We start from the raw sequence: 53,385 nt of genomic DNA, 5'->3' as shown, positions 1-53,385 counted from the left end.
CTGATCCTGTGGAAGCTGGAAAGCCTGCGTCAGTGGGAGAAGGACAGCATCACCGCGACCATCCAGGCCGTGGTGGAGTCGCTGGAGTTGAAATTGCGCGATGCCATGCCGTTGATGTTCGCCGCCATTACCGGCCAGGCCAGCTCGGTGTCGGTGCTCGATGCGATGGAAATTCTCGGGCCGGACCTGACCCGTTTCCGTCTGCGCCAGGCCATCGATCTGCTCGGTGGCGTGTCGAAGAAGGAAAACAAGGAGTGGGAAAAACTGCTGGGCGCGATCGCCTAAGCGCTCCATGAGGCAGGACATACCCCGGTTTTCCGGGGTTTGTCGGTAAGTGATTGTTATCCCGGCAAAAAATTTTCAAATTTGTTGAAAATAAATTTGACAGCCCTCCGATACGCCCTTAAGATTCGCCCCGTCCTCAGCGATGAGGGGCTATAGCTCAGCTGGGAGAGCGCTTGCATGGCATGCAAGAGGTCGACGGTTCGATCCCGTCTAGCTCCACCAATTTACACTTCAAGGCCTGGCCACACCGGCCTTGAAGCGATCAACACTCAGCGTTGATCAGTTGTATAGAAGGGTTTGCGTCCCCTTCGTCTAGTGGCCTAGGACACCGCCCTTTCACGGCGGTAACAGGGGTTCGAGTCCCCTAGGGGACGCCAGTTTTACAGAAGCGATGTTGCAAGATGTCGCTCCGCCGCGAGGCGAAAAATCCGGGGCTATAGCTCAGCTGGGAGAGCGCTTGCATGGCATGCAAGAGGTCGACGGTTCGATCCCGTCTAGCTCCACCAATTTACACTTCAAGGTCTGGCCACACCGGCCTTGAAGCGATCAGTTCTCAGCACTGATCACGTTAGAAGGTTTGTGTCCCCTTCGTCTAGTGGCCTAGGACACCGCCCTTTCACGGCGGTAACAGGGGTTCGAGTCCCCTAGGGGACGCCACGATTACCCGCTCTGCGGGATTTTATAAGGGTCATTCAATTCTTGAATGGCCCTTTTGTTTGTCTGGCGTTCGGCCAATTTCCTATCCTTGAAAAAACACTTCTGACCGGCGGTCAAAATTTCCGCTTGCGGAAAATTATTACATGGATAATATTTCAATTGTAATATTCGGAGGCGACGATGAGCGATAAAAAGGCACAAACCCGTGAACGCATTCTCAAGGCCGCCAGCGACGCGCTGATCCAGCGTGGGCCGGCAGAGCCGAGCGTGGGCGAGGTGATGGGCGCAGCCGGACTGACGGTGGGCGGTTTTTACGCCCATTTCGAAAGCAAGGATGCCTTGATGCTGGAGGCTTTCAAGCAACTGCTCAATCGCCGCCGCGGCTTGATCGCCGATATGGACGGCGAGCTGACAGGCGAAGAGCGACGCGCCCTGGTCGCCGCGTTCTATCTGTCGCGCAAGCACCGCGATACCACCGAGCAAGCCTGCCCGATCCCGGCGTCGGTCGGTGAACTCGGGCGGCTGCCGGATGCGTTCCGTGAGGTGCTCAATGAGCACATCGAGTTGATGGTCGCGCAATTGGCGGCCAGCCCGGAGGACGCCGACAAGGCTTTGGCCGACATCGCCTTGATGGTCGGTGGCCTGGCCTTGGCACGGGCGTTGGGCCCGGGAGAGTTATCGGATCGTTTGCTGCGTGCCGCCAAGTCGGCGGTGCGTTGAACTGAGGCGCAAGCCCTGGAGATGAGCGATGGACAGGTTGAGCTGGATTCGTGGCGTCAATGGCACGCTGGGTTGGGTAGCTCCGGGCTTGGTGGCAAAACAGATGCGCTCGCTGTTCATGCGGCCTCGAAACTTGCCTCCACGGGATTGGGAGCTGCCGTTGCTGGCGACGTCCCAGCGAGTCACTTTGCGCTTCGGTCTCTCGGCCTTGCGCTGGGGCAAAGGCCCGGCAGTCCTGCTGATGCACGGCTGGGAAGGGCGGCCCACCCAGTTCGCGGCGCTGATCACCGCCCTGGTGGACGCCGGTTACACGGTCGTGGCACTGGACGGTCCGGCCCATGGTCGCTCACCGGGTCGCGAGGCGAATGTCCTGTTGTTCGCCCGGGCCATGCTCGAAGCTGCCGCCGAGCTGCCGCCGTTGCAGGCCGTGATCGGGCATTCCATGGGCGGCGCCAGTGCCATGTTGGCCGTCCAGTTGGGGCTGCGTACCGAGACGCTGGTCAGCATCGCCGCGCCTGCGCGCATTCTTGGGGTGCTGCGCGGTTTCTCCCGGATGATGGGCCTGCCGCCCAAGGCGCGTTCGGCCTTCATTCGCCAGGTGGAAAACGATGTGGGCATGTCGGCCTCGAAGATGGATGTAGCGCATTATCAGCTGGACGTGCCGGGGTTGATCGTCCATGCCGAGGACGACACGTCGGTTTCGGTCAAGGAGTCGCAGTTGATTCATGAGGCCTGGTTCGACAGTCGCTTGCTGCGGCTGCCGCAGGGCGGGCATCAGCGGGTGCTGGCCGATCCACGTGTCATTGATGGCGTGTTATCACTGCTGGCTGGTCGCAGCCTGCAAGCGCGGCAATCGGCTTGAGCATCCGGTACACTGCCCCGATCCAAATTCGACCGGGAGAGGGGCATGGGCTGGGATCGGGCAACGCCATTCATCATTGATCTTCAGGTCAATGCCGAAGACATCGACGGGCTGGGCCACGCCAACAACGCGGTGTACGTCACCTGGCTTGAGCGCTGCGCCTGGCGCCATTCCCAGCGCCTGGGCCTGGATCTGGTGGAGTACCGGCGCCTGGATCGGGCCATGGCGGTGGTGCGGCATGAAATAGATTACCTGGCGGCCGCCTATGAGGGCGACGAACTGCAATTGGCGACCTGGATCGTCGACTGGGACCAGCGCCTTAAAATGACCCGGCATTTCCAACTGGTCCGTCCCAGCGACAACACCACGCTGCTGCGGGCCCAAACCACTTTTGTCTGCATCGAATTGTCCAGCGGCCGGCCCAAGCGCATGCCGCAGGAATTCATCGAAGGGTATGGCGTGGCGCTGAATTCATCTGGCCTCTTCATAGACTGACCCACCGCCATCGCGAGCAAGCTCGCTCCCACAGGGATTGATGGTGGACTCCAATTCCGTGAACACCTTGGAACCCGTGTGGGAGCGAGCAAGCTCGGCTCCCACAGGGATTGATGGTGGACTCCAATTCCATGAACACCTCGGAACCCTGTGGGAGCGAGCTTGCTCGCGAAGACGGCAGCCCATCCAGCATCACTGCAAGCTGACCCACCGCTTTCGCGAGCAAGCTCGGCTCCCACAGGGATTGATGGTGGACTCCAATCCCATGAACACCTTGGAACCCGTGTGGGAGCGAGCTTGCTCGCGATAGCGTCGGTGCATCCAGCATCTTCGCAAGCTGACTCACCGCTATCGCGAGCAAGCTCGCTCCCACAGGGTTTGGTGGTGAATTCCGATGTCTGGGGCAAAATCCGGTAAACTGCCGCACGTTTTTTCGTTCGAGTGTGTGTTTCCATGCAAATTGCCCTGGCGCCCATGGAGGGGTTGGTCGACAACATCCTGCGGGACGTCCTGACCCGTGTTGGCGGTATCGACTGGTGCGTCACCGAGTTCATCCGCGTCAACGACCGTCTGCTCACGCCGGCCTATTTCCATAAGCTCGCTCCTGAGCTGCTGACCGGTGCCCAGACCGCTGCCGGCGTGCCGTTGCGGGTGCAGTTGCTCGGCTCCGATCCGGTATGCCTGGCGGAAAACGCCGCGTTGGCGTGTGAATTGGGCTCGGAGGTGATCGACCTGAACTTCGGTTGCCCGGCCAAGACCGTGAACAAATCCCGGGGCGGGGCGGTATTGCTCAAGGAACCGGAACTGCTTAACGAAATTGTCGAGCACGTGCGGCGCGCCGTGCCGAAACACATCCCGGTGACGGCCAAGATGCGCCTGGGTTTCGATAGCCCGGACGGCGCACTGGTCTGTGCCACGGCGTTGGCAGAAGGCGGCGCGGCGCATATCGTGGTGCATGCGCGAACCAAGGTCGACGGCTACAAGCCCCCGGCCCATTGGGAGTGGATCCCCCGCGTCCAGGAAGTGGTCAAGGTGCCGGTGTTCGCCAATGGCGATATCTGGAGTGTCGAGGATTGGCGCCGTTGCCGCGAAATCAGCGGTGTCGAGGACATCATGCTCGGTCGCGGCCTCGTTTCCCGCCCTGACCTGGCCCGGCAGATCGCCGCCGCCCGGGCTGGCGAAGAGGTGGTCGAGATGTCCTGGGCCGAGCTGCAACCGATGCTCCAGGACTTCTGGGTGCAAGTGGTCGAGCAACTGACACCGCGCCAGGCGCCGGGCCGTCTGAAGCAGTGGCTGGCGATGTTGACCCGCAATTACCCCGAAGCGGTGGCGCTGTTTACCGCCCTGCGCCGGGAAACCGACCTCGACGCGGTGGGGCATTTGCTGGGTGTTCAGCGCACCGAAGCGGCCTGAAAAAAATTTCAAAAAAACCTCTTGAAAAGTATTTGGCGGACCCTAGATAGGGGTTACGCGATGCCGAATTCGGGTCGCGGAGACAAAAAACCTTGCTGAATTTTTCAGGAGATTTGAATCATGAGTACTGCATTTTCGCTGGCCCCCCTGTTCCGTTCCTCGGTAGGTTTCGATCGTTTCAACGATTTGTTCGAAACCGCCCTGCGCAACGAACCAGGCAGCAGCTATCCACCCTACAACGTGGAAAAACATGGTGATGACGAGTACCGCATCGTGGTCGCCGCCGCCGGGTTCCAGGAAGAAGACCTGGACCTGCAAGTGGAAAAAGGTGTGCTGACCATCAGTGGCGGCAAGCGTGAAGCCAGCAACGACAGCGTCACTTTCCTGCACCAGGGCATTGCCCAGCGTGCGTTCAAGCTGTCCTTCCGGTTGGCGGACCATATCGAGATCAAGTCCGCTGGCCTGCGCAACGGTCTGTTGAGCATCGACCTGTTGCGAGTGGTTCCGGAAGAGGCGAAAGCCAAGCGCATTCCGATCAACGGTGCGCAGCAGCAACCCGCGTTGCAAAACTGATGCATCGCAAATGAAGAAGGGCGCCATATGGCGCCCTTTTTCGTTTATTGGTGGGGGGGTATGGAAGATCAATTGTGGCGAGGGAGCTTGCTCCCGCTGGGCGCGAAGCGACCCTGAAACCAGTCAACTCGGTGCGTCATGCTGGTCTGAGGCGAATCTTCTATTTTTGGGGCCGCTGCGCAGCCCAGCGGGAGCAAGCTCCCTCGCCACAAAAGCTCCCTATTCCGAACACCTACGGCAACAACCGCTCAAACGCCTCCAGCGGCAACGGCCGACTGTGCAGGTAACCCTGGTACAAATGGCAATCGAGCCCTTGCAGGAAGTGCAATTGCTCCAGGGTCTCCACGCCTTCGGCAATCATTACCAGGTTGAGGCTGCGGGCCATGGCGACGATGGCGCGGATGATTTCGGCGTCGTTGGGGTCGCTGGTGGCGTCGCGCACGAATGACTGGTCGATTTTCAGCGTGTCCACCGGCAGGCGCTTGAGGTAGGTCAGCGACGAATAACCGGTGCCAAAGTCATCCATGGCGAAGCTCACCCCCAGTTTCTTGAGTCGGCGCATCTTGGCGATGGTGTCGTCGAGGTTCTGGATCACGATGCCTTCGGTGATCTCCAGTTTCAGCAGCGAGCAAGGCAGGCCGTGGTGGGCCAGACTGTTTTCGATGCGTTCGACGAAGTCACTCTGGCGGAACTGCCGTGGGCTGATGTTCACGCACAGGCTGAATCGCTGCGGGTCGATCTTGCCCTTGGCGATCAGTTGCTTGAAGCCGTCGCAGGCTTCATCAAGGATCCAGGTCCCGACTTCGAGGATCAGGCCGCTGTCTTCCAGCACTTTGATGAATTCATTGGGCGACTGGGCCCCGAGTTCCGGGTGGTGCCAGCGCACCAGGGCTTCGGCGCCGACGATGCGGTTGTCCCGGGCGTCGACCTGAGGCTGGAAATGCAGGCTGAACTCGCCGCGGGCCAGGGCCTGACGCAGATCGGTTTCCATGCGCAGCCGTTCGCTGGCAGCTTTTTGCATGGTGTTGTGGAACATCTGCGAGGTGTTGCGTCCCGAATCCTTGGCGCGGTACAGCGCGATGTCCGCGCGCTTGAGCAAATCGGTGGGCGTGGAACCGTGGTCGGGGATCAGCGCGATGCCGATGCTAGGCGTGACCTGCAGGCGTTGGCCATCGAGGAACATTGGTTCCGAGAGCAGTTCACGCAGGGTGTCGGCCAGGGTCTGCACTTGCTTGCTGACCTGGCTGCGCGAGCCTTCCAGGCCGCTGAGCAAGACCACGAACTCGTCGCCGCCCAGTCGTGCAACGGTGTCTTCCAGGCGCACGCTGGCTTCCAGGCGGGCGGTGATGATTTTAAGCACGGTATCGCCCACCGGGTGACCGAGGGAGTCGTTGATGTGCTTGAAGTGGTCCAGGTCGAGAAACAGCAGGGCACCCCGCAAGTTGTGACGCTTGAGCAGGGCGATCTGCTGGCTCAGGCGGTCCATCAGCAAGGCCCGGTTGGGCAGGTTGGTCAGCGAGTCGTGATAGGCCAGGTGACGGATCTGGGCTTCGGCATTGCGCAGCAGGCTGACGTCCCGGGCGGTCAGCAGCAGGCAGGCGGTTTCATTGAGGGTGATGGGCTCGACCGAGACCTCTACCGTAAGGATTTCCCCCCGTTTATTGCGCCCGAGCATTTCCTGGTGGACTACACGACCCTTGAGTTGCAGTTCGGCCAGCAGGGCGGCGCGCTGTTTTTCTTCGGCCCAGATGCCCACTTCGTAGACCGTACGCCCGATCACTTCGTCGGCGCGGTAGCCGGTCAGCCGGCAGAAGCCGTCGTTGACTTCCAGGTAGCGACCGCTTTCGAGCTCGGTGATGGTGATGGCGTCGGGGCTGGAATGAAACGCCTTGGCGAATTTTTCCTCGCTGGCCTTGAGGGCGGCTTCGGAGCGTTGCTGCTGCGTGATGTCGCGCAAGGTCGTGACGATGCACGGCTGGTTGCCAACGTTGATTTGCCGGCTGGAAATCACGCAGGTCAGCGGCTGGCCGTTCTTATGGTGAACGACGATGGCGACATTGTTCAGCGATTGTTCGCGGATCACCCGTTCGATGCGTTGCAGGCTGCTGCCCGAGGCATCCCAGAGGCCAATCTGGTCGGCACTGAGGCCGATCACGTCGCGGGTGGTCCAGCCAAAAGTCTGGGTGAAGCTGGAGTTGATCTCGAGGAACCGACCACTGTCCTGGTGGGTGACGCAGATCGGGTCGGGACTGACCTGGAACAGCGTGGCGAATTTCTCTTCCGAAGCGGCCAGGCTCTGTTCGCGTTCCACCTGGTCGGTGATGTCCAGCAAGGTCCCGGCCATGCGCAAGGGGCTGCCGTCGTCGTTGCGGTGGAGACGGGCGCGGCTTTCCAGGTAGCGCGAGCTGCCGTCCGGCAGTTGTACGCGGTAGGTCAGCTGGTAATTGCCCGCCGGGCCTTCCCGCAGGCTGCGATAGGCGTTGCGCATGTTGTTGCGTTCCTCGGTGGGGACCCCCTCGAAAAACGCATCGAACGATTCGTGGAACGGCTTGGGTTCCAGGCCATGGAGCTGCGCGGCCCGGGCCGAGCCGTAGAGCATGCCGCTGGGAATGTGCCAGTCCCAGGTGCCCAGTTGCGCCGAGTCGAGGGCCAGGTCCAGGCGTTCCTGGCTGTCCTTGAGTGCCTGCTCGGCGAGTTTGCGCTCGGTGGTGTCGAGGAACGTGCTCAGCAGGTACGGCTGGCCTTCGAGTTCGACTTTCTGCGCACTGAGAATGCCGTTATGGATCTGACCGTTGCTGGCCCGGAACTCCACCTCCATGCTGATCAGTTCACCCTTGGCCTTGGTCGCCTCCACCAGTTTCGCCCGCTGCTTGGGGTCAACCCACAAGCCCAGCTCCAGCGTGGTGCGGCCGATCACGTCATGCACCGGCCAACCGAACAGGCTTTCGAAATACTGGTTGGCCTCGCTGATCAGGCCGTCTTCCTGGCGGGTCAGCAGGACCATGTTCGGGCACAGATGAAAGAGCGTGGCGAAGCGTTTTTCCGAGCTGCGCAGCGCCTGTTCCCGCTCGCGCTGATGGGTGATTTCGCGAATCACCCCGATCATGCGCGGACGACCGTGTTTGTCGGGCAGCACACTGCCACTGATCTCCAGCCAGTGCAGGCTGCCGTCGGGCCAGACGATGCGATGGTGCATCGCCTGTTCCAGCGGCGCCCCGGCCACTGCCGCATGAAAGGCGCGCACGGCCCTGGCCCGGTCTTCGGGCAACAGCAGGTCGAGGTAGTCCACGTCGGCTGGCAACGGCTGGCGCGGATCGAAGCCGAACAGCGCCTGGGTGCCACGGGACCAACTGATCCGTCCGCTCTCGATGTCCCACGACCAGGCGCCCAGCCGCGCGCCGTTCAGGGCGGCCAGCAACTGTGGCGCGCTGTCCCAGCTTTGCTCGGACCGTTTCGGGTCGAGCGCCTGGATGCGCGGCAGGGGCGGGAGATGGTCAGCGGGTTTGGGCATTTTTCTAGCGAGCCTTGAGCGGGTGTGGGCATTAAGCACAAGCATTCAAGGCCCTACAGGCGTGGCACAACCTATGCCTTTTTCCTTGGCAAATCGATTTGTGCGTCCAGTAAGGCCATGAAAGCCCGTGCGGCGTTCGATAGCGTCCGTTCGGTGTGCAAGATATAGCCTAGCTGGCGACTGAGCTGTATGCCCGGTAAAGGAATGCGTGCCACCTGTTCATCGAGCATGGTGCGCGGCAGGACGCTCCAGGCCAGGCCGATGGAGACCATCATCTTTATGGTTTCCAGATAATTCGTGCTCATGGCGATGTTCGGCGTCAGGCCCTGGGCCTCGAACAGCCGTTGAACGATGTGATGGGTAAAGGTGTTGCCCCCGGGGAACACCGCCGGATGCAAGGCGATGTCCGCCAGGCTCACCGCGTCTTTCTCCAGCAAGGCATGCTCCGGGGCGACCACGAAATCCAACGGGTCGTCCCATACCGGCGTGGCCCGTACCAGTGTGTGGGGTTCGGGGGCGAGGGTGATGACGGCCAGTTCCGCCCGGCCATGGAGGATTTCTTCGTAGGCCACTTCCGAATCCAGGAACTGGATATCCAGCGCCACCTGGGGATAGCGACGGGTGAACTCCCTCAATAAAGGCGGCAGGCGATGCAGGCCGATGTGGTGGCTGGTGGCGAGGGTCAGGCGCCCGGTCACTTCGCCGGTCAGGTTGGTCAGGGCGCGGCGGGTGTCGTCGAGCACGTTGAGGATCTGATAAGCGCGTGGCAACAGGGCTCGGCCGGCCTCGGTCAGGCCCACCTCACGGCCCAGGCGGTCGAACAGGCGCACCTTGAGCTGCTGCTCAAGACCGGCAATGCGCTTGCTGATGGCCGGCTGGGTCAGGTGCAGGCGTTCGCCGGCGCCGGAGAAACTGCCCGTCTCGGCGATGGCAATAAAAGCATTGAGGTTGGCGAGGTCCATGGCGGTTCCGGTCAGATTCCAGTTGGTTATGCAAAGCATGAAAAATATGAATTTGAGTTATTTAATGTAACCCCATAGGATCAGCCTCACAAGCCAAGGGGTTATTGATTCGTTCAAGGCCCGGGGCATAGAAACAAGCTGATGAGGAAACCGTCTGATGGCCGGCAAAACGCTCTACGACAAGCTCTGGGATTCGCATTTGGTCAAGCAGCGCGACGATGGCTCGGCGCTGATCTACATCGACCGTCACATCATTCACGAAGTGACGTCGCCGCAGGCCTTCGAAGGCCTGCGCCTGGCCGGGCGCAAGCCGTGGCGCATCGATGCCAACATCGCGACCCCGGACCACAACGTACCGACCACGCCGGAGCGCAAGGGCGGCATCGAAGCCATTGCCGACCAGGTCTCGCGCCTGCAAGTCCAGACCCTCGACGATAACTGTGACGAATACGGCATCGTCGAATTCAAGATGAACGATGTGCGCCAGGGCATCGTCCACGTCATCGGCCCGGAGCAGGGCGCGACCTTGCCCGGCATGACCGTGGTCTGCGGCGACTCGCACACCTCGACCCACGGTGCTTTCGGCGCCCTGGCCCATGGCATCGGCACGTCCGAGGTGGAGCATGTGCTCGCCACCCAGTGCCTGGTCGCCAAGAAAATGAAAAACATGCTGGTGCGCGTCGAAGGCAAGTTGCCGTTCGGGGTGACCGCCAAGGACATCGTCCTGGCCGTGATCGGCAAGATCGGCACCGCCGGCGGTAACGGCCATGCCATCGAGTTCGCCGGCAGCGCGATCCGCGATTTGTCCGTCGAAGGCCGCATGACCATCTGCAACATGTCCATCGAGGCCGGCGCCCGCGTCGGCCTGGTGGCCGCCGATGAAAAAACCGTGGAATACGTCAAGGGCCGTCCGTTCTCGCCAAAAGGCGCGGAATGGGACATGGCGGTCGAGGCCTGGAAAGACCTGGTCTCCGATGCCGATGCCAAGTTCGACACGGTGGTCGAGCTCGACGCGACGCAGATCAAGCCGCAAGTGAGCTGGGGCACTTCGCCGGAGATGGTTTTGGCCGTGGACCAGAACGTACCGGATCCGGCCAAGGAAATGGACCTGGTCAAGCGCGATTCCATTGTCCGCGCCTTGAAATACATGGGCTTGAGCGCCAACCAGGCGATCACCGACATTCAGCTCGACCGCGTGTTCATCGGTTCCTGCACCAACTCGCGGATTGAAGACCTGCGCGCCGCCGCGGTGATCGCCAAGGGCCGCAAGGTGGCCTCGACCATCAAGCAGGCCATTGTGGTGCCGGGCTCGGGCCTGGTGAAAGCCCAGGCCGAAGCGGAAGGGCTGGACAAGATTTTCCTCGAAGCCGGTTTCGAGTGGCGTGAGCCAGGGTGCTCGATGTGCCTGGCGATGAACCCCGATCGCCTGGAGTCGGGCGAGCATTGCGCCTCCACCTCCAACCGTAACTTCGAAGGCCGTCAAGGCGCCGGTGGCCGTACGCACCTGGTGAGCCCGGCCATGGCCGCCGCGGCCGCCGTCAACGGCCGTTTCGTCGACGTCCGCGAATTGATCTGAAGGAGCGCAGCATGAAAGCTTTTACCCAGCACACCGGTCTTGTCGCGCCTTTGGATCGTGCCAACGTCGACACCGACCAGATCATTCCCAAGCAGTTCTTGAAGTCCATCAAGCGCACTGGCTTCGGCCCGAACCTGTTCGACGAATGGCGCTACCTGGATGTCGGCCAGCCGTACCAGGACAACTCCAAGCGGCCGCTGAACAAGGATTTCGTGCTCAACGCCGAGCGCTACCAGGGCGCCAGCGTGTTGCTGGCCCGGGAGAACTTCGGCTGCGGTTCGAGCCGCGAGCACGCGCCATGGGCCCTGGAAGAATACGGTTTCCGCAGCATCATCGCGCCGAGCTACGCCGACATCTTCTTCAACAACAGCTTCAAGAACGGCTTGCTGCCGATCATCCTCAGCGATGCTGACGTGGATGAACTGTTCCAGCAGGTCGAAGCCAACCCCGGCTATCAATTGCAGATCGACTTGGCCGCCCAGACCGTGACCCGTCCCGACGGCAAGGTGCTGGGTTTCGAGATCGATGCGTTCCGCAAGCATTGCCTGCTCAGCGGCCTGGATGACATCGGCCTGACCTTGCAGGACGGCGAGGCGATTGCCGCGTTCGAGGCCAAGCATCGGGCGAGCCAGCCCTGGTTGTTTCGCGATGCTTGATTGACCTGAGATTGATGTCGTCAGTGCAGGCCCCTTCGCGAGCAAGCTCGCTCCCACAGATATTTTGTGAACACCGCAAATCCCCTGTGGGAGCGAGCTTGCTCGCGAAGGCGGCAGTACCGACACCACAAGGCTATACCCCAAAAAGGAAGCTATCCATGACCAGCACCGCCCACAGCCAAGTCGTCCAAAAGCAATTCGGTGAACAGGCCTCGGCCTACCTGAGCAGTGCCGTGCACGCCCAGGGTGCTGAATTCGCGCTGCTACAGGCTGCGTTGGCCGGGCGTGGCGATGCCCGTGTGCTGGACCTGGGATGCGGCGCTGGCCATGTGAGTTTCCATGTGGCGCCACTGGCTGGTGAAGTGGTGGCTTATGATTTGTCCCAGCAGATGCTTGACGTGGTCGCCACGGCGGCTGCCGAGCGTGGCCTGGGCAATATCAGCACGGTTCGTGGCGCCGCCGAGCGCCTGCCGTTCGCCGACGCTGAGTTCGACTTCGTGTTCAGCCGTTATTCGGCGCATCATTGGAGCGACCTCGGCCTGGCGCTGCGGAAAGTACGGCGGGTGCTCAAGCCGGGCGGGGTGATGGCGTTCATCGACATCCTGTCGCCGGGCATGCCGTTGCTGGACACGTACCTGCAAAGCATCGAAGTGCTGCGCGACACCAGCCATGTGCGCGATTATTCGGCCGACGAATGGTTGCGCCAGGTCAGTGAAGCGGGGCTGCACACCCGCAGCACCTCGCGCCAGCGCCTGCGCCTGGAGTACCGCTCCTGGGTCGAGCGCATGCGCACGCCCGAGGTGATGCGTGCGGCGATTCTGCAGCTGCAGCGTTCGATGGGCGACGAAGTGCGTGAATATTTTGAGATTGAGGCCGATGGTTCGTTCAGTACAGATGTACTGGTGCTGTGGGCCGAGCGATAGCATTTTTCCCGGCCCGGCCTTGGGTACGAAGCCCGGGCCCGTGTCGACAGAGCAAACGAGGAAAGCATGAGCAAACAGATTCTGATTCTCCCAGGTGACGGCATCGGCCCGGAAATCATGGCCGAAGCGGTCAAGGTCCTGGAGTTGGCGAACGACAAGTACGGCCTGGGCTTCGAGCTCAGCCACGACGTGATCGGTGGCGCGGCCATCGACAAGCACGGCGTGCCGCTGGCCGATGAAACCCTGGACCGTGCCCGTGCTGCCGATGCGGTGCTGCTGGGCGCCGTGGGCGGCCCGAAATGGGACAAGATCGAGCGCGACATCCGCCCCGAGCGCGGCCTGCTGAAGATTCGTGCGCAACTGGGCCTGTTCGGCAACCTGCGTCCGGCGATCCTTTACCCGCAACTGGCCGATGCGTCGAGCCTGAAGCCGGAAATCGTCTCCGGCCTGGACATCCTCATCGTCCGCGAGCTGACCGGCGGTATCTACTTCGGCGCCCCACGTGGCACCCGTGAGCTGGAAAACGGCGAGCGCCAGGCCTACGACACCCTGCCATACAGCGAAAGCGAAATCCGCCGTATCGCCCGGGTCGGCTTCGACATGGCCCGCGTGCGTGGCAAGAAGCTGTGCTCGGTGGACAAGGCCAACGTCCTGGCCTCCAGCCAACTGTGGCGTGAAGTGGTCGAGCAGGTGGCCAAGGATTACCCGGACATCGAGCTGAGCCACATGTACGTCGACAACGCCGCCATGCAACTGGTCCGCGCGCCGAAGCAGTTCGACGTGATCGTTACCGACAACATGTTCGGCGACATCCTGTCCGACGAAGCGTCGATGCTCACCGGTTCCATCGGCATGCTGCCGTCGGCATCCCTGGACGCCAACAACAAGGGCATGTACGAGCCGTGCCACGGTTCGGCGCCGGACATCGCCGGGCAGGGCATTGCCAACCCGCTGGCGACCATCCTGTCGGTGTCGATGATGCTGCGCTACAGCTTCAACTTGAACGATGCCGCCGACGCGATCGAAAAAGCCGTCAGCGTGGTCCTGGACCAAGGCTTGCGCACCGGTGATATCTGGTCGCAAGGTTGTACCAAAGTCGGTACGCAGCAAATGGGCGATGCAGTAGTCGCCGCGCTGCGGAATCTGTAATCTTTCGGGCCCACCGCTTCGACGGTGGCCCACTTTTGTATAGGTGTAGTTGCGATGAAACGTGTAGGTCTGATCGGTTGGCGCGGCATGGTCGGTTCCGTGCTCATGCAGCGAATGCTGGAAGAGCAGGATTTCGATCTCATTGAGCCGGTGTTCTTCACCACTTCCAACGTCGGTGGCCAGGGCCCGTCCGTGGGCAAGGACACCGGTGTGCTCAAGGATGCCTATAGCATCGACGAGCTCAAGACCCTCGACGTGATCCTGACCTGCCAGGGCGGCGACTACACCAGCGAAGTCTTCCCCAAGCTGCGTGAAGCCGGCTGGCAGGGCTACTGGATCGACGCCGCTTCCAGCCTGCGCATGCAGGACGACGCGGTGATCATCCTCGACCCGGTCAACCGCAAGGTCATCGACCAGCAGCTGGATGCCGGCACCAAGAACTACATCGGCGGCAACTGCACCGTCAGCCTGATGCTGATGGGCCTGGGTGGCCTGTTCGAAGCCGGTCTGGTGGAGTGGATGAGCGCCATGACCTACCAGGCGGCTTCCGGTGGCGGTGCGCAGCACATGCGTGAGCTGATCAAGCAAATGGGCGTGACCCACGGCGCGGTGGCCGATGAACTGGCGAACCCGGCCAGCGCCATCCTCGACATCGACCGCAAGGTCGCCGAAGCGATGCGCAGCGATGCCTACCCGACCGAGAACTTCGGCGTGCCGCTGGCCGGCAGCCTGATTCCTTGGATCGACAAGGAACTGCCTAACGGTCAGAGCCGTGAAGAATGGAAGGCCCAGGCCGAAACCAACAAGATCCTGGGTCGCTTCAAGAGCCCGATCCCGGTGGACGGCATCTGCGTGCGCATCGGCGCCATGCGTTGCCACAGCCAGGCGCTGACCATCAAGCTGAACAAAGACGTGCCGATCGCCGACATCGAAGGCCTGATCAGCCAGCACAACCCTTGGGTCAAGCTGGTGCCGAACAATCGCGAGACCAGCATGCAGGAGCTGAGCCCGACCAAGGTCACCGGCACCCTGAATGTACCGGTGGGCCGTCTGCGCAAACTGAACATGGGTTCGCAATTCGTCGGTGCCTTCACCGTCGGTGACCAACTGCTGTGGGGCGCGGCCGAACCGCTGCGCCGCATGCTGCGGATCCTGCTCGAGCGTTGATCGATTGTCGCTGTGAAAGAACCCGTGCCTTGTGAGAGGCGCGGGTTTTTTATTGGAAGAGCCGCTTGATGAATGTGGTGCCAGGGGCGGCCTCATCGCGAGCAAGCTCGCTCCCACAAATCTTGCGGCCACTGAAGATCCCATGTGGGAGCGAGCTCGCTCGCGATGGGGCCAACCCAGGCACCGCAAATCCCCCTGCCAATTGCCTGCATAACGGCCACCCGGTAAAGTGCCGCTCCCCACGTTTTACCTGAGGTAGACCCATGAGCCAGTCCTTTGATATTGCCGTGATCGGCGCCACCGGTACTGTCGGCGAAACCCTTGTCCAGATTCTCGAAGAGCGGGACTTCCCGGTCGGCAACCTGCACCTGCTGGCCAGCAGCGAATCGGCAGGCAGCTCGGTGATGTTTCGCAATAAAAACGTGCGGGTACGCGAGGTCGACGAATTCGATTTCAGCAAAGTCCAACTGGTGTTCTTCGCCGCCGGCCCGGCGGTGACCCTGAGTTTCGCCCCGCGAGCCACAGCGGCCGGCTGTGCACTGATCGATTTGTCCGGCGCGTTGCCGCCCGAGCAGGCGCCGCAGATCGTGCCGGAAGCCAACGCCCAGGTCCTGGCTGGCCTGGGCAAGCCGCTGCAGGTCAGCAGCCCCAGCGCATCGGCGACGGCCTTGGCGGTGGTGCTCGCGCCGCTGCGCGAATGCCTGGATCTGCAGCGCATCAGCCTGACCGCCAGCCTCGCGGTATCGGCCCAGGGCCGCGTGGCCGTGAGCGAGCTGGCGCGCCAGACCGCCGAGCTGCTCAACGCTCGTCCGCTGGAGCCAACGTTCTTTGACCGGCAAATGGCGTTCAATCTGTTGGCCCAGGTCGGCGCGCCGGACGAGCAGGGCCATACGTCGCTGGAAAAGCGCCTGGTCCGTGAGTTGCGCCAGGTGCTGAATCAACCTTTGTTAAAGATTTCCGTCACTTGCATTCAAGCCCCAGTGTTTTTTGGCGATAGCTTTAGCGTGAGCGTGCAGTCTGCCAATGCCATCGACCTGGCCAAGGTCAACGCGGCCTTGGAAGCGGCGCCCGGTATCGAGCTGGTGGAGGCGGGCGATTACCCGACCGCGGTGGGTGATGCAGTGGGGCAGGATGTGGTCTACGTTGGTCGGGTACGCGGTGGGATCGACGATCCGGCTGAACTAAATATGTGGCTGACGTCAGATAACGTGCGCAAGGGTGCGGCGCTCAATGCCGTGCAGGTGGCTGAGTTGTTGATAAAAGAGTTGCTGTAAAAGATACTTGGCGTCAATTTGTCGAATGATTCTAGCTGGGCGCTATGCTTGGTCGGAATGCTGAAGGCGAACATCCCTCTGGGGGACTTCCCGGGGCATGAGTGAAATGATCGCGCGCACCGTCGCTTCGGGGCTGCGCGCAATGCCTTACGGCAGCGGCATCAATACCTTCTCGCTGGCCGAGGAATGTTCAAACAAAGGAAGAGGCTATGGTTCAAGTTCGCAAACTGGTGTTAGCAATAGCGGCCGCCTCGGCGCTGTCCTCCGGTATGGCGCAAGCGCTCGGGCTCGGGGAATTGACCCTCAAGTCGCCGCCGAACCAGCCCCTGGTCGCCGAAATCGAACTGCTCGATGTCCAGCAACTGACTGCCGCCGAAGTGGTGCCGAGCCTGGCTCCACCCGAAGAATTCGCCAAGGCGGGCATCGATCGCCAAGCCTTTCTCAGCGACCTGAGCTTCACCCCGGTGATCAACGCCAACGGCAAGAGTGTCCTGCGGGTCACGTCCAGCCGGCCATTATCCGAACCGATGGTCAAGTTCCTGGTGCAAGTGATGTGGCCCAACGGCCGCCTGTTGCGCGACTACAGCGTACTGCTCGATCCATCCAAATTCTCGCCACAAGCCGCCGATGCCGCCCGGGCGAAACCGCCCCAGGTCGTGTCCACGCCGGTCACCGGGGCCACCAAGCCTTCCCAGTACACCACCACGCCGCGCGATACCCTGTGGGAAATCGCCGCGAAGGTGCGCAACGGTGGGTCGGTCCAGCAAACCATGCTGGCAATCCAGGCGTTGAACCCGAACGCGTTCATCAACGGCAACATCAACCTGCTCAAGACCGGCCAGGTGTTGCGCCTGCCTGACCCGGTACAAAGCACAGCGCTGCCGCAACCCCAGGCCATCGCCGAAGTGGCGGCGCAGAACGCCGCCTGGCGCTCGGGACGGCGTGGCGTGGCGGGTGCCGGCAAGCAGCAGTTGGACGCCACCAAGCGTGGCCGTGGTGAAGGCGCACCGGCCCAGGCGGCCGGTCGCGACAACTTGAGCCTGGTGTCGGCCGATGCGGCGAAGGCGGGCGGCAAGGGCGCTGCCGGCGATGCCCAGGCGCTTTCCAACAAGCTGGCGGTTACCCAGGAAAGCCTCGATTCGGCGCGCCGGGATAACGAAGAACTGAAAAGCCGCATGGCGGATCTGCAGAGCCAACTGGACAAACTGCAGCGCCTGATCGAGCTGAAGAACAATCAACTGGCGAAGATGCAGGCCGAAGGCGCCGCCATTCCTCCGGCTGGCGAGGCGCCCGCTGGCGAGGCGCCTCCGGCGATGTCCGCCGAGTTGACCCCTGCGCCAGCGCCACAGGCCCCGGCAGCTGCACCCACGCCGGCCCCGGAAGCGACCCCGCCTGCCACGGCGGTCGAGCCGACGCCTGCCGCGTCCAACGAGCAAAAATACAACGACCTCCTGACCAATCCGATCCTGTTGGGTTTGATCGGCGGCGGCGCGTTGCTCCTGCTGTTGCTGCTGTTGTTGCTCGCCCGTCGCCGCAAAGCCCAACAGGAAGCGGAAAAACACTTGCGCATGGCCCGGGCCCTTGAGGAGGAGGCTGACTTCTCCCCGGAGCTCGATCTGCCCCCGAGCAGCTTCGAGGGCATTGATGTTCCACCGCCTAGCGTAAAACTCGAGCCAAAACCCGCGCCGGCTCCTGCACCAGTGCCCAAGCCGGCCCCGGTGGTCGCGCCCGTGGTGGTCACGCCGCCTATCGCCGCGCCTTTGGTGGCGCCGGCCGCCGAGCGCTCCGACGACGTACTGCCCCAGGCCCAGTCCCATATCGACCGCGGCCGCTTGAACCAGGCCGCCGACCTGCTTGAGCAGGGCATCAAGGCCGAGCCCCAGCGCAGCGACCTGCGCCTGAAGTTGATGGAAGTCTATGGCCAGCAGGGCGACCGCGACGCCTTTGTCGCCCAGGAACGCCAATTGGTGGCCAATGGCGACAACTTCGCCCAGGTCGAACAGCTGAAAAGCCGTTTCCCGGCCATGGTGGTCGCGACCGCCGCTGGCCTGGCCGCTGCGGCCGTTGCGGCAGAACTGGACGCGCAGTACGTCAAGGACTTGCTGGAAGACAAATCGCCGACCGATGAGGAGCTGGACAGCGCCTTCGACCTGAGCCTGGATGACCTGGAGACCGCCCCGGTCGCGCCAGCACCGGAGCCTGTCGCCGAACTGGACGCGTTCCCGGAAGACGACGACCTGAGCTTCGAATCGGTGCTCAAGCAGCAGACCGAGGCCAACGAAAGCCTGGACGACTTGTCGGAATTCGACCTGGACCTGGGCGCCGATGCGCCGACCCCGATCCCTGCGCTCGACGATGAAGACTTCCTGCTGGACCTGGACGACGACCTCAAGGGCCTGGATGTGCCTGCGCCTGAAACGCCGGCCTTGGCCGATACGCCAGCCGACGATCTTGAGCTGCCGGCGGATTTCGATCTGTCCCTGTCGGACGAAATGGATGCGCACGATGCGCCCAAGGATGCCTTCGAGTCCGAGTTGGACGACGTCAACGCCGAGCTGGATCGCCTGTCCGACAGCCTGGGCCAGCCGACATTCACCGCCGAAGATGCCCTGGTTGGCGCTGAAGACGAACCGGACTTCGACTTCCTCAGCGGCACCGATGAGGTGGCGACCAAGCTCGATCTGGCCCAGGCCTACATCGACATGGGCGACAACGACGGCGCCCGCGACATCCTCGGCGAAGTCCTCAGCGAAGGCGACGCCACCCAGAAGAGCGAAGCGCAGGAGATGTTGTCGCGCCTCGCTTGAGTCAGTGGTTATACAAGAACGGCAGCCGGTGAGGCTGCCGTTTTTGTTTGCAGCGGGATTTATAGTGTCTGGGCTGGCCTCATCGCGAGCAAGCTCGCTCCCACAGGGTTCTCGGGTGCCCAGAGGTTCAGCACTCACCGCAGATCCTTGTGGGAGCGAGCTTGCTCGCGATGGCGCCAGTCGATCCAACCCAGAACCACCGGTTGCACTGGCATCCCGCCCAGCCGGCCTTATAATGCCCGCCTTTGCGTACCTCAGCAGGCTGTAATTCATTGGCAAACATAGACAACCCGGCCGCCGAAATGGCGGCCGACGGCTTTTTCCGGATCGCCTTGGGCGTTGAATACAAAGGCTCGCGCTACCGTGGCTGGCAGCGCCAGGCGTCCGGTGTATTGACGGTGCAGGAAACCCTCGAAAACGCACTGTCCAAAGTCGCCGATTCGCCCGTGTCGCTGCATTGCGCTGGCCGTACCGATGCCGGTGTGCATGCCTGTGGCCAGGTGGTGCATTTCGACACCCAGGTCGAGCGCTCGATGAAGGCCTGGGTCATGGGCGCCAACATCAACTTGCCCCACGACGTCAGCGTCAGTTGGGCCAAGGTGATGCCGGCGCATTTTCACGCGCGCTTCAAGGCCATCGCCCGGCGTTACCGCTACGTGATCTACAACGATCAGATCCGCCCGGCGCACCTGAACGAAGAAATCACCTGGAACCACCGCCCGCTGGATGTCGAGCGCATGGCCGAGGCCGCGCAGTACCTGGTCGGCGTCCACGACTTCAGCGCCTTCCGTGCCGGCCAGTGCCAGGCCAAGTCGCCGATCAAGGAGTTGCATCACCTGCGGGTGACCCGTCACGGCAAGATGATCGTGCTCGACATCCGCGCCAGTGCCTTCCTGCATCACATGGTGCGCAACATTGCCGGCGTGCTGATGACCATTGGTGCCGGCGAGCGGCCGGTGGAATGGATCAAGGAAGTGCTCGACAGTCGCATTCGCCGTTCCGGTGGCGTCACGGCGCACCCGTTTGGCTTGTACCTGGTGCAGGTCGAATATCGCGATGAATTCGAGCTGCCAGAGCGTTACATCGGGCCACATTTCCTCACGGGCTTCTCGGAACTTGACGGCTGACGCCCTCCGCAGCATTTGTTACCATCCGGGACTTTCAAGGATTTGCCCGAGGTTTTAGCCACCATGCCGGTCGTTCGCAGCAAGATTTGCGGGATCACTCGCGTCGAGGACGCGTTGGCGGCGGTCGAGGCCGGGGCCGATGCCATCGGGCTGGTGTTCTACGCCAAGAGCCCGCGGGCGGTGACGGTGCAGCAGGCGCGGGCGATCATCCAGGCCCTGCCACCGTTCGTGACCCCGGTAGGGTTGTTCGTCAATGCCAGTCGTTGCGAGCTGGGTGAGATCCTCGATGCGGTGCCGCTGGGCCTGTTGCAGTTCCATGGCGATGAAACCCCGGCCGATTGCGAAGGCTGGCATCGCCCGTACATCAAGGCGTTGCGGGTCAAGGCCGGTGACGACATCGCCGCCGCTTGCGAAGCCTTTGCCAGTGCCAGCGGCATCTTGCTGGACACCTATGTGGAAGGCGTGCCTGGCGGTACTGGCGAAGCATTTGATTGGTCGCTGGTGCCACAAGGGCTGGGCAAGCCGATCATCCTGGCCGGTGGCTTGACGGCGGAAAACGTCGCCTCGGCCATTCGCCAGGTTCGTCCGTATGCGGTGGATGTGAGCGGCGGGGTGGAGCAGGGCAAGGGCATCAAGGATCCGGCAAAGATTCGTGCATTCCTGGCTGCTGTTCGCAACAGCCAGTAGTCAATGTGACGGCTGGCAGACTGCCGCCGTCCATACCTGCACTGTACAAAGCAGGCAGGCACCGCCTTCGGGTGGGCCGATAGCGTAGGGGCAACCGCGGTGCAGCGGTTGCCGGGATGGCTGAGGAGGTTGGGCTGTACGCAGGTCATGTTTCGCGCTGACCGTGGTGGCCGTTCGATCCTCGCCGCACAATGAATTTAGCTCAAGGGCATACGCGGGGCCGCGAACCAGAGCGTTCGGGCCGCCGGTACTGGAGAAAGAAAGCATGAGCAACTGGTTGGTAGACAAACTGATCCCTTCGATCATGCGTTCCGAGGTGAAGAAAAGCTCGGTGCCTGAAGGTCTGTGGCACAAATGTCCATCCTGCGAGGCGGTGCTGTACCGTCCCGAGCTGGAAAAGACCCTGGACGTTTGCCCCAAGTGCAATCACCACATGCGCATCGGCGCGCGTGCCCGTATCGATATCTTCCTGGACGCAGAAGGCCGCGTGGAGCTGGGCGCCGACCTGGAGCCGGTGGATCGCCTGAAATTCCGCGACGGCAAGAAGTACAAGGATCGCCTGACCGCAGCCCAGAAGCAGACCGGTGAAAAAGACGCCCTGGTGTCCATGAGTGGCACCTTGCTGGGCATGCCGGTGGTGGTCTCGGCTTTCGAATTCTCCTTCATGGGCGGTTCCATGGGCGCCATCGTCGGCGAGCGTTTCGTTCGCGCCGCCAACCATGCCCTGGAAAACCGTTGCCCGATGATCTGCTTCGCCGCTTCCGGCGGTGCGCGGATGCAGGAAGCACTGATCTCCCTGATGCAAATGGCCAAGACCTCTGCGGTGCTGGCGCGTCTGCGTGAAGAAGGTATTCCGTTCATCTCTGTGCTGACCGACCCTGTCTACGGTGGTGTTTCCGCCAGTCTGGCAATGCTGGGCGACGTGATCGTCGGCGAGCCGAAAGCCCTGATCGGTTTTGCCGGGCCGCGTGTGATCGAGCAGACCGTGCGCGAAAAACTGCCGGAAGGCTTCCAGCGCAGTGAATTCCTGTTGGAGCACGGCGCCATTGACATGATCATCCATCGTCAGGAGCTGCGTCCGCGCCTGGGCAACCTGCTGGCGCAACTGATGGGGCTGCCGACGCCGAAGTTCGTCGCCGCACCGATCGAGCCGATCGTCGTTCCACCAGTGCCTGCCGGGCTATGACCCAACGCACCCTGGGCGACTGGCTTGCCTACCTCGAGCAGTTGCATCCAACAGCCATCGACATGGGGCTGGAGCGCTCGCGAACGGTAGCGTCCCGCATGGGACTGGCCAAGCCGGCGCCCCGGGTGATCACCGTCACCGGCACCAATGGCAAAGGTTCGACCTGCGCCTTCGTGGCCTCGCTGCTGCGGGCCCAGGGGCTGAGCGTCGGTGTCTACAGCTCGCCGCATCTGCTGCGCTACAACGAGCGGGTGCAGGTGAACGGCGTCGAAGCCACGGACGCCCAGCTGTGCGAAGCCTTTGCCGCTGTGGAAGCCGGGCGAGGCGATACAACCCTGACTTATTTCGAGATGGGCACCCTGGCGGCGTTCTGGTTGTTTGCTCGTGCCGGTCTCGATGCGGTGGTGCTGGAAGTCGGCCTGGGCGGGCGCCTGGACACGGTCAACCTGGTGGACGCCGACATCGCACTGGTCACCAGCATTGGCGTGGACCATGCCGATTACCTGGGCGATACCCGCGAATCCGTAGCCTTCGAGAAGGCCGGCATCTTTCGCCAGGGGGCGCCTGCACTCTGTGGCGATCTCAATCCTCCCCAGCCATTGCTGGACAAGGTCCGCGAGCTCAGTTGCCCGTTCTTTTTGCGTGGGCGGGATTTCGACCTGGCGATGACCGAGCAGCATTGGCAATGGCGGGGCACTGACTCGCGCGGCAATCCGGTGGAGTTGCGTGATCTGCCACTGCTGGATTTGCCGATGGAAAACGCCGCGCTGGCGCTCCAGGCCTACCTGTTGCTCGGCTTGCCCTGGGAAGCCGGGCAAATTGTCCAGGCGTTGCAGGCGACCCGTGTGGTCGGGCGCCTTGATCGCCGTCAGTTCGATTGGCAAGGCAAGCGCCTGAACCTGTTGCTGGACGTCGGCCATAACCCCCATGCGGCGCAGTACCTGGCCGAGCGCCTGGCACGACGGCCCGTGGCAGGGCGGCGCCTGGCGGTGTTCGGACTGCTGTCCGACAAGGATCTGGATGGCGTTGTCGAGGCGTTGAATGCTAGTGTCCAGCACTGGGCGGTGACGCCGCTGGATTCGCCGCGCACGCGTACGGCCGCTGAGTTGCACGGCGCTTTGCAGCGTCACGGCGCTCCAGTGCAAGCCTACGCCAGCGTGGCCGCCGCCCTGGAAGGGCAGTGTGCCCTGGCGACAGCCGATGATGAAATCCTGCTGTTCGGATCATTTTTTTGTGTTGCCGAGGCCCTTCAATGGTTGGTCCGGCGCTCCACGGAGGAAGCTGCAGATGGCATTGCTGGATAAGGCGTACAAGCAGCGCATGGTCGGGGCCCTGGTGTTGGTGGCCCTGGCGGTGATTTTCCTGCCGATGCTGTTTTCCCGTCAGGACGAGCAGCGCCAGGTCACGGTCGACGCGCCAGCCGCGCCCCAGGCGCCTTCGGTGCCGCCCGTGCAGATCGAGCCCGTGGTCGTGCCTGAGCCCCAGGCGTTGCCTCAAGAGCCTGTGCCAAGCGACGAGGAGCTGGCTGAGCAACCCGTTGTGCCTTCCACGCCGATTGCACCTGCCACGCCGGCTCCCGCCGCGCCGAGCAAGCCAGCTGTCGCACCCGTGCCTGTTCCGGCGACGCCGGCGGTCAAGCCGGCCCCGAGCCAGCCGATCACCGCTGCTCCGACCAAGCCGGACACAACCCAGAGCCGTGTGGATGCCAATGGCCTGTCGGTCAGCTGGTCGGTGCAACTGGCCAGCCTGACCAGTCGTGAAAGTGCCGAGAACCTGCAGAAAACCTTGCGCAGCCAGGGCTACAACGCCTACATCCGTTCCGCCGATGGCAAGAACCGGGTGTTTGTCGGTCCGCTGATCGAGCGCGCCGAGGCCGACCGCCTGCGCGACCTGCTCAGCCGCCAGCAGAACCTCAAGGGTTTCGTGGTGCGCTTCCAGCCAGAGCGCGGCTGACAGCGTTTTAGCTGATTTGAATCACGCAGCTTACCGACAGCCCTGCGCTCTGCTAAAATGCGCCGCCTTATCCGTCTGTAGGCTGCACCGTGCCATTTACCTGGGTTGACTGGGCGATCGTTGCGATCGTCGCCATCTCCGCATTGATCAGTCTGAGCCGCGGCTTCGTCAAGGAAGCCCTCTCGCTGCTGACCTGGATCATCGCGGGAGTCGTCGCCTGGATGTTTGGTGGTTCGCTGTCCCAGTACCTCGCCGGATACATCGAAACTCCCTCGGCTCGCGTGATCGCGGGCTGTGCCATCTTGTTTATCGCCACCTTGCTGGTGGGCGCAATGATCAATTATCTGATCGGCGAACTGATTCGCGTCACCGGGCTTTCCGGGACGGACCGGTTCCTGGGCATGGCCTTCGGCGCGGCGCGTGGCGCGTTGCTGGTGGTCGTGGCCGTCGGGCTCTTGAGCCTGGGGCCGGTACAGCAGGATACGTGGTGGCAGGAGTCCCGGCTCGTGCCACAATTTCTATTGGTCGCAGACTGGTCCAAAAACCTGATCCTGGGTTGGAGCAGTCAGTGGCTTGCCAGCGGTATCAGCGTACCCGCTGAAATACCGTTCAAGGAACACCTCTTGCCGACGGCCAAAACGCCGCAGTAAGTGTGTTCAGTTCAGATCCATTAAGTAGGGGTTGCGTCGCATGTGTGGCATCGTCGGTATCGTCGGTAAGTCGAACGTCAATCAGGCGCTGTATGACGCGCTAACCGTGCTCCAGCACCGCGGCCAGGACGCTGCCGGTATCGTGACCAGCCATGACGGCCGGTTATTCCTGCGCAAGGACAACGGCCTGGTGCGTGACGTGTTCCACCAGCGTCACATGCAGCGCCTGGTCGGCCACATGGGTATCGGTCACGTGCGCTACCCCACCGCGGGCAGCTCGACGTCGGCTGAAGCCCAGCCGTTCTACGTCAACTCGCCTTACGGCATCACCCTGGCGCACAACGGCAACCTGACCAACGTCGAGCAACTGGCCAAGGAGATCTACGAGTCTGACTTGCGCCACGTCAACACCAGTTCCGACTCGGAAGTGATGCTCAACGTGTTCGCCCATGAGCTGGCCCAGCGCGGCAAGCTGCAGCCGACCGAAGAAGACGTGTTCGCCGCCGTGACCGACGTGCACAACCGTTGCGTGGGCGGCTACGCGGTCGTGGCGATGATCACCGGCTACGGCATCGTCGGTTTCCGCGATCCCCACGGCATCCGTCCGATCGTGTTCGGCCAGCGTCACACCGACGAAGGCGTCGAGTACATGATCGCCTCGGAAAGCGTGTCCCTGGACGTGCTGGGTTTCACCCTGATCCGCGACCTGGCCCCGGGCGAAGCGGTCTACATCACTGAAGATGGCAAGCTGCACACCCGTCAGTGCGCGACCAACCCGTCCCTGACCCCGTGCATCTTCGAACACGTCTACCTGGCGCGCCCGGACTCGATCATCGACGGTATCTCGGTCTACAAGGCGCGCCTGCGCATGGGCGAGAAGCTGGCTGACAAGATCCTGCGCGAGCGTCCGGAACACGACATCGACGTGGTCATCCCGATCCCGGACACCAGCCGCACCGCGGCCTTGGAACTGGCGAACCACCTGGGCGTCAAGTTCCGCGAAGGTTTTGTGAAGAACCGCTATATCGGCCGGACCTTCATCATGCCGGGCCAGGCCGCACGGAAAAAATCCGTACGCCAGAAGCTCAACGCCATCGAACTGGAATTCCGCGGCAAGAACGTGATGCTGGTGGATGACTCCATCGTCCGTGGCACCACCTGCAAGCAGATCATCCAGATGGCCCGTGAAGCCGGCGCCAAGAATGTGTATTTCTGCTCTGCGGCCCCGGCCGTGCGCTACCCGAACGTCTACGGCATCGACATGCCGAGTGCCCACGAGCTGATCGCGCATAACCGCACGACCCAGGACGTGGCCGACCTGATCGGTGCCGACTGGCTGATCTACCAGGATCTGCCGGACCTGATCGAAGCGGTAGGCGGCGGCAAGATCAAGATCGAGCAGTTCGATTGCGCGGTATTCGACGGCAAGTACGTCACCGGCGACATCGACGAGGTCTACCTGAACAGGATCGAGAACGCGCGTAACGATGCGTCCAAGGCCAAGACCCAGGCGGTCAGTGCGATCATCGATCTGTACAACAACTGAGTCACCAACCGGCCCCGAGGGGCCGGTTTGCGTTTAACCGATTACAGGAGTGGCAGCATGAGTCAGGATTGGGATGCCGGTCGACTGGACAGCGACCTTGAAGGCGTAGCGTTCGATACCCTGGCGGTTCGCGCGGGTCAGCACCGTACACCGGAAGCCGAACATGGCGACCCGATGTTCTTTACCTCCAGCTACGTGTTCCGCACCGCCGCCGACGCCGCGGCGCGGTTTGCCGGCGAGGTGCCGGGCAACGTCTACTCGCGCTACACCAACCCGACCGTGCGTGCATTCGAAGAACGCATCGCCGCGTTGGAAGGCGCCGAGCAAGCCGTGGCGACCGCCACCGGCATGGCCGCGATCATGGCCGTGGTGATGAGCCTGTGCAGTGCCGGCGATCATGTGCTGGTATCGCGCAGCGTCTTCGGTTCGACCATCAGCCTGTTCGAAAAGTACTTCAAGCGTTTCGGCGTGGAAGTCGACTACGTACCCCTGGCGGACCTGTCCGCTTGGGATGCTGCCATCAAGGCCAATACCAAGCTGCTTTTCGTCGAGTCGCCTTCCAACCCCCTGGCCGAACTGGTGGATATCGCCGCACTCGCAGAAATCGCCCACGCCAAGGGCGCCATGCTGGTGGTCGATAACTGCTTCTGCACCCCGGCGCTGCAGCAACCGCTGAAGCTCGGCGCGGACGTGGTGGTGCATTCGGCAACCAAGTTCATCGACGGCCAGGGCCGTTGCATGGGTGGCGTGGTGGCCGGTCGTGGCGAGCAGATGAAAGAAGTGGTGGGTTTCCTGCGCACCGCTGGGCCGACCCTCAGCCCGTTCAACGCCTGGATTTTCCTCAAGGGCCTGGAAACCCTCGGCCTGCGCATGAAAGCCCATTGCGCCAACGCCCAGGCCCTGGCCGAGTGGCTGGAGCAGCAGGACGGCATCGAGAAAGTGCACTACGCCGGCCTCAAGAGCCATCCGCAACATGACCTGGCCCTGCGTCAGCAACGCGGTTTCGGCGCGGTGGTGAGCTTCGAGGTCAAGGGGGGCAAGGAGGGCGCCTGGCGCTTCATCGACGCGACCCGGTTGATTTCCATCACCGCCAACCTGGGCGACAGCAAGACCACGATTACCCACCCGAGCACCACGTCCCACGGTCGCCTGTCGCCCCAGGAACGTGAATCGGCGGGTATTCGTGACAGCCTGATCCGCGTTGCGGTCGGTCTGGAAGACGTGGCGGACCTGCAAGACGACCTGGCCCGCGGGTTGGCGGCCTTGTGATCGAGCTGGCTACGCCGCCGAGCGGCACTCATGGCCGGGTTGCACTGGTTACGGGCGCCGCACGGGGCATTGGCCTGGGCATTGCCGCCTGGCTTATTTGTGAAGGCTGGCAGGTGGTGCTGACCGATCTGGATCGCGAGCGCGGGTCCAAGGTGGCGAAGAGCCTGGGTGACAATGCCTGGTTCATCGCCATGGACGTGGCGGATGAAGGGCAGGTTGCCACCGGTATCGCCGAGGTGCTTGGACAGTTCGGGCGGCTGGACGCGCTGGTGTGCAACGCGGCCATCGCCGATCCGCACAACATCACCTTGGAAAGCCTGGACCTGGCTTACTGGAATCGGGTCCTGGCGGTGAACCTGGGTGGGCCGATGCTGCTGGCCAAGCACTGCGCGCCGTATCTGCGCGCCCACAACGGCGCCATCGTCAATCTGGCCTCGACCCGCGCTGCGCAATCGGAACCCGACACCGAGGCCTATGCGGCGAGCAAGGGCGGCCTGCTGGCCCTGACTCATGCCCTGGCAATCAGCCTTGGGCCGGAGATCCGGGTCAACGCTGTCAGCCCCGGCTGGATCGATGCACGGGATCCGTCCCAACGTCGCGCGCAACCCCTGACCGACGCCGATCACGCCCAGCATCCGGCGGGCAGGGTAGGGACGGTAGAGGACGTGGCGGCCATGGTGGCGTGGCTGTTGTCGCGCAATGCCGGTTTTGTCACGGGGCAGGAGTTCGTGGTGGATGGCGGCATGACCAAGAAAATGATTTATGAGTGAGGGGCAACTGCAAGCGGCAAGCTTTAAGCTGCAAGCAGCGTGGTGCGGGTCCGGTGCTTTTACTTGTAGCTTGGCGCTTGCCGCTTGAAACTGTTTTTGAAAAAAATCCAACGCTGCTATTGACTTAGCTTCGGTACCTGCGTAAATTTCGCGGCCTCAACGAAGCAAAGGGTGATTAGCTCAGCTGGGAGAGCGTCTGCCTTACAAGCAGAATGTCGGCGGTTCGATCCCGTCATCACCCACCATGTTTTACGAGAGTTTTGCGAAAGCAAGACGGAAGCTGTCAAAAGCCTCCACCGACGCGCAGCGGTAGTTCAGTCGGTTAGAATACCGGCCTGTCACGCCGGGGGTCGCGGGTTCGAGTCCCGTCCGCTGCGCCATATTTTCCGAAGCAGGTTCGCCTGGTTCGAGATCCAGACCCAAGGGTTTTGATCAGACGAGTTAACTGGACGCAAGTCCATAGCGATACGCAGCGGTAGTTCAGTCGGTTAGAATACCGGCCTGTCACGCCGGGGGTCGCGGGTTCGAGTCCCGTCCGCTGCGCCATATCTGCTTCGAGGCCCACTGAACGCCTTGAAGCTAGGAAGAAAGCTGCAAAGCTCCTTCTAGTCGATAGCAAAGACCCTGGTCGAAAGACCGGGGTTTTTTGTTTTCGGCGTACTGCGATCTATGTGTTGGATTCTGTGGCGAGGGAGCTTGCTCCCGCTGGGCTGCGTAGCAGCCCTTGTTGTAGGTGGCCTCAGAACCCCAATTTATCCCGCAACCCGTAATACCAAGCCCCCATCGCCGCAAACGGCGTACGCAACAACTGGCCGCCAGGGAAAGGGTAGTGGGGCAGGTCCGCAAACGCATCAAAACGCTCAGCCTGCCCACGCAGCGCCTCGGCCAGGACCTTGCCCGCCAAGTGCGTATACGTCACGCCATGACCGCTGCAACCCTGGGAATAATAAATGTTATCCCCCAGCCGCCCGACCTGCGGAAGACGCGACAGCGTCAGCAGGAAATTGCCGGTCCAGGCGTAATCGATCTTCACATCCTTGAGTTGCGGGAACGCCTTGAGCATCTTCGGCCGAATGATCGCCTCAATGTTCGCCGGATCCCTCGCGCCATATACCACGCCGCCGCCGAAGATCAGACGCTTGTCGCCTGTCAGTCGGTAGTAGTCGAGCAAGTAGTTGCAGTCTTCAACGCAATAATCCTGCGGCAACAGGCTACGAGCCAACTCTTCTCCCAGCGGCTCGGTGGCGATCACCTGAGTACCGCAAGGCATCGACTTGGCCGCCAACTCCGGCACCAGATTGCCCAAATAAGCGTTACCGGCCACGATAATGAACTTGGCCCTCACCTTGCCCTGCGGCGTATGCACAACCGGGCTGGCGCCACGCTCGATGCGCACCGCGGGCGATTGCTCATAAATCACCCCGCCCAGCGACTCCACCGCCGCCGCTTCGCCCAGCGCCAGGTTGAGCGGATGAATATGCCCGCCGCTCATATCGAGCATGCCTCCCACATACTCATCGCAAGCCACCACCTCGCGAATGCGCCGCTGGTCCAGCAGTTCCAGCTGGGTATGACCGAAACGCTCCCATAAACGCTTCTGCGACTCCAGATGGCCCATTTGTTTAGCAGTGAGGGCGGCGAATACACCGCCGTCCTTCAAATCACACTGAATCTGATACTTCGCCACCCGCTCGCGAATGATCCGCCCACCCTCGAACGCCATGTTGCCCAGCAACTGCGCCTGCTGAGGACCGACGCTGCGCTCGATCACGTCAATGTCGCGGCTATAACTATTAACGATCTGCCCACCGTTGCGACCCGAAGCCCCAAAGCCGACCTTGGCCGCCTCAAGCACGGTGACCTTGAAACCGTTCTCCAGCAAAAACAGCGCAGAAGACAACCCCGTATACCCCGCACCGATCACGCACACATCGGTTTCGACATCGTCCTGCAGGGCAGGGCGCGACGGCGCCGGGTTGGCCGATGCGGCGTAATAGGACGCTGGGTAGGTTGTGTTCGTCATTCTGGAACCTCTGTTTTATATTTTTTACGAATGCGACGATCCTACCCGAGATAAAAATCGGCCGCCAGCCACCCCCGATTCTTCGTTGCGACGGCGAAATTAAATATTTTGCATATTCATAGGGTTAGGTGAAAAAAAGGTGTTGACACCCCTCCGGAATTCCGTAGAATGCCGCCTCACAGCAGGCACGTAGCTCAGTTGGTTAGAGCACCACCTTGACATGGTGGGGGTCGTTGGTTCGAGTCCAATCGCGCCTACCAAACAAAATCCGCTCTGCTGGGCGGTCTAGAAGGGGTTCACCGAGAGGTGAGCCCCTTTTTGCTTTGGGCGCTTGGGCAAACGTTGGGAATATTTTGGGCAAACGACGACCGGCTACACCTTCAGATCGGCGCTCACTTTCATGTACACCACGGCGTCATCGCCATGGCCCGCCTGGTAGTGTTCAGTCATTTTGACGTCTGCGTGCCCCATCAGCCCTTGGATGTATTCCTGAGGGAAACCTTGTTGTTCATACAGCCACGCACCAAGCGCACGGATCTCGTGAAAGGTGGGGCGCTCGCCGGCCGGCATGTCCTTGTAGGCCTCGGAGTCGTCCCGCGCCTGGGCGAATGATTTGGTCAGGTAGTCGGGCGTCACGGCATTCCAGTGCAGCTTCGCGTCGAGTTGCGACCGCTTGCGGGCTTTTGGTGAATAGTGGATGAGATACGGGCACACAACCGGGGACCTCATGCATTCGCCAACGACCTCGCGCAACGCCTGGCCCATGGCAATCTCCAGGTGCACCGGCTTTCCATAATTCTGCGTCTTCCCGGGCGACACCTTGATGGTGTTCTGCTCGAGGTCAACGTCCGACTTCGGCCACATGACGATGTCCTCCCGCCGCTGAAGGCTCAGCAACCCCAGCCGGATGGCGCGCTTCAACCAGATCGGTGTCCCCACGTAGTTCAGTATCGTGTTCAGCCCCTCGACAGTGTGGCGCTGGCGCTTCTTCTCGGCTTCCTTCTTAACCAGGGTCAGCTCGGCCGAGTTTCGCTCGCATAGGCCCTTGGCCACGGCGAAGGCAAATATTTGGACGAGCAGGCCGCGGTGCTTGGTGTAGGCGTTGTTTTCGAAGCCGTCCAGGTATTCGGCCACTGTCAGCACGTCCAATTGCCCCATCATCAAGTCGCCCAGGTCTTCCCGGTACCGGGCCAACTTGAACTTAATTTCCTTCAACGTGCGCTCGGCGTAGTTCCGTGTGCCAAGCCATTCATTTTCGAAGCGATCGAGGCAACCGCTGAACTTCGGCGCGGCATCTCCAGTGATCATGGCGAGTAGTGACCCGTCATCAGCCAGGAGCGGGAGTAGCTTGGCATTGGCGGCGTTGGCCAGCTTGATGGCTTCGGCCATGGGCTTGTTGATGCTGGTCTTCTTACCGGTGATCGGGTTTTTGTATTGCCAATATTTCCCGTTCGGGTACAGGTTTGCCGGCAGATTCCTGTTCTTGATTGTCCTGGCGCGAGGGGGAGCCATTAGCCCACCTCCATCATCTTCGCCAGAAGCGGGTCAGTTGAGCCCATCACCGCCGCCTGCAGGTCTACGAAATACATCCCGCCTCTTACTTCCCCGATCACTTCGCCTTCCTCGATCCATTTCTTCAGCTGCTGCACGCTTGGCTTTCCGCCGGCGTATCTCAACTTCCTGTACTCGCTCACCTCCATGAGGCGGGGGAGCTTTACCGTAATTTGGGCAATGACTTTTGCCATGATGATGCTCCGGGGCCGTGCTCGGCTCCATTGGTCTTGCGACACGTTTTCGATATTCGCGATTTGTGTCGCGTCACGGCCTATTCGTCACGCGAAGAGGGAAAGCCTCACCTTCCCATTTGCCCGGCTGACCGCGTATATCACCGTACTGCCCGTATTGATGAGGCTTCTTGCTCAAGAACAGTTTCTCGCACGCCTCGAATCTGGCCCGATCAGTATCGAGTGCAACGAGTTCCTGACCCGCCGTCGAGCCAACCGAGATCCACCCCAGCTTGTCCCGCCCGTAGTTATCGGTCTTGAACAGGCGGTACCGGTTTCTATGTCCGGTACCTGGAGACGAGGATTCGGTATTTAGGTAAAACGATATGGCGTCCAATCGGACGCGCAGGACTGTTTTAGCCATCTGATCGTCCCTCCGATTCAGCCACCATGCGCAGCTTGAGGTTGATCCCGCAGGCCTGAGCCAACTGCGTCAGTTCGCTGACCGTGGTGCTGGGCTCTTGCATGGCCTGGCCGAACCGAACCAAGCGGGAGCCGAGCTGGTTGAATTCATTCTGAAGAGCTGTCCGGCTGTCACTGGGTGTTGTGGCTGTCATGGCTGCGCCTCCGTTTGTTCGACGAAGGAGCCGATAGGGTTGGCCTTAGTGAGCAGGTCGCGCGGATCTGTGTCGGGGTTGTTCCTTTCCTGTCCTGAAACGGCCCGCTCAAGTGCATCAGCCAGGGCATCCAGCATCAGTTCTTGGCGTCGGTTGCAGTCGAGGTGATTTCGGATCGCCTGGACAACCACGCTGTTCATGCTGCGGTCTTCGAAGAGCGCTAGGGCCTCAACATCGGATCGCATGTCGTCTGGTAGACGCACCACGAATTTATCGGCAGTGCGGGAGTCGTACCGCTTCATGGTTGCTTCTCCGTGGTTTTGCCTGAGTTCCATTTGTTGATGATGTGGATGGCAATACAGGCTGTGCAGATAAGCCACAGGATCGAGCCTGCGAACCCAACAAGGACGGCGCTGGTGGAGGGGCTGCTGACCATTTCCGGCGCAGCAAAGCCAAACCAGGCAACCGTGAGCGCGACGTAGACGAACATGAACGTCAGCACCTCAAACAGGCGCATCGCTGACAAGCGTTTAGGGGGCATCACTTTCTCCAGGCCGAACGAATCCCGGCCGCGTAATAGACGTTTGCGAAAAGATGGATAGGTGTCTCGGTCACCTGGGCGGCGAGGGAGTGGAATACAAATTAGCAAAAGCTAAATGACAAAGCAATACATTTTGCTAAATGGTTGGATTGCTAATCTTCGCAAGAAGGCAGGGGCTAACCTTCAGACTCGTAGTGGCGAATTAATGGTGCTAAATTCTACGCATCCGTCAAGCTAACCATCACAGGAAGTGGACTATGAAAATCATCGCCCTTGTACTGGCCGCAGTTCTCGCAGCCACCTCTGTATCTGCAATCGCTCACGGTGGCCGTACGGACAGCCAGGGCTGTCATAACGACAAGAAAGCTGGAACACGCCACTGTCACTGACCCGAGTGAATCAGCAACTGCGCAGGGACCTGAAAGAGGCTGCAGCACTGCTCCAGTGGCTAGGCGACGACCAACTGATCATGATTTCGTACAACGCTCTGCATCATGCTCGAACGATCCGCGCAGATGAAACCTACATCCAAGCGCGGATCCTGTCGGTGTGGAACGCAAACCTGGTTTGAGATCACCTATTTTGTTTTGGCGCCGAGGAGGTGCAATGGATGGCGCGAAGTGATTGGGTGGTGTTCGTGGATGAGAGCGGCGACCACAGCCTCGAGTCGATAGACGACAATTATCCTATTTTTGCTCTCACCTTCTGCCTGATCCATAAAGATGAATATATTGACCGGCTGATGCCAAAGGTTAACCGGTTGAAATTCGATTTATTTGGGCACGATCATGTGGTTTTCCATGAGTCGGAAATCGTTCGCAAGAAGGGTCGATTCTCCAAGATGGGAAAAGATGATCGGGAGGACTTACTTGAGCGCTTGTCGAAAATAATCGATGAAACCGATTTTGATATTTTCGCGGTCATTATCGATAAAAAGGCTCACAAAAGCCGCTACTCGGACCCAGGCCATCCATATCATCTTGCGATGCAATTCGGGCTCGAACGGATCTACAAGCATTTGCTAGGGCTTGGTGTTCACGCAAAAGAAACGCACTTTGTCTTCGAAGCTCGGGGCGGGAAAGAGGATGGGGATCTTGAGCTTGCATTTCGAAGGGTTTGCGACGGCAGAAATTGGGGGCAGAAAAAATATCCCTTCGAAATATGCATAGCCGATAAGAAGACCAATTCTATTGGTCTTCAGATTGCCGACCTGACTGCCCGCCCGATTGGGCTGTCTGTATTGCGGCCCGACCAACCCAACCGGGCATACGAGATTCTTAAGAAGAAAATCGGGCGTTACGGGAAGAAGGTTTTCCCATAATCCAGAAAGCGAAAGGCCCCTGAGTCAATGTCTCAGGGGCCTAGCGCCGGCCGCGTAGTCGCAACCCATTTATCGGTAAGCTGTTCGGAATTACCGCTTGCGGTTTCTTCCTGTGCTTATGAGACGATTAAAGCATCTGCTAAGTCACGCGTACACATTTTTTTTCAGAAAGGCGCCGCCTCCGCTACTCTCTCGACGACCTGCACTGGCTGATCCTCTTCAGCGCACACCTCCCACCTCAGCGTCACCGACTCATCGTCGTTGAACGTCATGTCTATGCCGTCTGTTTCGGGTACTGCATTGAGATAACCCCACTGCCGCTGCCGCGATTATTCTCTTCATCGCTCAGTCCAGTCGCGGAAATAGCAGGTGTCATCATGCACCGAACCTGACATTGGCCGAGTTTTTCATATCGCCATTTACGTCTCTTTCATCCTTGAATAGCTGAGTTTAGGATGATGAAAGGAGGGCGATCAGTTCGTCCAAGGTAGCGATGTCTGCTTCCAAATAAGAAGCTCCAGTGTATGTCAAAGCTAGCTGATAACCCCTCGCCTCCACGATATCCACCAGCCCAAACAGAGAGAGTAAATCGATTCCTTCAGCTCGACCTATCTCTGGGGCTTCGAAGTCATCCTCATCGGTAAACTGAGCTGCTAGCTCTTGAGCCTCATCGCGGGACCCAAGCAGCTCAATGCCGATTGGAGGCCAATAGATAGAGCGACCAAAGTAGGTGATGGTATCGGGCTGTCCCGAAGTCATGAGGTAGTAAGCTTGCTTACCTTCAAGGGCTTTGCGGTCCGGGTGTTCTGGGCCGCGGCGAATAATCCACGCGCCATTAGGTCCTCTGGCGCTGATGTGAGGAACTAAAATTAACTGGTGCGCCCATGGCGTGTAGTCAAAGAAGCGTATGGGAAGCGCCGGGCGGCCCAGGTGCAGATGCGATCCGCCACATCTGAACTCTGATCGATAACTGTTCGCGGAAGACCATGAGCCAAAGGGCTCCCTTTCTCTCATTAGCTTGATGATTGCGGGCATTAGCTCTCGCGATTTGCGCCCCATCAGCGGTGCGCAGCGCGCGAAGTACTTTTCATCCTCTGCGGCCGCCTCGGAGGGAGTAGGGATGAGTACCTGCTTCCCTATCTCGACGAATTCCCACTCCCAAAGACCATCGCGTTGCATATCTACCGCGGCGTGATATTCGTCATTGTAGGTACGCAGCTGTTCGTCCCGAAGGGGAATGGCATCCGTTTCACGCGCCGCACGGCCGGCGTTGGGATCTGGTTTGATTGACGCAATCGCTGATTTCCAATCGCATTCAACGCCGGACCAGATCAGGACTGCCTCGGGGAACGGTACACCTGAGGCGTTCTCGGTTGGATCACCTGGGTAGTAGCGAACCAGTGAGGGAGCACCGAAGAAGGACCTGGCCCAAACCCTTGTTGAGGGTAGGGGCCCTTTGGTTTGCACGCCTATGACCATGTCCAGGTCGCCGCAGGTCATCGCGCCGCGGGCGTAGGATCCCACGACCCAGATCGATGTGACTTTGATCTCGCCGGTGAACTCGCCAAAGATGTCTTCGTGCGTGATGGTGCGGACAGAGCACTCGTCCAGCCTCTGACACATGCGGATCAGCTTTTTGGTAAATGATTCACGGGGATACCGTTTTTCGGATGTGGACATTCTCTGGCCTCAGCAGGCTGGCGGGAGAACGAACGTATCACTCCTCATATTAAAATCACCATTAGCATGCAGTACTGTCGATACAACGACCCAAGCTAAGCCGTTCGCTACTGCTTCTACGAGGAAAAAAACGCATTATATATTCAAACGACAATCGTTTTTGTGGCTATACTCGCCTTGATGATGGCACTTTGGTGTGCCTGAAGTGTCCACACAACTCATTGAAAAGTATTTTTTTCAGGGTTGGCAATGGGACATCTATTAAAAATAGATGAGGTCTAAGCCGCGTGCAGTTATTAAGGCGTGAGAGTCAATGAAACCTAATGGTGTATGTGTTTAAGGTAATACAGAAAAACTATTTGATAGGGGAAGGCTATGTCGATTAAACGAATTAAAGTGGCTGTTTTTCTAGTGTCGATTTTTTTGCTAGGCGGATGCGCTACATCCGTGTGGGAGGCAAAGTGGGGGCATGAGAAACCTCATATTAGTTATGTTTCCTTGGATGCAGCAGCGACACAGGTTGACAAGTTATACGTCTGGAATCCCAATAACAATGCTGCTTATATATTTCAATCTGGTGGGGCGACCACGGGGGCTTGTCTTGCTTCTGCGGATGTCGCTAAGTCACGAAACTACGAGAGTGAGATAAAAGTTGATCTTGGAAAGGTCTTGGATAAGGTCGATAGCGCAAAGCTGGAGGATAAGCTTAAGATAATTGAAACGATAACAAAGCTAAGCGATAAAGGTGGGCCTGCATCGTTCTTGAATGTGGCAATGTTTCATATCTGTATGATGGCTGGGTCTGGTAAAATAACCCCAACTGACGCTAACACCTTAATGAGTACGGCGATTACAGAGTCTGCCAAACTCTCCGGGGTGGCAGAGTAACCACTCTTGACTTAAAGGCTTGATGCTAAGGCATCCAGCCTTAATTATTTATGTTTGATGACTCTAAATAGGGAAGATGTTTGCTGCAAGGTTTTTTGTTTTCAGTGTCTTGGAGTTTTTTTAGTGGTTTTTAGTTTGTGTGGGCGATTATGATGTTTGGGCTTGAATATGAATTTCAGTCGGCTCATTACAGCTTTTCTGTTTAATTGTGTTCGGCTTTTTCGATATCCAAGATGTCTCTCCTCATGTTCGCCATCACCGATAGCCCATAAATCCCAATTATACCAATTGCATAAGCCGGTGGTGTCTGGATCAATATCAACGTTTTCTAGTTCACAGAGGATCCGGGGAAAGTCCTTTCGGGAACTGATCGAAACCATCAAGTCGAATAGATCGAAATAGCGTTCGCATTAACGATCTAGACGCTTCCTGGGCATGCGGAAAGCCTCTTTCGAGCTGTCGCCAGATCTCTCTCGCCAGGGGTCTCAGCTCGAGCCTGGCACCCACTCTCGCTGTATGGAGCCAAACCATTATTGCTGCGGCTTCCTGCAATCTCCCTTCCGCCTGTAGGTTTAAAATCATGCCGTGCAGTGCGGCAGGCGTTTCTGGTTTGAGAGTGTGGGCACCAATTGGATCGCTCAAAATGAACCCTGCTTCTTCCAGACGGTTTCGAGCATCCGTCGCCAGCGCCACGACCATACCAATTTCATCTGCGTCCATTTGCCTGAGCTGAGCAGTAAAAGAGGACATTTCTCCTTCCTGAATCCGAAGGTACCGAGCTAGCTTCCATTTCGTGAACAGGCCCATTTTTCATCCTTGGCAGGTCTAGTGACTGTCACGATACGCCCATGCTCGGGCATTTGTAGAGTTTGATCGCCGAGCTGTCCAGGCCGGTACTGTCGTAGTCGCCGAAAGGAGGGCAGTTGACCCGCTCGAGCCCGCCAGAAGCCAAGACGGTCGACCCCGCCAACTGATCAATCTCTCCATACCCCCACGCCATTTGGCTCATTCCAGTAACGATCAGCGGTACCACCCAGCGCCGTGCGGTAATCATCTTTGCATGATTCAAGTGGTAGGGCGCCGACTCTACCAACCCCGAGCGTCCGCCTCAACGCTTGCCTTCACGACCGTCCGAGTTGTGTTTCTTGGATGCACGGCTCGGCTATTACATTTTGCTAACGGGCTATATAAACTGCGCTTTCCTGGCATTCGTAATGCAGCTGGCTCTAGGTGGAACGTTATGGCAGCAATTAAGTTTTTAGATAAAGTGTTGGATAGTTTTGTATGTGTCTCCGACCTTGTCACCAGTGTCGCGTATTCGGACGAGGGAACAATACTATCTCTACAAGACGCCGCTCGAGTAATCCTCGGATGCCTGCGATCTGTAAACACCCCCCCTCAGGGGATGAGGTTAGATAATGCCGGATTACCAGTGTTAGATCCTGGCTGTGGTGCTTCACTGCTTTTGGAAAAAGTAGCAGGAAATAAGAGCTATTCTAATTTAAGAATTAGCGATTTTTTATTTGATGAGAGATTGGTTTCGGAAAGTAAGGAGCTGCTTGAGCATGGTTTCTCACAGGATATTTGGGATGTTCTTCAGGGTGGCGATATCCAAACAAGTTGGCGTCTAAACTCTAAAACTGGCTTGCGTAAATATTCCATTCTATCATCCGTTTGGAAGGCCACTCCGCGTGAAGTCAGCGTCCTGCTGGAGGATCAAGGTTACAAGCGTCCGGTGGTGGTCAGTCTCATAAGGAAGGGGTACGCGGTGCCTGCGATCTCATTAAGCGGAGCGGTGGACCGAACAGCCGACCTTGGAATCGATCAGGACATAGATCTAGGGGATGTTAGGCGTTGGTTATCAAAAAACGGCATAGATTGGCCGATCCCCGTAATGGCGGAGCGCGTGACAACTGGGTGCTCGATAGACGTGCCGGCGGGCCTGCGCATTAAAGAGCTTGAGCGCCAAAACTTTGATTTGCTACGGGAGAATGCCGATCTGCGGGCTCAATTAATGAGCTCAAATCTGAATCCTACAAGCGAAGCTAAAAGCCTGCAAAGCCTGAATTTTCCCTACGCTACAAAGGAGCTTGAGGTTATGCGGGCTGTAGCTTTGAAGTACTGGGCTCAATACAAATCTGAGATGCGACAACCGAAGCAGGACACCATTCAGCGAGAGTTCTGCAGTCTGTTGGGGTTGAATGTCCCTGCGGATAAAACACCACCACACAAGGCAGTTTACTTAGCTACGGCGATCAAGCCTGACCATCTTCTCAAGCCATGACATGGGGCATGTAACCATGTAACCCCTTCCTGTCACGGGGGCTTCTGCGCCAATCTGGTTCCAGTCCCAATCAATGGCAGGAAGCAGCATGACCGATTTGAATGCCCACTCCACGCAATTTGATCCCGCTTTCGTCTTAATTCGTCTGGCTGACGTCGAAAGGATCACCGGGTTAGCGAGTTCCACGATCTATAGGCGGATAAAAGATGATCCGTCCTTTCCCAAACCAGTCCCTTTGAGTAATAGCGGTTCTCGCGGTTCTCCGGTGGGCTTCGTCCTGGCTGAAGTCCAAGAATGGGTGCGGTTGCGAATGAGTTTGAGGTAAGCGTCTATACGCAAAGGACGCTTTAATCCTCATCTCTCACGAAGTTTTCAGTTTTTTTAACAAGGCAATATGCACAGAGCGCAAAAAATCTACCGGGCCATATATTGGAACTAACTTTTGGGAAAACGTTTGCGAGTGGCGGGGCCTTTATTGGGCTGTTCAGCTTCATCCGTAAGCCCCTGGGTGCTCCGGAGAACCTGGATCATCGCCGACAAGATTTTTTCTTCTTGCAGGGTCAGCGAATCATCAAACTTATCCAACAAGCGATCCTTATGGATTTTTGTAGTCACCTGAGCATCGCTGTACGGAACGTAGAGAGCGTGCTTGGGATCCATTCGATCACTGTCGCTAATCCCAAACTCGTCGGTCTCGGTAAAGCTCCGCTCGAGACGATCAAGAATCTCAGCCGTAGCGGAACGCTTATTTCGTTTTGCGGCCGTCATTACAAGATCACGGAGGGATTCTGGAATGCGTAGGTTGAACTGTGGGTCGGTGCGGCTCATGTCAACTCGGCAATTGCTTGACTACTGGTAGAAGGAGGATGCATCACCGTGGTATTGACGGCAATGCATCACCGTTATACATTTGTCTTGTGTCCAACGGTGATGCATTGAGGTGAGTATGAAGGTACGAGAGATGGCGCAGGTGATTTTTCGAGCTGAACCAGACGTAAAGGCTTGGCTGGAGAGGAAGGCGAAGCAGGAGCACCGCAGCCAAAACTGGCTGGTAGGTAAGGCGCTGAGGGAGGCAATGCAGCGAGATGAGCAAATTAAACAGGCATAAAAAAACCCCAAAGCTGGCGGGCGATGGGGTTCTGGGTAACGAGATCAACTTCGAGGAAGAAATCGTCATGAATGAGCATACCGAAGTAAACGAAAAACTCAATGCTGGCGTGCTCAAGTCGCCGGTGACCGTATCGCATTCATTCGCGCGCTGTAACGTTGAGCGACAACATTTGTACAGTGTCTGCCCGGGTGTGCCCGCTGTCGATGCTTTGAATCAGGCCTCCTGCGTTCTTACTAGTGTGAAATCGACGTTGGAAGACGCGGGGATGGGGGATTTGATCGTTACGCAAAGCCAAGCATGGTTGCTACACATGGCGATCGAGTCTGCTGTGGCTGCTATCGACTCCGTTACTGAAGGCCTGGAGAAAGCATGATGAATACTCTCTCCATTCAATCCGAGCAGCTTTCTGGTAACGCGCCACGTTTGTCGCATTCGCAAAACGTGTCGCGACCCACCATGTCATCAAACGAGATTGCGGAATTGACCGGAAAACGGCATGACCACGTCATGCGCGACATTCGGAATATGCTCTCCGAGCTGCAAATCACTGACCCCAAATTTGGGGGCACCTATCTGGATGGCTCCGGGCGCTCGATGCCTTGCTTCCATCTGGATCGCGAGCTGACCGAAACCCTGGTCACCGGCTACAGCATCCCGCTTCGCCACAAGGTCATTCGCCGCCTTCACGAGCTGGAGGATTCCCAGGCCAAGCCGGCCTTCGATATAGCAAGCCTCAATGATCCGAAAGTCCTCCTGGCCCTGCTGACCGATAACGTTCGCAAGGTCGTCACCCTGGAGGCTGACAACACCGAGCTGACCAGAGAGAATCATCTCTTGGAAGTGAAGGTGGAGCAGGACGCTCCAAAGGTGGCTTTCCACGACTTGGTCACGGTGTCGCACAAGACGTACAACGCCGCCCAGGCCGCGAAGATCATTGGTACCGGCCGCACCAGACTGCTGCAGTTCATGAGGCAGAAGGGGTGGGTGACCAGAACCAACGAGCCCTACCAGGCGAAGATTGAGGCCGGCTTGCTCGATGTGAAGCTAGGTACCTTCGAACACCCAATCGACGGCACGGTGCCAACGTGCTCGACGCTGATCACTGGCAAGGGGCTGACCAAGCTTCAGGCGATGTGGCAGAGCAGGGAAGAGGACTTGCTGTCATAGCAGTGAACAGAGCCCGGCCCAGCGCCGGGCTCTTTGCATCTGGCTTAAGACCTATCGGCGTTAGCCTTCTCCAGAAGGCCGGCGATGCCCTCCAGAAGCAGCAGATCCGACTCCTTGAGCCGTCCTTTTGCCGCAGCTCTGGCTAGCTTCTCGATGACTGCGATCGCTTTGGGCGAAGCATTTTCTTGCATGGCTTGATAGGCAGGCGACTGGTCGCGCACGCCTTCCTGGCGAGTGAACTCGCCTTCAATGACGTTCGAACCATATCCGCCCGGGTTGACCAGAACACCAGGTGCTAACCCGATCTTCTTCTCAAGATTGAGCGCTGCTTTCTCGCCCAGGCCTCGATGTCCATTGAGGATTTGGGACAAATAGGAAGCGTCCAGATCGTGCTGGTCGGCGAATTCTTTCTGACTGAGTTGGCCGATTACACGCCGCAGCGCTTCGACCCGAAGGGTTTTCATGTCCATCAGCGAATAGTGTCCGTGCATTAGCAATCTGTAAATTATAAAATGCTATTGCTATTTAATTTAGCAATATGTAATGTGAAGCCTCTTAGGAGGAAAACCATGACGCTAATTGAACACATGCGCTCCCTGGACGCTGTTTCGCTGGACTCCCTGGCTAAGCGTTGCGACACCAGCGTGGGCCAGCTCAGACAGGTCGCTCTCGGCTTTCGCCGTGCCAACCCCGCCCTTGCTATCAAGCTTGAGCGCGAGACGAAGAGGGTGGTGGTCTGTGAAGACCTTCGACCGGATATCGATTGGGCGTACCTGCGTAATTCATCCGCTAGCTCCGAGCAATCTGTCGCCTGATCCGATGAGCAAAGTTTCGCTCATCGCCAGGATGTACGGCCACGACAACCGCCAAGAGATTTCCCGAATGGAACAAGTACATCGCGCGATTCATGAGGCAGTGCTCGATGCTGGGCCAAAACAGTTGGCTCACCTGATGGGGATGAGCCACACCGCGCTGCTCAACCGCAGCAACCCAAACGACGATTCGCATCGGCTGAACCTGGAGCAGTTTTTACAAATATTGGTGCATAGCAAGAACCCCGAACCGCTGCAGCTTCTGGCGAATGCCTTGGGCTATGCACTGGTGCCGTGGGTTAAGCCTGACGGGGTCAACCTGGTTCAAGCATTAGTGCACTTGGCGGCCGAGTCAGGCGATGTCTCTCGTGTCGTGCACGACGCTGTGGCAGATGGCCGAGTAACGCAGATCGAGAAGGCAGGAATTCAACGAGAAATCGGCCATGTTCGGCAGAGCTTGCTGGTGCTGGAGGAGTCGGTGAAAGCGGCTTGAGCAGCCGGCGAATGAATTTTGCCTGGTGCAGAAAGCAATAAACCCGGCGGGAACCGGGTTCATCAATCGTCCTGTGCGACCAGGACAACACATCTCAAAGAGGTACTAATCATGGCACATGCAATCCGTAATGAACAAGCTCGTTCGAATGCAAGCGTCTTTGGGACGCTGCAGGCTCAAGCGTATCCGATTGATGAAGTGGGCTTCGATATCGGGTGCGTCGGTTTCTGCGTACAAGGCTTTCACCGTGAGCGGGGAATCAAGCGTTTCATGACTCATGAGATGGGACGCACTGATGCACAGTTGGCTCTGGAACTTCTTATTCCAGAAGTCCCAGAAGCAGAGCTGTCCCTTTCCGCGAAAGGTTTTTTCAGTCAGGAAGTACCTGAGTTTGAAAGAACCGCCTCGATTATGCGTGCGATCGTCAGCTCGGCCAAATACGAAGCGCGGCCGGGCCGGTTCATTCTTGAGGCAGTGGGTTGGTACGGCCAAGCTGCCAAAGACATGGCGAAGCCAATCTGGATGCCGGTATGGAGCGCAGATCAATGAGCCCCCTACGTGTATCTCCTAGCCGCATCGCTGATGACGCAGAGTCAATGCACTCCGCGGGCTATTTCGTAGACGCCCTTGGTCGCCTCTTACTGGACCTGTCTGCTGAGGTCCCCGAATCGGTAGAGAAAATTCTCAATGGATACACCATTGGTGGAATCGCTGCCGGATTGCGAATCATCGGTACCGATTTGATGGCTCGTGGTGATGATCTGAATGCACTTCTCTCGAAGCCGGACAGCAAGAGGGAGGCAAAATGAGCGAGCTCAATTCAACCGAACCCACGGTGATCGACGAAGCTCACATGGAGCAGTTCAGCAACGACCAACTGGCTTACAAGGCCTGGATCGGCGCGGACATGGCACAGGAAATTCTCTTTGATGATGAGGCCTGCGACGACAACCTGCATGACGCCAAGTTTGAAGTGGCCCACGCCTGTATGGCTCTCCGCGTGCTAGTGCGCCGCCTTGCAGGGATGGACGCCGACATCCTCCGCCAGGCCGTGCTGCAGCGGCGACTAGAGGCGCTGGTGCTGTGCCCTGAGATCGAGCAGTTCCCAGCAGGAGAGACCCTGCAATGAATACGCGGCCGAAAACATCATCTGCTGAGAAGGGACCGGCATCGTTGATAGCCGGCCCATGGCCCAGCTACGCGTCGTTCAGATCCCTTCCCGAGCGAGAGCGCTGGGTGCTGTATGGCAGCGCCAAGGCGTATCGCGAGGCGCTCGAGAACCAAGGCCTGATCATGGCTGAAGGTTACGACGAGTTCGTCCGTCGTGTGACTGGGGAGCTTGAGCTATGAGTATCATTCGCGCCCCTCGCCCTGAGGGGAATTTCTACCTACTCAACAAAGGGATCAGCGAGGACGCCCGGCTTAGCTGGGCGGCTCGCGGGTTGCTGGTGTACCTGTTGGGCAAGCCTGATCACTGGGAAATTTCCGTGGCGCATCTACGCGGAGAAACGGCCAAGTCATCAAAGCCGACTGGTCGGGACGGTGTGTATGGACTTCTCCACGAGCTGATCAGCGCCGGTTATGTACACCGCAGCCAAGATCGCTCCGGCACCGGCGTACTTGGCGAGATCCACTATTTGGTTTCGGAATCACCGCTTCCGGCTCAACCGCATACGGATTCACCGGAAACGGCCCAGCCGTATACGGCAAATCCGACACTAGTAAGTATTGAAGGTAAGCAAGGACTGAGTGAAGCAGCAAGGACTGAAAAAGCTTCGTGCAAGGTGGACCCTCTGGAGGGTTTCGAACAGTTCTGGAAACTCTACCCGAACGGAAAGGGTAAGCAGGAAGCTGCAGCAGCGTGGAAGAAGCTCAATCCTGACGCAAATCTGCGCCACGTCTTGATGATCGCTCTTGCACAGCACAGAGCCTCTCGAGACTGGACCAAAGATGAAGGGCAGTACGTCCCGATGGCATCGACCTGGCTGAACAAGAAACGTTACCTGGACGAGTTGAAACCAGCCATACCCTCCAAGCAATCGGCCTACACCGGCCTGCCGAACCACACCCTCGAATACCCGGAGGTAGCACATGGCTCGAACTTCTAATTTCTGCCCGCAGCCGCATGTCCGCTTCTTCGACACCGAATGCTCGAAGCATGGCCAAGTCAGCAGTTCAGAGACCGAACAGTTCGATGGCTCCATGCTTGCGCGCGGATGCAAGAATTGCCACTGGGAGGCGTTGAACATCGCTTCGGCCGAGAGCGAGGAACATATCCAGGCGCGCGATCGAAAAAAGGCAGAGGAGCTGAACAAACTGCTCGTAGGTTCGGGAATCACGCCGCGGTTCAGCAACTGCACCTTTGGTAACTACAGAACCTCCGGCGGCGTGGCCGGCATGGCGAAAGCTCTCCAACTTTGCGAGGACTATGTTCATCGGTTCAAAGAGAACTACGAGGTCGGCCGCTCATTGATTCTCTCGGGGAATGTGGGGAATGGGAAAACTCATCTGGCCTGCGCGATAGTCCAAGCTGTGATTCGAGAACACGGGGCCAAGGCCGTGATCGTCTCTGCTGCTGAGATCATTCGAGTATTCAAAGGAGCAATGGATCGTGGTGCTGAATACACCGACAGGGATGTTTTGGATGAACTCGCGAGTTTTGATCTTCTGGTCATCGATGAGGTGGGAGCCCAGGCGGGGACCGCCTACGAGCTTGGTGTGCTTCACGAGGTAATTGATCGGAGATACCAGCTCGTCTTGCCTACCGTGGTGGTGTCGAATCTGGCGGCAGCGGACCTGGCGCGTTACATCGGAGATCGAGCACTGGATCGACTTCGTGAAGGGGGAGGCCAGGCTGTCGGATTCAGTTGGGCCTCGGCGAGAGGTGCCGTATGAACGGCTATCGCGAGCTGTACAGCGATGAGGCCGAGCAGGCGTTGCTGGGGGCTTTGATGCTGAATGGCGACCTGATCGACCCCATCACCGGTCGGGTCACGCCGGCGGACTTCCACGATCCTGAAAACGCCGCCTTGTTCCAGACGATAGTGGAGTGCCATGCAGGCGGCGCCCCAATCGACCCTGTGACGCTGGGCGACTTCCGGCCATACCTGCCCAGCCAAACGCGGACCATGGCCTATGCAGGGGAATTGGCAGCGAATACGCCCAGTACCGCCAACTGGGAGGCCTACGCCAAGGTTGTTACTGAGCGGGCGGTCTTGCGCCGCCTGGTGGCCTCTGCTGATGCGGTGCGTGAATCAGCCAGTGTGAATCGGCCGGTCGCTGAGATCATCGCCGAAGCGCAACAGGCGATGGCGGATCTTCGCGACCTGCAAACCGGTGAGCCCGATTACAAACGAATGGATGCGGTAGTCGCAAAAAACATCGATGTCATCGATGCAAAGTTCAACGGCGCAGTGCAGTCGGGCTTGTCCACCGGTCTGGTTGATCTGGACAAGTTGATCAGGGGGCTGCGCAAGAAGACCGTGACGATCGTTGCCGGCCTTCCTGGCAGCGGTAAGACCACACTGGGCCTACAGATCGCCCAGCACATTGTGTGCAGTGGCACCGGGGTAGGGATGGTGTTTTCGCTGGAGATGCCCGAGGAGGAATTGGGTAACCGCGCGCTTGCCTCGCTGGGTGGAGTGGATCTCAAACGCCTAGACGATGGCAGTTTGAAGGATGAGGACTGGCCACGGCTGACTTCAGCGGTCAATCGAATCAATAACGCACCACTATTCGTCTGTGATCGTTCCGGCCTGACGGTGGCGCGGATTCGCAGTATTGCTCGACAGGTCAAGAGGGCTCACGGCCTGGACGTAGTAGTCATCGACTACATCGGGTTGATCGGATCTGACGGGAAGGCCTTTAACCGCGCTTCGGAGCTCGGGAAGATTTCGACTGGAATCGTAAACATCGCGAAAGAACTCGAAGTCCCAGTCATTCTGCTGGCGCAGCTCAACCGCGACTCAACCAAACGTCCCGGGAAAAAGCCGATCGCCTCAGACCTTCGTGACTCGGGCCAGATTGAAGCGGATGCCCATTGCATCATCCTGGTACACCGAGATATGGACTCCGAAGAGGGGCAGAACGGCGTCACCGAATTGCTCATGCCCAAGTGCAGGCATGCGCCGGTCGGGTCCTGTCTTGTTCAGCAGCAAGGTCAGTTCGCCAGGTTCGTCAACTTTGCAGGCCGCGAGCCCACGCAGGAGGAGGTCGAAGCAAATCGCCCCTTCGCTGGACGCATCAAGGGGAGAGCAAACCATGAGTAACGTCAGAGCGGCACTGCCGCGCAAAGCTATGAGCGACGTCGAGTGCCAGTTCCTGAAAATCGCCGGCGAGGAGTTGGCCAAGGTCAAAATGGGCGGCCCGGCCGCGTTGGCAGCTCTATTGGATATGGTCGCCAGCTGGCACTCGAGTCGGTTGCAGATCGGCTTTCATGATTACGGCCAGCGCTGGCTTTTGGAGGGTAATGCAAAGAAGACCGCGGCTGATCGGTTGCTTCGAGATCTGTTTGGCCTGAGTGATCCTGACCCGAGGAAAGCAGCATGATGATTCGTAAGCCGTTGCAACGCCCCCTGGGCGACACCGAGTACATGCTGGAGCAATGGGGCTGGTGGCGCATGGATGGGATGAGTATTCCCAGCTACGCCTCGCCGATGATGGCGATCATGCGGGAAGTTATACCGTCCACCACCAAGTCCTATGTCATCACGGACGAATTGGCCGGCGTGGTGGATGGAGCGGTGGCCAGGCTCTGTAAGCGAGATCAGCAGATGGGCGACATGATCTGGCTGTACTACGGCGCGAAGTGGGCGGCGGTGCGTGTTGGGCGGCACTATGGCGTGAGTGAAGGCAAGGCCCGCGAGCTGATCAAGGCCGGCGTTGCTTGGGTGGATTGCGTCCTGGAGCGGGTGAGGGAGGCCGCATGAAAAAAAGAGTTGTCCATATGGAATAGCTCTGTTTTCATAGCACCGTGTTCAGCTTTCAAGCGCGACACCACAGAGAAAGCCCGGCCATTGCGCTGGGCTTTTTTTCGTCCGCTCGTCGAGTTCGTTGCACTTCCTGTCCAAGCTGGCTCTCCCACGTATATGCGCAGATGTGCGCCTCAGAAAGGAGAGATGCCATGGTAGACAACAACGGCCCGCAAGCTCCATACCCCGGGTCAGACGAGAATGCGCCTGATACAGGTGAGAGTCATGGTTCCGGCCTTGAACAGGCCGAGTCAGAGCCTCAGCAGGGAACGGCCGAGAGGCCCGTAGATTGGGACCCTCCGCCCGGTAATCCTGGATCTGATCAGGATGCTCAGACCGACCGTGACAATGGCGGAGCTAATTAGGCTCAAGCGAGCGCGTAAAACTTCACAGAACCCGGCCACCGCGCCGGGTTTTTTGTTTAAAGATCAGTCTTGGATCTCGACTTCGGTAACGGTCACAGTTTGTCTGGCAGCGTAAAATCCGCGCGCTTTGAGTGACTCCATGACCTCTTCACTCTGAAGCCCCATCGGCAGGTCTTTGAAATCGACCTGCCGTTGGAACGCTAGGCCTTTTAAGAATTTCGAACCCTCGCCGGAAATTCTAGGGATCTCTTTCCCCTCTTCTATGATCAAAATTCTATCCAGAGTTTCGTCGCGGTAGATATCTACGAGCATCGCAATTCCTCTTCCATGGTGGCGCCCAAATGGCTCCTCCTGTGCAAGTCTTGTTAGCACAATTTGTTTCGATTTGCTAAACCGACCAGTACGTCTGCTTTTTTATTGCCATGGATTCAACTGTAGCCAGGGCAGCCCTCGGGGAGGCCTGGACGCGGTATAGCCGGAAGTCACGCGTCACGAAAGAACACCGGCAGCCCGCGCACCCTGTTCACACCCGACTTCCAGGGCGGCGCGAGACTTGAGCGGCGAGATCGATGCAGTAGGGCGTCGACGCTGCGAAGGCCTTCGGCAGACAGCGGGAAAGACTGCGCACCTATTTAGGGCCTCTGCACTTGCAGGAGCTGTTTCTGGCTACGCCGCTTCAACCGATAGCGAAAGGCGTTTGCCGAGAGCCGCCAAGGCGCTTTCCAACTGGTCCATTTTGGATGTGTGCAGGAAGTCGACCAGTCGGTCCCCTTGGGCCTGGCGAACATCCAGCAGCCGGCACAAGTCAGCCTTGCGCATACCTCGCTCCATCATGGCGTTCCACAGCGCGATCTTCGCCACGGTCACCGCGGGAAGATGAACGACGTGCTCGCCTTCCTGAGGGGCAGATGCTGGCGGAATTGCTCGGCGCTCGTCCACGTAGATGGACAGGGCGCTTTCGATACCGTCCAGCGCTTCACGGATGGCGTGCCCCCGATCATCCCCATAGCTGTTGAGCTCTGGTAGGTCACGGCAGAACACGGCAACGCCTGGAGCGCTACCGTCCTGTTCAAAGCGGATTGCATAGTCGTACATGGTCACTCCTTGGAGGTGATCGCTCAGCATTCAGATGTGGTGAAGGGGCTCTCAGAGCCCCAGTTGTTTAATGATCGCCTTGCGGGTCGGTTCCGGCATTTCCTTGGATCCGTGGTCCGCGAAGGTTGTCTTGTTGCCGTTTGGGGCGGTGACTTTGAAGTGGCTTCCTTTGCCAGCTTCGAAGGTCACCCCTTGGGCCTTCAACCATCGTCTGAACTCGCTGAACTTCATCACCTCGCCTCGTTGTTTGGATGAGTCCATTCTACAACACTTATGTGTTGATACAACACTTATGTGTTATTTATTTTTGGGCATTGCCCGGGCCGACGTAGGCCTTTTTATCCCACGGTACCGCCCATGACTGAAGTCTCGCGCATTGCAGACAGCACGACATTCAAGGTCGTCGTCCCGATCCTGCAAACGATCCTGTCAGCCGGTGCCATTGGTGCGTTCGTCTACGTGGTCGGTTCGCTCGGATCACTCCAGATGCAGCTTGCTGCCTACCAAACCAACCAGGCCCTCATCGGGCAAAGGGTGGATTCTTTGGAGCGGTCCAGGGAGTCGACGGACAAGTTGGTCGATTCCCTTCGAGTGAACACCCAGCGCCAGGAGTTCAAGATCGACCAGGTGGGAGAGAGCTTGAAGGCCCTCGTCCAAACAGGTAGGCCCAAGTGAATCGCCTGCTGATCGTCCTCATTCTGCTCACGGGCTGTGCGCACAAGGAAGCGATCCAGGAGCCGGCGAAGGTTCAACGCACAACCGTTTACCGATATGTCAGCGAACAATGCCAGCCAGGCCAAGAAGAGCGCCTACGCGAGGCCCTGAAAAGTGCCCGAGAGTGGAAGCGCTATGCCGAAAGCCTGGAAAAACTGCCAGCAGCGAAGACGACCCATGAAATTGATCCCTGAATGGCGGAAGGCCTGGCGCATGACGAGCGTGCAATTGGCGATTGTCGGCGTGGTGCTCAATGCGGCCGCAACTGGGTGGTCATCGTTCCAAGGGCATGTGGACCCAATGGTCTACGCCATCGTGAACATGGTGCTCGGCATCGCGGTTGCAGTGTCCAGAGTGGTCAAGCAGCCGAAGCTCGCCGACCAGCCGGAACAGCCCGAGTAACGCGCGACACGTTTCGCGCATCAGCAAATTGTGTCGCGACACTGGAGATAATCATGGGCTGCGCAAGCAACGTTTCCGCAACAACCTTCCCTAAGCAGGGTTCGTATATTGGCAGCAGGGTTCGGGTGTGCTTCAACTACGACACATCGACCTGTGTATTCGGGGAGGTTGTCCGTGATGACGCCGAGGCTCCAGGAGTGATGATCTTCCGTTTGGAGGACTCTCGCCATGTGCTCTCCACTGAATGCCAGTGGCAACCTGTATCGGCCAAGGTGGCTTAATGACCAACGTAACCCGCCTTCGCCACGCTCTGCCTATGAGCCAGGACATCAACAAGGCCCTGACCGATTTGGATAGCGCCATCGCCAAGGCGGTGGACGCTGCCCGGGCCGCCGGTCTTCCCCAGGGCCTGATCGTCGCCGAGCTCCACGGGCACGCTCATGCACAAACCCACATCATGGTGACCTAAATGACCGTCGAGGTGCTGGAGTTCAAGCGGCCTGATGAGCCGCATTCAGCCGGTGAGGCCATCTGCACCCATTGCAAGCATAAGTGGGTGGCAGTTGCGCCGGCGGGGCAGCGGAACCTGGAATGTCCAGCCTGCAGTTCGCACCGGGGCGTGTTCAAGTGGCCCTACGGTCCATCAGAAGGCGATGAGGGCTACCAGTGCAATTGCGGCTCCGACGACTTCTTCATCATGCGCCGGGGTAAGCAGGCCAACGGTTCCGTGTATTGCCGAGGGTGCGGTACAGAGGCGACCGGCTGGTTCCAATAAATCAGGATCCCCATGACCACCATTACCTACAAAGACGGCGTGATTGCCTATGACTCTCGCGTCACTCGCGGCTCACTCATCGACCACGACGACTACGAGAAGCTCATCCATCGGAATGGGCATCCGTTCCTGTTCACTGGTTGCGGTGCTGACTTTTCCGCCCTGATGGATGAGTTTTTCGGCGTGAAGGTCAGCGACAAGCCGCTCGACGCGAACGGACTGGTCGTCACCAATGGCAGGCTTTGCCAGATTGGCCGCGACGCCGAGAGCGGATTCTGGCTGGACGAGGTGTGGATGGAGCGTTCGTTTGCCATCGGTAGCGGCCGCGACTTCGCACTGGCTGCGATGGATATGGGCGCAACGGCCAAGGAAGCTGTCGAGGCGGCGGCGAAGCGTGATGTCTACACAGGCGGCACGATCCGCACACTGATCATTGATACGAACAAGGTGGGGTAGGTGTGCCGCAGGTGAACGCGGCACGAGCGCGAGCTAGTACTCACCGCCACGCATTTTTTCTGCTACCCGGGTTAGGTAGCCGATCAAAAGCTCTACCTGGTCAACGGTGGTCGCGATTGGGTAGTCGCCAATTACCGCTCTCAGAATCTCGTGGTGGTCGACGAAGAAAAGACCGCCTTCTACGTACGATCAATACTCGTTGGCTGGCAGCTGATACATCGACGGTATGTCGAGAGCGCTGGCTTCAGCGTCGATCTTTACCTTTATCTTCATGGGGTCTCTCCCAGTGTTGAATTGCGCTCTTCGCATTCAGCCACAGCGTCAGATTCATCGTCGTGTTCGCCGTAGCGCTGATCGGTTTTTGTGTGCTCTACCACGAACCAGTACTGGTTTATCGGAGTGGGGCGTACCAGCTCTCCTGACTTGATCCCCTGGACGATAACTTTGGGTACTTTCCTTACGACGTATTCGGGCTCCATGAGCATCTCCGTTGCGTTGAGTTGGTCGCCACCAATACCGGCATCCAGCCACTATTTCAAGCTCAAGGTGATCCATGGATAGGCCATATCCTCCATCGTCGCTGCTTGAACTGTCCGAGTTGTCTGACTTCGGCATCCGCCTAATCCCGGCTCCCGAGGTATGGGAATGGCTCCAGGCCGAGATCTTTGCCGACACCGGCAGCATTCACAACGAAGACCATGCCCACCTACTGGATGCAGACATCCGGGTCATGTGGGCATCGTCGAGCTTCAACAAGCAGGGCCGCACAGTCCTGGGCCAGGCCGAGCAAGTGGCGTTCCGTGCTGGTGGTTGGCAGAAGGCCCGGATGGAGCAACAGATGCATGATTGGTTCGGCGATGTGCCGGACTTCATCATCACCCTGGCTGCCGATTACTGCGCCCGGTGCAGCGACACCGACTTCTGTGCCCTGGTTGAGCATGAGCTCTATCACCTGGCCCAGGCATACGACAGGGAAGGGCAGCCAGCCTTCACTAAGACCGGGGCACCCAGGCTTCAGCTACGTGGACACGACGTGGAAGAGTTCGTCGGTGTGGTCCGCCGCTACGGTGCGAGCCTTGACGTTCAAGCGCTGGTGGATGCTGCAAACAGTCCTGCTGAGGTGGGGAAATTGAACATTGCGAGGGCCTGCGGAACCTGTCTGCTCAAGTTGGCCTGAAATTTGACAGGCACTAGACGGAATTCAATTTATGGCAACCCTGAGTAATGAGGTGAAAGGCTTCATCGTTCAGGCCTTGGCGTGCTTTGACACACCCTCGCAGGTGGTGGAAGCCGTCAAACAAGAATTCGGCATTGAGATATCCCGTCAGCTTTGCGAATCGCATGATGCGACCAAGCGGGCAAGCAAGACTCTCGCAGCTAAGTGGGTGACCCTGTTTCACGACACCCGGAAGCGCTTCAGGGAGGAGACAGCGGAGATACCAATCGCCAACCGAGCCCATCGACTTCGCACCCTCGGGCGGATGGCTGAGAAAGCCGAAAGCATGAGGAACATTGCGCTAACTGCCCAACTGTTGGAGCAGGCGGCAAAAGAGTGTGGCGATATCTACGTTAACCGGCACCGGAAGGAAGAGTCCGGCGACGAACCGGTGATCCCGACCCGCATCCAGGTCGATGTAGTGGATGCGAGGAAGCCGAATGCCGAGCCTTAACGTTCCCCAGGCTCAGTTCCTCACGCTACCCCACAAGTTTCGCGCGTTCGTGGCCGGGT

General features: G+C 59.1%; 66 protein-coding genes and 8 tRNA genes (2 of these 74 only partly in view). 58 read left to right on the top strand and 16 right to left on the bottom strand.

From position 1 onward, the window contains the following. From gltX to J3P85_RS20000, 10 genes are all read left to right on the top strand, one after another. Positions 1–285, top strand: partial view of a glutamate--tRNA ligase gene (gene gltX / locus J3P85_RS20045; RefSeq protein WP_434703162.1) — the final stretch only. The gene continues 1,197 nt to the left of window position 1, outside the view; 285 of the gene's 1,482 nt are visible here — the last part of the coding sequence; the start codon falls outside the window, past its left edge; its stop codon occupies positions 283–285. 146 nt (positions 286–431) lie between these two features. Beyond that, positions 432–507: transfer RNA gene (locus J3P85_RS20040), tRNA-Ala, on the top strand. A gap of 79 nt (positions 508–586) precedes the next feature. Further along, positions 587–662 (top strand) — tRNA-Glu (locus tag J3P85_RS20035). A gap of 53 nt (positions 663–715) precedes the next feature. Continuing rightward, a tRNA-Ala gene (locus J3P85_RS20030) sits at positions 716–791 on the top strand. Positions 792–866: 75 nt separating this feature from the next. Next, a tRNA-Glu gene (locus J3P85_RS20025) sits at positions 867–942 on the top strand. Positions 943–1,122: 180 nt separating this feature from the next. Continuing rightward, positions 1,123–1,662 carry a TetR/AcrR family transcriptional regulator gene (locus J3P85_RS20020; protein ID WP_434703161.1) on the top strand — a complete coding sequence of 180 codons (540 nt, stop codon included), beginning with the start codon at positions 1,123–1,125 and terminating at the stop codon, positions 1,660–1,662. Between the two features lie 28 nt (positions 1,663–1,690). Continuing rightward, positions 1,691–2,524 (top strand): alpha/beta fold hydrolase, encoded by an 834-nt coding sequence (locus tag J3P85_RS20015; RefSeq protein WP_250965487.1) that lies wholly within the window; start codon positions 1,691–1,693, stop codon positions 2,522–2,524. Positions 2,525–2,569: 45 nt separating this feature from the next. Further along, entirely contained in the window at positions 2,570–3,019 is a 450-nt protein-coding gene (locus tag J3P85_RS20010; protein WP_434703160.1) for an acyl-CoA thioesterase, read from the top strand. Positions 3,020–3,472: 453 nt separating this feature from the next. Then, positions 3,473–4,432 carry a tRNA dihydrouridine synthase gene (locus J3P85_RS20005; protein WP_434703159.1) on the top strand — a complete coding sequence of 320 codons (960 nt, stop codon included), beginning with the start codon at positions 3,473–3,475 and terminating at the stop codon, positions 4,430–4,432. Positions 4,433–4,552: 120 nt separating this feature from the next. Continuing rightward, positions 4,553–5,005, top strand: coding sequence for an Hsp20 family protein (locus J3P85_RS20000; protein WP_053123476.1), 453 nt, complete (start codon positions 4,553–4,555; stop codon positions 5,003–5,005). A gap of 232 nt (positions 5,006–5,237) precedes the next feature. On the opposite strand, the gene J3P85_RS19995 is transcribed toward J3P85_RS20000, so the two are convergent. Together J3P85_RS19995 and J3P85_RS19990 are read right to left on the bottom strand one after the other, a co-directional pair. Next, positions 5,238–8,516 carry an EAL domain-containing protein gene (locus J3P85_RS19995; RefSeq protein ID WP_434703157.1) on the bottom strand — a complete coding sequence of 1,093 codons (3,279 nt, stop codon included), beginning with the start codon at positions 8,514–8,516 and terminating at the stop codon, positions 5,238–5,240. A gap of 71 nt (positions 8,517–8,587) precedes the next feature. Beyond that, positions 8,588–9,478: a LysR family transcriptional regulator gene (locus tag J3P85_RS19990; protein ID WP_434703156.1), complete on the bottom strand. Its 891-nt coding sequence runs from the start codon at positions 9,476–9,478 to the stop codon at positions 8,588–8,590. A gap of 157 nt (positions 9,479–9,635) precedes the next feature. On the opposite strand from J3P85_RS19990, the gene leuC reads away from it, so the two are divergent. From leuC to J3P85_RS19895, 19 genes are all read left to right on the top strand, one after another. Beyond that, positions 9,636–11,054, top strand: a complete 1,419-nt coding sequence (gene leuC / locus J3P85_RS19985) for a 3-isopropylmalate dehydratase large subunit (RefSeq protein ID WP_003203866.1) — start codon at positions 9,636–9,638, stop codon at positions 11,052–11,054. Between the two features lie 11 nt (positions 11,055–11,065). Next, positions 11,066–11,710, top strand: coding sequence for a 3-isopropylmalate dehydratase small subunit (gene leuD / locus J3P85_RS19980; protein ID WP_434703154.1), 645 nt, complete (start codon positions 11,066–11,068; stop codon positions 11,708–11,710). Positions 11,711–11,868: 158 nt separating this feature from the next. Continuing rightward, positions 11,869–12,633, top strand: a complete 765-nt coding sequence (locus J3P85_RS19975) for a class I SAM-dependent methyltransferase (protein ID WP_434703153.1) — start codon at positions 11,869–11,871, stop codon at positions 12,631–12,633. A gap of 66 nt (positions 12,634–12,699) precedes the next feature. Next, positions 12,700–13,782, top strand: a complete 1,083-nt coding sequence (leuB, locus tag J3P85_RS19970; RefSeq protein WP_063320312.1) for a 3-isopropylmalate dehydrogenase — start codon at positions 12,700–12,702, stop codon at positions 13,780–13,782. A gap of 54 nt (positions 13,783–13,836) precedes the next feature. Continuing rightward, the gene (gene asd, locus J3P85_RS19965; protein WP_434609881.1) at positions 13,837–14,949 is read left to right on the top strand and encodes an aspartate-semialdehyde dehydrogenase; all 1,113 of its coding nucleotides are present in this window, start codon (positions 13,837–13,839) and stop codon (positions 14,947–14,949) included. 263 nt (positions 14,950–15,212) lie between these two features. Next, a complete protein-coding gene (locus J3P85_RS19960; protein ID WP_434703151.1) occupies positions 15,213–16,223 on the top strand; it encodes an aspartate-semialdehyde dehydrogenase in 1,011 nt (336 codons plus the stop codon). A gap of 209 nt (positions 16,224–16,432) precedes the next feature. After that, positions 16,433–19,030 (top strand): FimV/HubP family polar landmark protein, encoded by a 2,598-nt coding sequence (locus J3P85_RS19955; RefSeq protein ID WP_434703149.1) that lies wholly within the window; start codon positions 16,433–16,435, stop codon positions 19,028–19,030. Between the two features lie 302 nt (positions 19,031–19,332). Then, positions 19,333–20,157 carry a tRNA pseudouridine(38-40) synthase TruA gene (gene truA, locus J3P85_RS19950; RefSeq protein ID WP_003203852.1) on the top strand — a complete coding sequence of 275 codons (825 nt, stop codon included), beginning with the start codon at positions 19,333–19,335 and terminating at the stop codon, positions 20,155–20,157. A gap of 63 nt (positions 20,158–20,220) precedes the next feature. Then, on the top strand, positions 20,221–20,844 hold the full coding sequence (locus J3P85_RS19945) for a phosphoribosylanthranilate isomerase (RefSeq protein WP_434703148.1): 624 nt from the start codon (positions 20,221–20,223) through the stop codon (positions 20,842–20,844). A 265-nt stretch (positions 20,845–21,109) separates the two neighbouring features. Continuing rightward, the gene (gene accD / locus J3P85_RS19940) at positions 21,110–22,030 is read left to right on the top strand and encodes an acetyl-CoA carboxylase, carboxyltransferase subunit beta (RefSeq protein WP_003179765.1); all 921 of its coding nucleotides are present in this window, start codon (positions 21,110–21,112) and stop codon (positions 22,028–22,030) included. Continuing rightward, entirely contained in the window at positions 22,027–23,334 is a 1,308-nt protein-coding gene (gene folC / locus J3P85_RS19935) for a bifunctional tetrahydrofolate synthase/dihydrofolate synthase (RefSeq protein ID WP_434703147.1), read from the top strand. Before accD ends, folC begins: the two co-directional genes overlap by 4 nt. Then, the gene (locus tag J3P85_RS19930; protein ID WP_434703146.1) at positions 23,318–23,983 is read left to right on the top strand and encodes an SPOR domain-containing protein; all 666 of its coding nucleotides are present in this window, start codon (positions 23,318–23,320) and stop codon (positions 23,981–23,983) included. Before folC ends, J3P85_RS19930 begins: the two co-directional genes overlap by 17 nt. 89 nt (positions 23,984–24,072) lie before the next feature. Further along, complete coding sequence (locus J3P85_RS19925; protein WP_030142022.1) at positions 24,073–24,633, top strand: CvpA family protein; 561 nt, start codon at positions 24,073–24,075, stop codon at positions 24,631–24,633. 40 nt (positions 24,634–24,673) lie between these two features. Continuing rightward, positions 24,674–26,179 carry an amidophosphoribosyltransferase gene (purF, locus tag J3P85_RS19920; protein WP_186707444.1) on the top strand — a complete coding sequence of 502 codons (1,506 nt, stop codon included), beginning with the start codon at positions 24,674–24,676 and terminating at the stop codon, positions 26,177–26,179. Between the two features lie 57 nt (positions 26,180–26,236). After that, the gene (locus tag J3P85_RS19915) at positions 26,237–27,448 is read left to right on the top strand and encodes an O-succinylhomoserine sulfhydrylase (RefSeq protein ID WP_434703143.1); all 1,212 of its coding nucleotides are present in this window, start codon (positions 26,237–26,239) and stop codon (positions 27,446–27,448) included. Further along, the gene (locus J3P85_RS19910; RefSeq protein WP_186707446.1) at positions 27,445–28,218 is read left to right on the top strand and encodes an SDR family oxidoreductase; all 774 of its coding nucleotides are present in this window, start codon (positions 27,445–27,447) and stop codon (positions 28,216–28,218) included. Before J3P85_RS19915 ends, J3P85_RS19910 begins: the two co-directional genes overlap by 4 nt. A gap of 169 nt (positions 28,219–28,387) precedes the next feature. Beyond that, positions 28,388–28,463, top strand: a tRNA-Val gene (locus J3P85_RS19905). Between the two features lie 58 nt (positions 28,464–28,521). After that, positions 28,522–28,598 (top strand) — tRNA-Asp (locus J3P85_RS19900). An 89-nt stretch (positions 28,599–28,687) separates the two neighbouring features. Beyond that, positions 28,688–28,764, top strand: a tRNA-Asp gene (locus J3P85_RS19895). Positions 28,765–28,957: 193 nt separating this feature from the next. Here J3P85_RS19895 and J3P85_RS19890 read toward each other — a convergent pair. Next, positions 28,958–30,241 (bottom strand): NAD(P)/FAD-dependent oxidoreductase, encoded by a 1,284-nt coding sequence (locus tag J3P85_RS19890; RefSeq protein WP_434703141.1) that lies wholly within the window; start codon positions 30,239–30,241, stop codon positions 28,958–28,960. Between the two features lie 183 nt (positions 30,242–30,424). On the opposite strand from J3P85_RS19890, the gene J3P85_RS19885 reads away from it, so the two are divergent. Further along, positions 30,425–30,501 (top strand) — tRNA-Val (locus tag J3P85_RS19885). A gap of 112 nt (positions 30,502–30,613) precedes the next feature. Here J3P85_RS19885 and J3P85_RS19880 read toward each other — a convergent pair. The 5 genes from J3P85_RS19880 to J3P85_RS19860 all read right to left on the bottom strand — a co-directional run bounded on the left by J3P85_RS19880 (position 30,614) and on the right by J3P85_RS19860 (position 33,123). Beyond that, the gene (locus J3P85_RS19880; RefSeq protein ID WP_434703139.1) at positions 30,614–31,753 is read right to left on the bottom strand and encodes a tyrosine-type recombinase/integrase; all 1,140 of its coding nucleotides are present in this window, start codon (positions 31,751–31,753) and stop codon (positions 30,614–30,616) included. Then, entirely contained in the window at positions 31,753–31,986 is a 234-nt protein-coding gene (locus J3P85_RS19875; RefSeq protein ID WP_434703137.1) for a hypothetical protein, read from the bottom strand. The genes J3P85_RS19880 and J3P85_RS19875 overlap by 1 nt, the downstream gene beginning before the upstream one ends. A gap of 395 nt (positions 31,987–32,381) precedes the next feature. Then, positions 32,382–32,582 carry a hypothetical protein gene (locus J3P85_RS19870; protein ID WP_434703136.1) on the bottom strand — a complete coding sequence of 67 codons (201 nt, stop codon included), beginning with the start codon at positions 32,580–32,582 and terminating at the stop codon, positions 32,382–32,384. Beyond that, complete coding sequence (locus tag J3P85_RS19865) at positions 32,579–32,884, bottom strand: CopG family ribbon-helix-helix protein (RefSeq protein WP_434703134.1); 306 nt, start codon at positions 32,882–32,884, stop codon at positions 32,579–32,581. Before J3P85_RS19865 ends, J3P85_RS19870 begins: the two co-directional genes overlap by 4 nt. Beyond that, positions 32,881–33,123 (bottom strand): hypothetical protein, encoded by a 243-nt coding sequence (locus J3P85_RS19860; protein ID WP_434703132.1) that lies wholly within the window; start codon positions 33,121–33,123, stop codon positions 32,881–32,883. The genes J3P85_RS19865 and J3P85_RS19860 overlap by 4 nt, the downstream gene beginning before the upstream one ends. 257 nt (positions 33,124–33,380) lie before the next feature. Here J3P85_RS19860 and J3P85_RS19855 point away from each other — a divergent pair, with 257 nt between their 5' ends. From J3P85_RS19855 to J3P85_RS19845, 3 genes are read left to right on the top strand one after another with little or no spacing between them, the layout of a single operon-like run. Further along, complete coding sequence (locus tag J3P85_RS19855; protein ID WP_434703130.1) at positions 33,381–33,512, top strand: YHYH domain-containing protein; 132 nt, start codon at positions 33,381–33,383, stop codon at positions 33,510–33,512. A gap of 5 nt (positions 33,513–33,517) precedes the next feature. Then, the gene (locus J3P85_RS19850) at positions 33,518–33,694 is read left to right on the top strand and encodes a hypothetical protein (RefSeq protein ID WP_434703128.1); all 177 of its coding nucleotides are present in this window, start codon (positions 33,518–33,520) and stop codon (positions 33,692–33,694) included. Between the two features lie 39 nt (positions 33,695–33,733). Then, complete coding sequence (locus J3P85_RS19845) at positions 33,734–34,444, top strand: DUF3800 domain-containing protein (RefSeq protein ID WP_434703127.1); 711 nt, start codon at positions 33,734–33,736, stop codon at positions 34,442–34,444. Positions 34,445–34,894: 450 nt separating this feature from the next. Here J3P85_RS19845 and J3P85_RS19840 read toward each other — a convergent pair whose 3' ends face one another. Further along, complete coding sequence (locus J3P85_RS19840; RefSeq protein WP_434703125.1) at positions 34,895–36,124, bottom strand: hypothetical protein; 1,230 nt, start codon at positions 36,122–36,124, stop codon at positions 34,895–34,897. 375 nt (positions 36,125–36,499) lie between these two features. Between J3P85_RS19840 and J3P85_RS19835 the strand changes: the two genes are divergently transcribed. After that, entirely contained in the window at positions 36,500–37,012 is a 513-nt protein-coding gene (locus J3P85_RS19835) for a hypothetical protein (protein ID WP_434703124.1), read from the top strand. Positions 37,013–37,345: 333 nt separating this feature from the next. On the opposite strand, the gene J3P85_RS19830 is transcribed toward J3P85_RS19835, so the two are convergent. After that, complete coding sequence (locus J3P85_RS19830) at positions 37,346–37,762, bottom strand: hypothetical protein (RefSeq protein ID WP_434703123.1); 417 nt, start codon at positions 37,760–37,762, stop codon at positions 37,346–37,348. Positions 37,763–37,847: 85 nt separating this feature from the next. Beyond that, a complete protein-coding gene (locus tag J3P85_RS19825; RefSeq protein ID WP_434703122.1) occupies positions 37,848–38,081 on the bottom strand; it encodes a hypothetical protein in 234 nt (77 codons plus the stop codon). 171 nt (positions 38,082–38,252) lie between these two features. On the opposite strand from J3P85_RS19825, the gene J3P85_RS19820 reads away from it, so the two are divergent. Next, positions 38,253–39,296, top strand: coding sequence for a hypothetical protein (locus J3P85_RS19820; protein WP_434703120.1), 1,044 nt, complete (start codon positions 38,253–38,255; stop codon positions 39,294–39,296). A gap of 88 nt (positions 39,297–39,384) precedes the next feature. Further along, the gene (locus J3P85_RS19815; RefSeq protein WP_434703118.1) at positions 39,385–39,621 is read left to right on the top strand and encodes a helix-turn-helix transcriptional regulator; all 237 of its coding nucleotides are present in this window, start codon (positions 39,385–39,387) and stop codon (positions 39,619–39,621) included. Positions 39,622–39,731: 110 nt separating this feature from the next. On the opposite strand, the gene J3P85_RS19810 is transcribed toward J3P85_RS19815, so the two are convergent. Next, entirely contained in the window at positions 39,732–40,124 is a 393-nt protein-coding gene (locus J3P85_RS19810; protein ID WP_434703117.1) for an Arc family DNA-binding protein, read from the bottom strand. Positions 40,125–40,381: 257 nt separating this feature from the next. On the opposite strand from J3P85_RS19810, the gene J3P85_RS19805 reads away from it, so the two are divergent. After that, positions 40,382–40,780 carry a DUF3077 domain-containing protein gene (locus J3P85_RS19805; RefSeq protein ID WP_434703115.1) on the top strand — a complete coding sequence of 133 codons (399 nt, stop codon included), beginning with the start codon at positions 40,382–40,384 and terminating at the stop codon, positions 40,778–40,780. After that, on the top strand, positions 40,780–41,574 hold the full coding sequence (locus tag J3P85_RS19800; RefSeq protein ID WP_434706408.1) for a phage antirepressor KilAC domain-containing protein: 795 nt from the start codon (positions 40,780–40,782) through the stop codon (positions 41,572–41,574). Before J3P85_RS19805 ends, J3P85_RS19800 begins: the two co-directional genes overlap by 1 nt. Positions 41,575–41,618: 44 nt before the next feature. Here the strand turns inward: J3P85_RS19800 and J3P85_RS19795 are convergent, their stop codons facing one another. After that, positions 41,619–42,044, bottom strand: a complete 426-nt coding sequence (locus J3P85_RS19795; protein ID WP_434703113.1) for a hypothetical protein — start codon at positions 42,042–42,044, stop codon at positions 41,619–41,621. A 99-nt stretch (positions 42,045–42,143) separates the two neighbouring features. On the opposite strand from J3P85_RS19795, the gene J3P85_RS19790 reads away from it, so the two are divergent. The 11 genes from J3P85_RS19790 (at position 42,144) to J3P85_RS19740 (ending at position 47,807) form a co-directional block, all read left to right on the top strand. Continuing rightward, positions 42,144–42,389: a transcriptional regulator gene (locus J3P85_RS19790; protein WP_434575015.1), complete on the top strand. Its 246-nt coding sequence runs from the start codon at positions 42,144–42,146 to the stop codon at positions 42,387–42,389. Then, positions 42,313–42,879 carry a phage regulatory CII family protein gene (locus J3P85_RS19785; RefSeq protein WP_434703111.1) on the top strand — a complete coding sequence of 189 codons (567 nt, stop codon included), beginning with the start codon at positions 42,313–42,315 and terminating at the stop codon, positions 42,877–42,879. The genes J3P85_RS19790 and J3P85_RS19785 overlap by 77 nt, the downstream gene beginning before the upstream one ends. Positions 42,880–42,990: 111 nt before the next feature. Continuing rightward, a complete protein-coding gene (locus J3P85_RS19780) occupies positions 42,991–43,428 on the top strand; it encodes a hypothetical protein (protein WP_434703109.1) in 438 nt (145 codons plus the stop codon). Then, the gene (locus tag J3P85_RS19775) at positions 43,425–43,688 is read left to right on the top strand and encodes a hypothetical protein (RefSeq protein ID WP_116833019.1); all 264 of its coding nucleotides are present in this window, start codon (positions 43,425–43,427) and stop codon (positions 43,686–43,688) included. The genes J3P85_RS19780 and J3P85_RS19775 overlap by 4 nt, the downstream gene beginning before the upstream one ends. After that, positions 43,685–44,008: a hypothetical protein gene (locus tag J3P85_RS19770; RefSeq protein WP_434703106.1), complete on the top strand. Its 324-nt coding sequence runs from the start codon at positions 43,685–43,687 to the stop codon at positions 44,006–44,008. The genes J3P85_RS19775 and J3P85_RS19770 overlap by 4 nt, the downstream gene beginning before the upstream one ends. Continuing rightward, on the top strand, positions 44,005–44,229 hold the full coding sequence (locus J3P85_RS19765) for a hypothetical protein (RefSeq protein WP_434703105.1): 225 nt from the start codon (positions 44,005–44,007) through the stop codon (positions 44,227–44,229). Before J3P85_RS19770 ends, J3P85_RS19765 begins: the two co-directional genes overlap by 4 nt. Then, positions 44,226–44,987 carry a hypothetical protein gene (locus J3P85_RS19760; RefSeq protein WP_434703103.1) on the top strand — a complete coding sequence of 254 codons (762 nt, stop codon included), beginning with the start codon at positions 44,226–44,228 and terminating at the stop codon, positions 44,985–44,987. The genes J3P85_RS19765 and J3P85_RS19760 overlap by 4 nt, the downstream gene beginning before the upstream one ends. Next, the gene (locus tag J3P85_RS19755) at positions 44,971–45,774 is read left to right on the top strand and encodes an ATP-binding protein (RefSeq protein ID WP_434703101.1); all 804 of its coding nucleotides are present in this window, start codon (positions 44,971–44,973) and stop codon (positions 45,772–45,774) included. The genes J3P85_RS19760 and J3P85_RS19755 overlap by 17 nt, the downstream gene beginning before the upstream one ends. Continuing rightward, on the top strand, positions 45,771–47,147 hold the full coding sequence (locus tag J3P85_RS19750) for a replicative DNA helicase (RefSeq protein WP_434703100.1): 1,377 nt from the start codon (positions 45,771–45,773) through the stop codon (positions 47,145–47,147). The genes J3P85_RS19755 and J3P85_RS19750 overlap by 4 nt, the downstream gene beginning before the upstream one ends. Continuing rightward, a complete protein-coding gene (locus J3P85_RS19745) occupies positions 47,140–47,427 on the top strand; it encodes a hypothetical protein (RefSeq protein WP_434575030.1) in 288 nt (95 codons plus the stop codon). The genes J3P85_RS19750 and J3P85_RS19745 overlap by 8 nt, the downstream gene beginning before the upstream one ends. After that, positions 47,424–47,807: an antiterminator Q family protein gene (locus tag J3P85_RS19740; protein WP_434703098.1), complete on the top strand. Its 384-nt coding sequence runs from the start codon at positions 47,424–47,426 to the stop codon at positions 47,805–47,807. Before J3P85_RS19745 ends, J3P85_RS19740 begins: the two co-directional genes overlap by 4 nt. A 470-nt stretch (positions 47,808–48,277) precedes the next feature. Here the strand turns inward: J3P85_RS19740 and J3P85_RS19735 are convergent, their stop codons facing one another. The 3 genes from J3P85_RS19735 to J3P85_RS19725 form a co-directional block, all read right to left on the bottom strand. After that, positions 48,278–48,526 (bottom strand): hypothetical protein, encoded by a 249-nt coding sequence (locus tag J3P85_RS19735; RefSeq protein ID WP_434703097.1) that lies wholly within the window; start codon positions 48,524–48,526, stop codon positions 48,278–48,280. A gap of 354 nt (positions 48,527–48,880) precedes the next feature. Then, entirely contained in the window at positions 48,881–49,309 is a 429-nt protein-coding gene (locus J3P85_RS19730; RefSeq protein ID WP_434703096.1) for a type II toxin-antitoxin system HicB family antitoxin, read from the bottom strand. 51 nt (positions 49,310–49,360) lie between these two features. Continuing rightward, entirely contained in the window at positions 49,361–49,540 is a 180-nt protein-coding gene (locus J3P85_RS19725) for a type II toxin-antitoxin system HicA family toxin (protein ID WP_072458260.1), read from the bottom strand. Positions 49,541–49,666: 126 nt separating this feature from the next. Between J3P85_RS19725 and J3P85_RS19720 the strand changes: the two genes are divergently transcribed. From J3P85_RS19720 to J3P85_RS19680, 9 genes are all read left to right on the top strand, one after another. Continuing rightward, a complete protein-coding gene (locus J3P85_RS19720) occupies positions 49,667–49,984 on the top strand; it encodes a hypothetical protein (RefSeq protein WP_198725636.1) in 318 nt (105 codons plus the stop codon). After that, the gene (locus tag J3P85_RS19715; RefSeq protein ID WP_434703094.1) at positions 49,981–50,217 is read left to right on the top strand and encodes a hypothetical protein; all 237 of its coding nucleotides are present in this window, start codon (positions 49,981–49,983) and stop codon (positions 50,215–50,217) included. The genes J3P85_RS19720 and J3P85_RS19715 overlap by 4 nt, the downstream gene beginning before the upstream one ends. Next, the gene (locus tag J3P85_RS19710) at positions 50,201–50,425 is read left to right on the top strand and encodes a hypothetical protein (RefSeq protein WP_434703092.1); all 225 of its coding nucleotides are present in this window, start codon (positions 50,201–50,203) and stop codon (positions 50,423–50,425) included. The genes J3P85_RS19715 and J3P85_RS19710 overlap by 17 nt, the downstream gene beginning before the upstream one ends. Positions 50,426–50,705: 280 nt before the next feature. After that, a complete protein-coding gene (locus J3P85_RS19705; protein WP_434703090.1) occupies positions 50,706–50,894 on the top strand; it encodes a hypothetical protein in 189 nt (62 codons plus the stop codon). Then, positions 50,895–51,200, top strand: a complete 306-nt coding sequence (locus J3P85_RS19700) for a hypothetical protein (protein WP_434703088.1) — start codon at positions 50,895–50,897, stop codon at positions 51,198–51,200. Between the two features lie 12 nt (positions 51,201–51,212). Then, a complete protein-coding gene (locus tag J3P85_RS19695; protein WP_434703087.1) occupies positions 51,213–51,656 on the top strand; it encodes a proteasome subunit beta in 444 nt (147 codons plus the stop codon). A gap of 553 nt (positions 51,657–52,209) precedes the next feature. Then, positions 52,210–52,833 carry a putative metallopeptidase gene (locus J3P85_RS19690; RefSeq protein ID WP_434703086.1) on the top strand — a complete coding sequence of 208 codons (624 nt, stop codon included), beginning with the start codon at positions 52,210–52,212 and terminating at the stop codon, positions 52,831–52,833. 31 nt (positions 52,834–52,864) lie between these two features. Then, positions 52,865–53,326: a DUF2280 domain-containing protein gene (locus J3P85_RS19685; protein WP_434703085.1), complete on the top strand. Its 462-nt coding sequence runs from the start codon at positions 52,865–52,867 to the stop codon at positions 53,324–53,326. Beyond that, on the top strand, positions 53,313–53,385 hold the start of the coding sequence (locus J3P85_RS19680) for a terminase large subunit domain-containing protein (protein WP_434703084.1). The gene runs 1,229 nt beyond the window's last position; only the first 73 of its 1,302 coding nucleotides appear in the window; the start codon lies at positions 53,313–53,315; its stop codon lies off the right edge, out of view. The genes J3P85_RS19685 and J3P85_RS19680 overlap by 14 nt, the downstream gene beginning before the upstream one ends.

Origin of the sequence: Pseudomonas sp. Z1-12, from assembly GCF_051132015.1 — a bacterium.
GTDB classification, from domain to species: Bacteria; Pseudomonadota; Gammaproteobacteria; order Pseudomonadales; family Pseudomonadaceae; genus Aquipseudomonas; species Aquipseudomonas zanjanensis.
This window is presented reverse-complemented; position numbering and strand designations above follow the sequence as displayed.

Coding starts and splice junctions, on each gene's coding strand:
- J3P85_RS20020 (WP_434703161.1), top strand. CDS start 1,123: ATGAGCGATAAAAAGGCACAAACCCGTGAACGCATTCTCAAGGCCGCC.
- J3P85_RS20015 (WP_250965487.1), top strand. CDS start 1,691: ATGGACAGGTTGAGCTGGATTCGTGGCGTCAATGGCACGCTGGGTTGG.
- J3P85_RS20010 (WP_434703160.1), top strand. CDS start 2,570: ATGGGCTGGGATCGGGCAACGCCATTCATCATTGATCTTCAGGTCAAT.
- J3P85_RS20005 (WP_434703159.1), top strand. CDS start 3,473: ATGCAAATTGCCCTGGCGCCCATGGAGGGGTTGGTCGACAACATCCTG.
- J3P85_RS20000 (WP_053123476.1), top strand. CDS start 4,553: ATGAGTACTGCATTTTCGCTGGCCCCCCTGTTCCGTTCCTCGGTAGGT.
- J3P85_RS19995 (WP_434703157.1), bottom strand. CDS start 8,516: ATGCCCAAACCCGCTGACCATCTCCCGCCCCTGCCGCGCATCCAGGCG.
- J3P85_RS19990 (WP_434703156.1), bottom strand. CDS start 9,478: ATGGACCTCGCCAACCTCAATGCTTTTATTGCCATCGCCGAGACGGGC.
- leuC (WP_003203866.1), top strand. CDS start 9,636: ATGGCCGGCAAAACGCTCTACGACAAGCTCTGGGATTCGCATTTGGTC.
- leuD (WP_434703154.1), top strand. CDS start 11,066: ATGAAAGCTTTTACCCAGCACACCGGTCTTGTCGCGCCTTTGGATCGT.
- J3P85_RS19975 (WP_434703153.1), top strand. CDS start 11,869: ATGACCAGCACCGCCCACAGCCAAGTCGTCCAAAAGCAATTCGGTGAA.
- leuB (WP_063320312.1), top strand. CDS start 12,700: ATGAGCAAACAGATTCTGATTCTCCCAGGTGACGGCATCGGCCCGGAA.
- asd (WP_434609881.1), top strand. CDS start 13,837: ATGAAACGTGTAGGTCTGATCGGTTGGCGCGGCATGGTCGGTTCCGTG.
- J3P85_RS19960 (WP_434703151.1), top strand. CDS start 15,213: ATGAGCCAGTCCTTTGATATTGCCGTGATCGGCGCCACCGGTACTGTC.
- J3P85_RS19955 (WP_434703149.1), top strand. CDS start 16,433: ATGGTTCAAGTTCGCAAACTGGTGTTAGCAATAGCGGCCGCCTCGGCG.
- truA (WP_003203852.1), top strand. CDS start 19,333: ATGGCGGCCGACGGCTTTTTCCGGATCGCCTTGGGCGTTGAATACAAA.
- J3P85_RS19945 (WP_434703148.1), top strand. CDS start 20,221: ATGCCGGTCGTTCGCAGCAAGATTTGCGGGATCACTCGCGTCGAGGAC.
- accD (WP_003179765.1), top strand. CDS start 21,110: ATGAGCAACTGGTTGGTAGACAAACTGATCCCTTCGATCATGCGTTCC.
- folC (WP_434703147.1), top strand. CDS start 22,027: ATGACCCAACGCACCCTGGGCGACTGGCTTGCCTACCTCGAGCAGTTG.
- J3P85_RS19930 (WP_434703146.1), top strand. CDS start 23,318: ATGGCATTGCTGGATAAGGCGTACAAGCAGCGCATGGTCGGGGCCCTG.
- purF (WP_186707444.1), top strand. CDS start 24,674: ATGTGTGGCATCGTCGGTATCGTCGGTAAGTCGAACGTCAATCAGGCG.
- J3P85_RS19915 (WP_434703143.1), top strand. CDS start 26,237: ATGAGTCAGGATTGGGATGCCGGTCGACTGGACAGCGACCTTGAAGGC.
- J3P85_RS19890 (WP_434703141.1), bottom strand. CDS start 30,241: ATGACGAACACAACCTACCCAGCGTCCTATTACGCCGCATCGGCCAAC.
- J3P85_RS19880 (WP_434703139.1), bottom strand. CDS start 31,753: ATGGCTCCCCCTCGCGCCAGGACAATCAAGAACAGGAATCTGCCGGCA.
- J3P85_RS19875 (WP_434703137.1), bottom strand. CDS start 31,986: ATGGCAAAAGTCATTGCCCAAATTACGGTAAAGCTCCCCCGCCTCATG.
- J3P85_RS19870 (WP_434703136.1), bottom strand. CDS start 32,582: ATGACAGCCACAACACCCAGTGACAGCCGGACAGCTCTTCAGAATGAA.
- J3P85_RS19865 (WP_434703134.1), bottom strand. CDS start 32,884: ATGAAGCGGTACGACTCCCGCACTGCCGATAAATTCGTGGTGCGTCTA.
- J3P85_RS19860 (WP_434703132.1), bottom strand. CDS start 33,123: ATGCCCCCTAAACGCTTGTCAGCGATGCGCCTGTTTGAGGTGCTGACG.
- J3P85_RS19855 (WP_434703130.1), top strand. CDS start 33,381: ATGAAAATCATCGCCCTTGTACTGGCCGCAGTTCTCGCAGCCACCTCT.
- J3P85_RS19845 (WP_434703127.1), top strand. CDS start 33,734: ATGGCGCGAAGTGATTGGGTGGTGTTCGTGGATGAGAGCGGCGACCAC.
- J3P85_RS19840 (WP_434703125.1), bottom strand. CDS start 36,124: ATGTCCACATCCGAAAAACGGTATCCCCGTGAATCATTTACCAAAAAG.
- J3P85_RS19835 (WP_434703124.1), top strand. CDS start 36,500: ATGTCGATTAAACGAATTAAAGTGGCTGTTTTTCTAGTGTCGATTTTT.
- J3P85_RS19830 (WP_434703123.1), bottom strand. CDS start 37,762: ATGTCCTCTTTTACTGCTCAGCTCAGGCAAATGGACGCAGATGAAATT.
- J3P85_RS19820 (WP_434703120.1), top strand. CDS start 38,253: ATGGCAGCAATTAAGTTTTTAGATAAAGTGTTGGATAGTTTTGTATGT.
- J3P85_RS19815 (WP_434703118.1), top strand. CDS start 39,385: ATGACCGATTTGAATGCCCACTCCACGCAATTTGATCCCGCTTTCGTC.
- J3P85_RS19810 (WP_434703117.1), bottom strand. CDS start 40,124: ATGAGCCGCACCGACCCACAGTTCAACCTACGCATTCCAGAATCCCTC.
- J3P85_RS19805 (WP_434703115.1), top strand. CDS start 40,382: ATGAGCAAATTAAACAGGCATAAAAAAACCCCAAAGCTGGCGGGCGAT.
- J3P85_RS19800 (WP_434706408.1), top strand. CDS start 40,780: ATGAATACTCTCTCCATTCAATCCGAGCAGCTTTCTGGTAACGCGCCA.
- J3P85_RS19795 (WP_434703113.1), bottom strand. CDS start 42,044: ATGGACATGAAAACCCTTCGGGTCGAAGCGCTGCGGCGTGTAATCGGC.
- J3P85_RS19790 (WP_434575015.1), top strand. CDS start 42,144: ATGACGCTAATTGAACACATGCGCTCCCTGGACGCTGTTTCGCTGGAC.
- J3P85_RS19780 (WP_434703109.1), top strand. CDS start 42,991: ATGGCACATGCAATCCGTAATGAACAAGCTCGTTCGAATGCAAGCGTC.
- J3P85_RS19775 (WP_116833019.1), top strand. CDS start 43,425: ATGAGCCCCCTACGTGTATCTCCTAGCCGCATCGCTGATGACGCAGAG.
- J3P85_RS19770 (WP_434703106.1), top strand. CDS start 43,685: ATGAGCGAGCTCAATTCAACCGAACCCACGGTGATCGACGAAGCTCAC.
- J3P85_RS19765 (WP_434703105.1), top strand. CDS start 44,005: ATGAATACGCGGCCGAAAACATCATCTGCTGAGAAGGGACCGGCATCG.
- J3P85_RS19760 (WP_434703103.1), top strand. CDS start 44,226: ATGAGTATCATTCGCGCCCCTCGCCCTGAGGGGAATTTCTACCTACTC.
- J3P85_RS19755 (WP_434703101.1), top strand. CDS start 44,971: ATGGCTCGAACTTCTAATTTCTGCCCGCAGCCGCATGTCCGCTTCTTC.
- J3P85_RS19750 (WP_434703100.1), top strand. CDS start 45,771: ATGAACGGCTATCGCGAGCTGTACAGCGATGAGGCCGAGCAGGCGTTG.
- J3P85_RS19745 (WP_434575030.1), top strand. CDS start 47,140: ATGAGTAACGTCAGAGCGGCACTGCCGCGCAAAGCTATGAGCGACGTC.
- J3P85_RS19740 (WP_434703098.1), top strand. CDS start 47,424: ATGATGATTCGTAAGCCGTTGCAACGCCCCCTGGGCGACACCGAGTAC.
- J3P85_RS19735 (WP_434703097.1), bottom strand. CDS start 48,526: ATGCTCGTAGATATCTACCGCGACGAAACTCTGGATAGAATTTTGATC.
- J3P85_RS19730 (WP_434703096.1), bottom strand. CDS start 49,309: ATGTACGACTATGCAATCCGCTTTGAACAGGACGGTAGCGCTCCAGGC.
- J3P85_RS19725 (WP_072458260.1), bottom strand. CDS start 49,540: ATGAAGTTCAGCGAGTTCAGACGATGGTTGAAGGCCCAAGGGGTGACC.
- J3P85_RS19720 (WP_198725636.1), top strand. CDS start 49,667: ATGACTGAAGTCTCGCGCATTGCAGACAGCACGACATTCAAGGTCGTC.
- J3P85_RS19710 (WP_434703092.1), top strand. CDS start 50,201: ATGAAATTGATCCCTGAATGGCGGAAGGCCTGGCGCATGACGAGCGTG.
- J3P85_RS19705 (WP_434703090.1), top strand. CDS start 50,706: ATGACCAACGTAACCCGCCTTCGCCACGCTCTGCCTATGAGCCAGGAC.
- J3P85_RS19700 (WP_434703088.1), top strand. CDS start 50,895: ATGACCGTCGAGGTGCTGGAGTTCAAGCGGCCTGATGAGCCGCATTCA.
- J3P85_RS19695 (WP_434703087.1), top strand. CDS start 51,213: ATGACCACCATTACCTACAAAGACGGCGTGATTGCCTATGACTCTCGC.
- J3P85_RS19690 (WP_434703086.1), top strand. CDS start 52,210: ATGGATAGGCCATATCCTCCATCGTCGCTGCTTGAACTGTCCGAGTTG.
- J3P85_RS19685 (WP_434703085.1), top strand. CDS start 52,865: ATGGCAACCCTGAGTAATGAGGTGAAAGGCTTCATCGTTCAGGCCTTG.